Source organism: Rhodococcus sp. 105337, from assembly GCF_012844225.1.
Classification (GTDB): Bacteria; Actinomycetota; Actinomycetes; order Mycobacteriales; family Mycobacteriaceae; genus Rhodococcus.
Genome location: NZ_JABAGQ010000004.1, coordinates 170,359 through 228,029, shown reverse-complemented (window position 1 = coordinate 228,029; position 57,671 = coordinate 170,359). Strand labels below are relative to the sequence as shown.

Here is a 57,671-nt window from a genome sequence, read left to right as displayed (position 1 = left end):
GGTGCCGTCTTCGTCCTCGCCGTACATATCGGCGCCGCGCTGGTCCTGCGCGGCGGCGGCGATTCGGGCGTGCATCTGCGACTGGCGGACCAGATCGCCATTCTCACGATCGGGATCGCGTTGTCGGGCGCCCTGCTGCTGTTCACCCGGCCCCGGTTCCGTGCCGGCGCGGACGGCGTCGCGGTGCGCAACGTCGTGGCCGAGAGACACGTCCCGTGGGACGAGGTTCGCGGTCTGTCGTTCCCCGAGGGCGCGCCGTGGGCGCGTCTCGAACTGCCGTACGACGAATACGTGCCCGTGGTCGCGGTGCAGGCGAGGGACGGCGGAAGTGCCGTCGACGCCCTGGACCGGTTCCGGGAACTCGAAGCCCGGTACAGCCGGGGTGTCGTCGGCGACGACTAACCTGGACTCGTGCCCGACCCCTCCACATACCGCCCGGCTCCCGGCACCATTCCGACGGAACCGGGGGTCTACAAGTTCCGAGACCCGCACGGCCGGGTCGTCTACGTCGGTAAGGCGAAGAACCTCCGCTCGCGTCTGAACTCGTATTTCGCCGACGTCGCATCGCTGCATCCGCGTACCCGGCAGATGGTCACCACCGCCGGCAGCGTCGAGTGGACCGTGGTGCGCACCGAGGTCGAGGCGCTGCAACTCGAGTACAACTGGATCAAGGAGTTCGATCCTCGGTTCAACGTCCGCTATCGCGACGACAAGACGTACCCCATGCTGGCGGTGACCCTCAACGAGGAATACCCCCGCCTCTTCGTGTACCGGGGACCCCGCCGCAAGGGCGTCCGGTATTTCGGGCCCTATTCCCACGCGTGGGCGATCCGCGAAACCCTCGACCTGCTGCTCCGCGTCTTTCCCGCCCGCACCTGTTCCGCCGGGGTGTTCAAACGACACACCCAGATCGGCCGTCCCTGCCTGCTCGGCTACATCGACAAGTGCTCGGCCCCGTGTGTCGGCCGGGTCGACGCCGACGAACACCGCCGCATCGTCGAAGCGTTCTGCGACTTCCTCGCCGGCCGTACCGACAAGATGGTCCGCGAAGTCGAACTGAAGATGCAGGCGGCCGCCGACGAACTCGACTTCGAGACCGCAGCCAGGCTCCGCGACGATCTCGGAGCGCTTCGCAAGGCGCTCGAGAAGCAGGCGGTCGTGCTCGGTGACGGGACCGACGCCGACATCGTCGCGTTCGCCGACGACGACCTCGAGGTCTCCGTGCAGGTGTTCCATGTGCGCGGCGGACGGGTCCGAGGCCAACGTGGCTGGGTCGTCGAGAAATCCGGCGACGTGCTCGACCGCCCCGACGACAGGAACACCCCCGGCGAAGCCACCGAGCACGTCGGCGACGTGGAAGAGGTCTCCTTGCTCGTCGAACAGTTCCTCACGCAGTTCTACGGCGAGGAAGCCGCACTCGTATCCGGTGCGCCGGCCGACGAGGAGACACACGAAGGCGGTGCGGTGCCGCGGGAGGTCCTGGTGCCCGCACTGCCCCCGGAACCGGAGGAGATGACTCGCTGGCTCGGCGGTCTGCGCGGTGGCCCGGTGCGCCTGCGGGTGCCGCAGCGCGGCGACAAGAAGGCCCTTGCCGACACGGTGCAGCGCAATGCGAAGGAGGCGCTGGCGCAACACAAGCTGCGACGCGCCGGTGATTTCACCGCGCGCTCGGCGGCATTGCAGGGAATCCAGGAAGCACTCGACCTCGATTCGGCGCCGCTCCGCATCGAGTGCGTCGACATCAGCCACGTGCAGGGCACCGATGTGGTCGCGTCGCTGGTGGTGTTCGAAGACGGACTGCCCCGCAAGTCCGACTACCGGCACTACGGCATCAAGCATGCCGCCGGCGACGGGCACTCCGACGACGTCGCGTCCATCGCGGAGGTCACGCGCCGCCGGTTCCTGCGTCACCAACGCGACACGACACCGGCCGATGCCGGCAACGGCGGCGATTTCGCGCCCGAAGCCGCGCTGGATCCCGCGACCGGCCGCCCCCGCCGATTCGCCTATCCGCCGAACCTCTACGTCGTCGACGGCGGTGCCCCGCAGGTGGCGGCGGCCGCAGAGGTCCTCGACGAACTGGGGATCACCGACGTCGCCGTGATCGGCCTCGCCAAGCGACTCGAGGAGGTGTGGGTACCGGGGGAGGAAGACCCGGTGATCCTGCCGCGCACCAGCGAGTCGCTCTACCTGCTGCAGCGCATCCGCGACGAAGCGCACCGCTTCGCGATCACCTTCCACCGCAGCAAGCGTTCCCGCCGTATGACCGCCTCGGCGCTCGACGGGGTCAAAGGCCTCGGGGAGACCCGTCGCAAGGCGCTCGTCACCCACTTCGGCTCGGTCGCGCGGTTGCGCGAGGCGGACGTCGAGGAGATCACCGCTGTGCCGGGTATCGGCAAGACCACCGCACAGGCGGTTCTCGATGCGCTGCACGCCGAGCGCACCCCGCCGGGTTCCAGCAAGGACGCCGACCCGGGTGCGCCGGTCCCGTCCGTGGGCGATGATGACCCGGTCGGCGTGTCGGCGTCGCGAGCGGAGGCTGAACAGTGACGGAAGTGGATCGTAGGTCCCGGGAGCGGGACGAGCACGGGACGAGTCCGGCAGGGGAGAAGGAAGCGCGTGCAGAGGTGATCCTCGTGACCGGACTGTCCGGTGCGGGACTGAGCACCGCTGCGACCGCGCTCGAGGACCTCGGCTGGTACGTCGCCGACAATCTGCCGCCCCAGCTCGTGATCTCGATGGTCGATCTCGCGGTGCACGCCGACCCTCCCCTCGAACGGCTCGCGGTGGTCATGGACGTGCGCAGTCGCTTGTTCACGGGCGATCTCGGGCGGGTTGTGACCGATCTCGCCGCGAGGCCGGTGAGCACCCGCGTGCTGTTCCTCGACGCCACCGATGCCGTCCTGATCCGCCGGTTCGAGCAGGTCCGGCGCAGTCACCCGCTGCAGGAGGACACCGCCGACCGGACCCTCTCCGACGGCATCGCCGCCGAACGGGCTCAGCTCGCTCCGGTGAAGGGCGCCGCCGATCTCGTCATCGACACCTCCACGCTGTCCGGGCCCGAGCTGCGCCGCAAGATCGAAGCGGCATTCGGCGACGCGGCGTCCGACACGATCAGGGTCACGGTGGAGTCGTTCGGCTTCAAGTACGGACTCCCCATGGATTCGGATCTCGTGTGCGACGTGCGGTTCCTCCCGAATCCCCATTGGATCGCGGAACTCCGCCCGTATACCGGGCAGGACCCCTCGGTCCGCGATTATGTACTGTCCCGCGACGGTGCCGAAGACTACTTGCGCACCTATCACCGGCTCCTGGAATTGACCACGGCCGGTTACCGTCGGGAGGGGAAGCGCTATATGACGATCGCGGTGGGATGCACCGGCGGCAAACACCGAAGCGTGGCGATGGCAGAAGCACTCGCCGCGCGCCTCGAGCGGGAGCCCGGGCTCGCGGTGCACGTCGTGCACCGGGATCTGGGGCGCGAGTGACCGCGCACCCTCCGACTCCACCGCCCGGCGACGCTCGCTCCGGGCCCGCGATCACCGCCCTCGGCGGGGGGCACGGACTGTATGCCACGTTGAGCGCGGTCCGGCGGCTCACCGATCGCGTCACCGCCGTGGTGACGGTCGCCGACGACGGCGGATCGTCCGGCCGGCTCCGCGCCGAACTCGGTGTGATCCCGCCCGGAGACCTGCGGATGGCCCTCGCGGCGCTGGCCGCCGACACCCCGGACATTCGTGTGTGGACCGAGGTCGTGCAGCACCGCTTCGGCGGCACCGGCGCCCTCGCGGGGCACTCGGTGGGCAACATGATCCTCGCGGGGCTCACCGAGGTGGTGGGCGATCCGGTGGAGGCACTGGACATGCTCGCCAAGGTCCTCGGACTGCGGGGACGGGTGCTTCCGATGTCGCCGATCGCACTCGACATCGAAGCCGACGTCTCGGGGCTCGAAACGGACCCCCGGGTGAGCCGGTGCATCCGCGGGCAGGTCGCGGTCGCGACCACCCCCGGCAAGGTGCGGCGGGTGCGGCTGATCCCCGCCGATCCACCGGCGTGCCCGCTCGCGGTCGACGCCGTGTGCGAAGCGGACATGGTGGTGCTCGGACCGGGTTCGTGGTTTTCGAGCGTGATCCCGCACGTGCTCGTCCCGGAACTCCACGAGGCCCTGACGCACACCTCGGCGACGAAGGTCCTCGTGCTCAACCTCGCTGCCGAGCCGGGGGAGACCGCAGGTTTCTCCGCGGAACGGCACCTGCACGTCCTCGCGCAGCACGCTCCGGACTTCCGGGTCGACCACATCGTCGTCGACGCGGGCTCGGTGACCCCGGGGCGGGAACGGGACCACCTGAGTCGCGCGGCTTCGCACCTGGGCGCGGACGTCTCGTATGCCGACGTGTCCGAAGACGGAACCCAACGACACGACCCCGCCAAGCTGGCGGTCGCACTGGAAACGTATCTGTCACCGATTCGCGGCAGCGCCCGCGCCGGAATCGGCGACCGGAGGGAGATCATCTCGTGGCAATGACAGCGGAGGTCAAGGACGAGCTGAGCAGGCTGTCGGTCACCCGTACCAGCAATCGCAAGGCCGAAGTGTCCTCCCTTCTGCGCTTCGCCGGCGGGCTGCACATCGTCACCGGCCGCGTGGTCGTCGAAGCCGAGGTCGACCTCGGTTCGATCGCGCGTCGGCTGCGCCGCGAGATCTTCGAGCTCTACGGCTATGCCGCCGACGTCCACGTGCTCGGCGCGGGTGGCCTGCGCAAGAGTTCGCGGTACGTGGTGCGGGTCGGAAAGGACGGCGAGGCCCTCGCGCGCCAGACCGGACTGCTCGACGGCCGCGGACGCCCGGTGCGAGGACTGCCCGCCCAGGTGGTCGGTGGCAGCGTGTCCGACGTAGCCGCGGCATGGCGGGGAGCCTTCCTCGCACACGGCTCGCTTACCGAGCCCGGACGGTCGTCGGCGCTGGAGATCAGCTGCCCCGGACCCGAAGCCGCGCTCGCGCTCGTCGGTGCGGCTCGCCGCCTCGGCGTCACGGCCAAAGCGCGGGAGGTACGCGGCGCCGACCGCGTGGTGATCCGCGACGGTGAAGCCATCGGAGCGCTCCTCACCCAGATGGGAGCCCAGGACACCCGGTTGACCTGGGAGGAGCGCCGGATGCGCCGGGAAGTACGGGCGACCGCGAATCGGCTCGCGAATTTCGACGACGCCAACCTGCGCCGATCCGCGCGCGCGGCAGTCGCGGCTGCGGCCCGCGTCGAGCGGGCTCTCAACATTCTGGGCGACGACGTTCCCGAGCATCTGGCCGCTGCCGGCACGCTCCGGGTCGAGCATCGCCAAGCCTCCCTCGAGGAGCTCGGGCAGCTCGCGGACCCGCCGATGACCAAGGACGCGGTCGCCGGACGCATCCGGCGTCTGTTGTCGATGGCCGACCGCCGAGCGAAGGACCTCGGGATTCCCGATACCGAGTCGGCGGTGACCGCGGAGTTGCTGGACGACGCGTAGAGGCGCACGCTTGTGGGGAGTTCGTCACACAGGGCGGATCTCACACGGTGGCCCCGGCGCATTAGGGTAGGGGTCACAACGGCACAATCATCAGCACAATTATCGAGATCTGGGCAAAGGAGCTCTACTGTGACTGTCCGCGTAGGCGTGAACGGGTTCGGACGTATCGGGCGCAACTTCTTCCGCGCAGTCGAAGCGCAGAAAGCGCTCGGCACCACTGACATCGAGATCGTCGCCGTCAACGACCTGACCGACAACGACACTCTCGCAACGCTCCTGAAGTACGACTCGATCCTGGGTCGTCTCGACAAGGATGTGCGTGTCGAAGGCGACTTCATCATCGTCGGAGAGCAGAAGATCAAGGCGCTCGAAATCAAGGAAGGCCCGGCCGCGCTTCCGTGGGGCGACCTGGGTGTCGACGTCGTCGTCGAGTCCACCGGTATCTTCACCGACGCCGCCAAGGCCAAGGGGCACCTCGACGCAGGTGCCAAGAAGGTCATCATCTCCGCGCCCGCCAAGGGTGAGGACATCACCATCGTGATGGGCGTCAACGACGACAAGTACGACGGCAGCCAGAACATCATCTCCAACGCCTCGTGCACCACCAACTGCCTCGGACCGATCGCCAAGGTCCTCGATGACAGCTTCGGCATCGAGCGCGGTCTCATGACCACGATCCACGCCTACACGCAGGACCAGAACCTCCAGGACGGCCCGCACAAGGATCTGCGTCGCGCCCGCGCCGCAGCCCTGAACGTCGTTCCCACCGGCACGGGTGCCGCCAAGGCCATCGGCCTGGTTCTTCCGCAGCTGCTCGGCAAGCTCGACGGCTACGCGCTGCGCGTGCCGATCCCGACCGGCTCGGTCACCGACCTCACCGCCAACCTCCGCACCAAGGCGTCGATCGAGGAGATCAACGCCGCGATGCAGGCTGCGGCAGAGGGACCGCTCAAGGGCATCCTGAAGTACAACACCGATCCGATCGTCTCCTCGGACATCGTCACCGACCCGCACTCCTCGATCTTCGACGCGCCGCTGACCAAGGTCATCGACGATCAGGTCAAGGTTGTGGCCTGGTACGACAACGAGTGGGGCTACTCGAACCGCGTCGTCGACCTCATCGGCCTCGTCGGCAAGTCGCTCTGAGACCCCGAACCGGACAGGACACCCGAACAGTGGCAGTTCAGACCCTGAAGGATCTGCTCGACGCCGGGGTGGAGGGGCGCGGTGTGCTGGTGCGCTCCGACCTCAACGTCCCCTTGGACGGCGCGACGATCACCGATCCCGGCCGCATCATCGCGTCCGCCCCGACGATCGAAGCACTGGCGGAAGCCGGCGCCAAGGTCGTGGTCGTGGCGCACCTCGGCCGGCCCAAGGGCGAGCCGGATCCGAAGTTCTCGCTCGCGCCCGTCGCGGCGAAGCTCGGTGAGGTGCTCGGCCGCAACGTCCAGCTCGCCGGCGACGTCGTCGGGCAGGACGCTCTGGCTCGCTCCGAGGGCCTGACCGACGGCGACATCCTCCTGCTGGAGAACATCCGCTTCGATCCGCGGGAGACCAGCAAGGACGAGTCGCAGCGTCAGGCGCTCGCCCGCGATCTCGTCGAGCTCGTCGGCGACGACGGTGCTTTCGTCTCCGACGGTTTCGGTGTCGTGCACCGCAAGCAGGCGTCGGTGTACGACGTGGCGAAGCTGCTCCCGCACTACGCCGGTGGCCTCGTCGCTGCCGAGGTGGCAGTGCTCGAGAAGCTCACCACCGACACCGAGCGTCCCTACGCGGTCGTGCTCGGCGGATCGAAGGTCTCCGACAAGCTCGCAGTGATCGAGGCGCTCGCGCCGAAGGTCGACACGCTGGTCATCGGTGGCGGAATGTGCTTCACATTCCTTGCGGCACAGGGCATTTCGGTCGGCAATTCCTTGCTCGAAGAGTCGATGATCGAGACCTGCAAGGGACTGCTGGACCGCTACGCCGATGTCCTGCACATCCCGCAGGATGTCGTGATCGCCGACAGCTTCTCGGCCGACGCCGAAGCGAAGACCGTCCCGGTCACGGAGATTCCGGACGGCTGGATGGGTCTGGACATCGGACCGGAGTCGGTGCAGCGGTTCGCGTCGTTGCTCTCGGCGGCCAAGACCGTGTTCTGGAACGGCCCGATGGGCGTGTTCGAGTTCCCGAAGTTCGCGGCGGGCACCAAGGGTGTCGCCGAGGCCATCGTCGACGCCACCGGCAAGGGTGCGTTCAGCGTCGTCGGCGGTGGCGATTCCGCTGCGGCAGTGCGCCAGCTGGGCCTGCCGGACGACGGGTTCTCACACATCTCCACCGGCGGCGGTGCCTCCCTCGAATACCTCGAGGGCAAGGAACTGCCCGGCATCTCGGTTCTGGAGGCCTGAGCGCGATGGCACGCACACCGCTGATCGCGGGCAACTGGAAAATGAATCTGAACCACCTCGAGGCCATCGCGCTGGTGCAGAAGATCGCGTTCACGCTGCCCGACAAGTACCTCGAGAAGGTCGATGTCACGGTCATCCCGCCGTTCACCGACATCCGTTCGGTACAGACGCTGATCGACGGCGACAAGATCAAGCTCACCTATGGTGCGCAGGATGTCTCCGCCCACGATTCCGGCGCGTACACCGGGGAGATCTCCGGTGCGATGCTCGCCAAGCTCGGCTGCACCTACGTCGTGGTCGGGCACTCCGAGCGACGCACGATGCACGCCGAAACCGACGAGATCGTGCGCGACAAGACGAAGGCCGCGCTCAAGCACGGCCTGACTCCGATCGTGTGCATCGGCGAGGGCCTCGACATCCGTGAGGCCGGCGACCACGTCGCATACAACGTCGCCCAGCTGAAGGGCTCGCTCGCCGGGCTGTCCGCCGACGACATCGCCAAGATCGTCGTCGCGTACGAGCCGGTGTGGGCGATCGGCACGGGCAAGGTGGCCTCGGCCGCCGACGCCCAGGAAGTCTGTGCGGCGGTGCGCTCCACCCTCGCCGAACTCGCCTCGCCCGAGGTGGCATCGTCGGTCCGTGTCCTCTACGGCGGATCGGTGAACGCCAAGAACATCGGCGAGCTCATCGCGCAGACCGATGTCGACGGTGGCCTCGTCGGAGGCGCCTCGCTCAAGGCCGACGAGTTCGCTCAGCTCTCCGCAATCGCGGCGGGCGGCCCGCTCCTGTAGGCCGGCCCGAGCAGCAGTACGGCTCACTCGATCGTGGGGCGCAGGATCTTCGGATCCTGCGCCCCACGGCGTTTCCGAGTGTGCACCCGAACCGAAAGGCATCACGCGTATGACCGCCCCCGCCGACACCGGCCCGAGCACCCGCAGCGTGGTGTTCGGGTTGGCAGCGGTGCTGCTCGTCGCCGCTTGCCTGCGCCCGGCCATCACCGCGATCGGGCCGCTGCTCGAGGACATCGGCGCCGACACCGGGCTCGGCAACACGGCGCTCGGCGTGCTCGGCGCCGTGCCGCTGTTGTGCTTCGCGGCGGTCTCCCCGTGGATTCACCGCCCCGCGATCCGTTACGGGACGCAGCGCATGGTGCTCGTCGCGATGCTGGTCCTGACGGCCGGAATCCTGCTGCGGTCGATTCCCGGCGCGCTGTGGCTGTGGGGCGGCACGATCGCGATCGGTGTGGGAATCGGCATCGGCAACGTGCTGTTGCCGGCAGTCGTCAAACGCGACCATCCCACGCGCATCTCGACGGTGACCGGCGTGTACTCGTCGGTGACGACCGGCGCCGCCGGACTGGGCTCCGGTTTGGCGGTGCCCTTCGTCGCCCTGACAGGCAACTGGCGTGGCGCGCTCGCGTTGTGGGCCGTGGTGTCGCTGGTCGCGGCGGCCGTGTGGGTCGTGCGCGGACGGGTCCTGCCGACACCGCTGCCGGCCGCCCCGGACACGACACCCGGCGTGTCCATGTGGCGTTCCGCCACCGCGTGGCAGGTCACCGCGTTCATGGGTCTGCAGTCCACCACGTTCTATCTGCTGGTGACGTGGCTGCCGTCCATCGAGACCGGTCTGGGTGTCGACCGCGCGGCCGCCGGATGGCACCTGTCGGTCTATCAGGTGGTCGGCATCGTGGCGGGTCTGGGCGCCACCGCTCTGATGGGACGCCGCACCGACCAGAGTCGGCTCACCGCTGTCGCCGGTTCGGCCCTCGTCGTCGCGATGATCGGTGTGCTGTGGGCGCCGCACCTCGTCCTGTTGTGGGTCCTGGTCGCGGGGATGAGCAGTGGCGCGACGTTCATCATCGCGGTGTCGCTGTTCGGTCTCCGCACCCGCACAGTCGCCCAGACCGCGCAACTCTCGGGCATGGCGCAATGCCTCGGCTACCTGCTCGCGGCGTGCGGGCCGGTGCTCGCCGGCGCGATCTTCGACCTCACCGGCACCTGGACCACGGTCCTGCTGCTGGTCGCGGTGTGCGGGGCCGGGCAAGCTGTGGTCGGGGCGTTCGCGGGTCGCGACCGGTATACCCACGACGAGCCCTGAAGGCCCACGATCCGCGAGGACGGCGAACCGGGTGCGGCAATTCTGGGATTCGCCGGGACCGGGTAAGCTGACGGCCGACGTCACCCACCATCGAAGGACACCGAACGCCGACATGGAACTGTTCCTGGACATTCTGCTGATCGTCACGAGCCTGCTGCTCATCCTGCTGGTGCTGCTGCACCGCGGCAAGGGCGGCGGTCTGTCGAGCCTGTTCGGCGGCGGGGTCCAATCCAACCTGTCCGGTTCGTCGGTAGCCGAGAAGAACCTCGACCGGCTCACCGTGTTCACCGGCATCGTGTGGGTCATCGCCATTCTCGGTATCGGATTGCAGATCAAGTTCAGCTGATCGGCAGCGGTCGCATATCGGCCCCGGGGCGCCGATACTGGCCGAATGACGGATACCGTGCCGGTTTCGGCCACCGAACCTCTGCGTGACGACATCCGCCTGCTGGGCGGCATCCTCGGTGATGTCGTTCGCGATCAGGCGGGCGACGAGGTGTTCGAACTCGTCGAAGCAGCGAGGGTCGCGAGTTTCCGGATCCGGCGGTCCGAGATGGACCGCGCCGATCTCGCCGAGCGTTTCGCTGCCGTCGAGACCGCAGATCTGCTGCCGGTCGCCCGTGCGTTCAGTCACTTCGGGCTGCTCGCCAACCTCGCCGAGGACCTTCATCGCGAACGCCGGCGCGCTGTCCATCTCGAGGCCGGTGATCCCCCGCAGGACAGCGCTCTCGCCGCGACCTACGCCAAGCTCGATGCGGTCCCGCTCGATGCGGACGGGGTCGCCGATGCGCTCGCGGACGCACTCGTCGCACCGGTGATCACCGCGCACCCGACCGAAACCCGCCGCCGCACCGTATTCGACGTGCAAACCGCCGTCACCGACCTGATGCGGCGCCGCGACCGCACCGTCGACCCCTACGAGCGGGACAGCATCGACCGTGCCCTGTACCGGCACATCCTCACCCTCTGGCAGACCGCACTGATCCGGCTGGCGAGGCTTCGCATCAGCGACGAAATCGACAACGGCCTGCGCTACTACGATCTGGCGTTCTTCGAGGTCGTGCCCACTCTCAACGCCGAGGTACGCCGTGCGCTCCGGGAGCGGTGGCCCGATGCCGCAGTGCTCACCCGTCCGCTCGTGCGTCCCGGCACGTGGATCGGCGGCGACCGTGACGGAAACCCCAACGTCGACGCCGCGGTCGTCACCACGGCCGCCGACCGCGCGTGCGCGACCTCCCTGCGCCATCACCTGGCCGAACTCGCCGTGCTCGAACAAGAGTTGTCGATGTCGGTGCGCACCACGACCATCACCGCCCGCTTGCAGGAACTCGCCGACATCTCCGGCGACGAGAATCCCGCGCACAGCGACGAGCCGTACCGGCGGGCCGTGCGGGGAATCCGCGGACGCCTCACCGCGACCGGCGCCCGGCTGCTCCCGGACGTCGACCTCCCACACACCGTCGAGCCGTCGCGCGAGCCGTACCGCACCCCCGCGCAACTGCTCGCCGATCTGTCGGTCGTCGACGCGTCGCTGCGCGCCGGCGGGGGAGCGGTCATCGCCGACGATCGTCTCGCCCGACTGCGCGGCGCAGTCGAGGTCTTCGGGTTCCACCTCGCTCCACTGGACCTGCGGCAGAACGCCGACGTCCACGAGCGCGTGGTAGCCGAACTGCTCTCCTGGGCGGGTGTGACAGACCGCTACGCAACGCTGCCGGAGGATGACAAGGTCGCGTTGCTCACCTCCGAACTACGCATCCGGCGGCCCCTGACCACCCCCGACGCGCAGTTGTCGGACGAAACGGCCAAGGAACTCGGCATCTTGCGCGCCGCAGCGAGCGTCGTGCGCCGCATCGGGCCCGCCGCGATCGAGCACTACATCATCAGCATGTGTACCTCGGTCTCGGATCTGCTCGAGGTGGAAGTCCTCCTCAAGGAAGTCGGGTTGCTCGACCTCGACTCCGGATATCCGCGGAGCAGCGTGCAGGTGATTCCGCTGTTCGAAACCATCGAAGATCTGCGCAGCGGCGCGTCGACGCTGACAGCGGCCCTCGCCGTACCGGAATTCCGGAGCCTGGTCGATGCGCACGACGGGCTGCAAGAGGTCATGCTCGGCTACTCCGACTCCAACAAGGACGGCGGATATCTCGCCGCCAACTGGGCGTTGTACCGAGCAGAACTCGACCTCGTCGAGGCGTCCCGCGCCGCGGGTGTTCGCCTGCGTCTGTTCCACGGCCGTGGGGGAACCGTCGGCCGCGGCGGCGGTCCCAGTTACGACGCCATCCTCGCCCAGCCGCCCGGTGCGGTGCGGGGCTCGCTCCGGGTGACCGAACAGGGAGAGGTGATCGCCGCCAAGTACCGCGAACCCGTGCTCGCCCGTCGCAACCTCGAGGCGCTCGTCGCCGCGACTCTGGAATCCACACTGCTCGACGTCGAAGGGCTCGGCGCGGATGCGTCGGCTGCCTACCGGATCTTCGACGAACTCGCGGACCTGGCCCGAAACGCCTACCGGCGTCTGGTTCACGAGACGCCCGGATTCGTCGAGTACTTCACGACCTCGACGCCCGTCGCGGAGATCGGAGCGCTCAACATCGGCAGCCGGCCGGCGTCGCGCAAACCGACCGCGGCCATCGCCGACCTGCGTGCGATCCCGTGGGTGCTCGCGTGGACACAGAGCCGGGTGATGTTGCCGGGCTGGTACGGCACGGGCAGCGCGGTGGCCGAGTGGGTCGGCGACGATCCCGAGAAGCTCGAGTCCTTGCGAACCCTGTATCGGCGCTGGCCGTTCTTCCGCACGGTGCTCTCGAACATGGCGCAGGTGATGGCCAAATCCGATCTCGGAATCGCCGCACGCTACTCGGAGTTGGTCGAGGACACCGATCTGAGGGAACGGGTGTTCGGCCGGATCGTGGAGGAACACGCCCGGACCGTCGACGCCTACCAGCGGATCACGGGCTACGACTCGCTCGTCGCCGACAATCCTGCATTGGAACGGTCACTGCACAACCGATTCCCGTACCTCGAACCGCTCAACCACCTGCAAGTCGAGTTCCTGCGCAGATTCCGGGCGGGCGAGGACACCGAACAGGTTCGCCGGGGAATCCAGCTGACGATGAACGGACTCGCCACCGCGCTCCGGAACAGCGGCTGACCGGCCGCCGAAAGAAAATCTCGCGCGCGTGTCGATTTCGGTAGGGAGAGTTCGTCGTCATGGTGTACGGCGAATCGTCGTACCGAACCACGAGGAGACGATCATGAAGTACATGCTGTTGATCTACACATCGGCGGCCGACGAGAGCACCTGCACGGTCGAGGACTGGCAGGACTACGAAAAGGCGATGCGGGACGCGGGGGTGCTCGTCACCGGCCACGCACTCCAGGACCTCACCACCGCGACCGCCGTACAGGTGGCGGCGGACGGTCGTCGCACGGTCACCGACGGCCCGTATGCGGAGACCCGGGAGGTACTGGGCGGCTACGACGTCGTCGATGTACCGGACCTCGACGTCGCGATCGAGTGGGCGTCCCGGTGTCCGGGCGCCCGGGACGGCGGCACCGTGGTGGTGCGCCCGATCGCCGAGTTCGGCGACTAGCCGTGCCCGATGCGGGTGTCTCGGCCGAAGCGGTGTTCCGCGAGGAGCACGGGCGGCTTCTCGCGGCGCTGGTGCACCGTTTCGGCGATCTGGACCTGGCCGAGGAAGCCGCATCGGACGCCCTCGAGGCGGCACTCGTGCACTGGCCGGTCGGCGGGGTGCCCGATCGGCCGGGCGCGTGGCTGCTCACCACCGCCCGTCGCCGGGCACTCGACCGGGTACGCCGCGACCGCGTCTACACGCAACGTCTGGCCGAACTCGCGATCGACATCGAGCGGCGCGGCTCCTCGGATCCGCGCGGCGACGAATTGCCCGACGAACGACTCGAACTGTTCTTCACGTGTGCCCACCCGGCACTGGCTCCCGACGACCGTGTCGCGCTGATCCTTCGTTGTCTCGGAGGTCTGACCACCGGCGAGGTCGCGCGCGCGTTCCTCGTTCCGCACGCCACGATGGCGCAGCGGATCGTGCGGGCCAAGAACAAGATCCGTGGCGCGCGAATCCCGTTCCGGGTTCCTCGTCCGGACGAACTCGACGAACGGCTGCCGGTGGTTCTCGGTGCCCTGTATTCGATCTTCACCGAAGGGTATGCGGCCAGTAGTGGCACCGATCTGCAACGGCCCGATCTGGCAGACGAATCGCTTCGGCTGGTGCGGATCCTGCACGGGCTCATGCCTTCGCAACGTGAGGTGGCCGGGTTGCTCGCGCTGGAACTGCTCGTCCATGCCCGTCGCCACGCCCGCACCGATTCCGACGGTGAGATCGTGCTCCTCGACGCCCAGGACCGGACCCGGTGGGACACGGCGATGATCGACGAGGGTCGTGCGCTGGTGGTGACCGGGCTGACCGGTGGGCCCCCCGGCCCGTACGCGGTGCAGGCGGCGATCGCCGCGCTGCACGACGAGGCGCCCGACGCCGAGTCCACCGACTGGCGACAGATCGTTGCGCTGTACGGAGTGCTGCTCGCACTCATGCCGTCGCCGCTGGTTGCCGCGAACCGCGCGGTCGCCGTGGCGATGTGCGACGGCCCGGAGTCGGGCCTGGCACTGCTCGACGGCCTGGCCGGCGAACCGGTCCTGCGCGAGCATCACCCGTACCACACGGCCAGGGCCGATCTTCTCGTCCGCCTCGGCCGTGATGCCGAGGCCGAGTCCGCGTTCCGGCAGGCGCTCGACCTCGCCGGCACCGAACCGGAACGTCGCCGAGTGCGTTCCCGACTGGCTTCGCTCGGGGATCGACCGGGGTGAACGTCCCGGGCTGCGTCCGTTGCCGGAGAGTGCCGGGTGCGGCCGTATCGCGGTGGGAAGATGTGAAACAAACGGAGCGTCGCAACCAGAGAGGCCGATGTCGTGTGCGGACGATATGCAAGCACGAGTACCCGGGACGACCTGCTTGCGGCCTACGATGCCGTGACGGCGGTCGGTGAGGAGTTGCCACCGTCCTACAACGTCGCCCCCACCCAGCGGGTCAACGTGGTGCTCGAGCGCGTCCCACGCGACACGCCCGGCGGTGATCCGGTGCGCATGGTGTCGTCCCGGGTCAGTTGGGGTCTGGTGCCGTCGTGGGCGAAGGACCCGAAGATCGGCTCGCGCATGATCAACGCCCGTTCGGAGACGATCACGCAGAAACCGGCGTTCAAGGCTGCTGCGTCCCGGCGGCGATGCATCCTGCCGGCGGACGGCTACTACGAGTGGATGAAGAACGAGGAGGGCAAGAAGATTCCCTTCTTCCTGCACGCCGACGCGCCGATCTCGATGGCCGGGCTCTACGAGTTGTGGCCCGATCCGGAACGGCCCGAGGATGATCCGGATCGCTGGTTGTGGACGTGCACGGTGCTGACGCGCCCGGCCACCGATGCGGCCGGGCATATCCACGACCGCTCACCCGTGGTGCTTCCGGAGACGTTCGTCGACCCGTGGCTGGACGTGGCGCTGACCGACCGTGACGACGTGGAGGCGCTGCTCAACTCGATCCCGGAACCTCATCTCGAGCCGTACGAGGTCGGTACCGCCGTCAACTCGCCCCGGAACAACACGCCGGATCTGCTACGGCCCGTCCATCATTGACCGGCCCGGAGGAGAGGTCTCACCGATATTCGTCGACCAGCGACAAGTAGTCGCTCCACCGAGGCGGCCGGCCTCCGGTCAAGGCGGCGTCCAAGCGATCGAGGTAGTACTGCCAGACCGGACCGATCTCACCGGCTTCCGATCGTGGGACGTGTGAGTGCGTGAAGTCGAGGGTGGTGACGCGGCCTACGGTGTGCAGCGCGACGGCGAGCAACCATCCGTCGACGTCGACGGAGAAACGGGACGGGGGAGTGCATTCGACGATGCGCACGTCGGCGGTGGCCGAATCGTGCTCGTCCACCATCGTCAACCGCACCCGCCCGGTGGAGGGATCTCCGGTGTATGTGCCGTACCAGCGGGACAATTCGCGGGGTTCGGTGAGTGCTGTCCAGATCTCGCTTGCGGGCAACGCGAAACTGCGACGGTAGACCAGTCCGACCAGCGACGCGTCGTCGGGACAGTCGCTTTCCGGCCGTACTTCTCCCATCACCGTGGTCGGCGTGCCCATCGGATTCTCCCTCTCGTAGACCCTCCCAGTGTGGTCCACCGGACCGCCGACGGGTGACCGAACCGGCGCGGCCGGTAGGTCCCGGCCGGTCGCCCCATCTCCCGAATTCCGACCGGTTCGTCCGTACACTCCCATAAGTTGTCTTTGCACCGGCGGAGGGGGGCGGCGTGGCCTGCGAACACGACGGTTCATGGAACCGACGGCAGTTTCTGACCGGCTTGATCGGCGGTGGTGCCGCACTGGCCGCGCTGGGCGTGGTGGGCGCGCCCGCGGCGGGGGCTCAACCCGCGGCCCCGGCACCACCGATCCGGGACACCATCAACGGTGTGCTCTCGTTCGTGGTTCCCGGAAACGACCCCTATTCGCATCATCAGGGGGTGGCGACGGACCGGCCGGGTGGGGTGACTCCGGGCACGGCAGCGTCGCTCGAGCGCACCCTCGACCGAGCGCTCGCGATTCCGCTGTTCGGAGGAGTGGGAGTTCCCCTTCCGGGCGCAGCCGGAGTTGCGGTGCTGCTCAACATCTTTGCTGCCACCGCCGATCCGGGCGCTTCGAACGGGCCGTTCGCGGCGCCGTTCGCCAACCTGGACTTTGCGAAGAAGGCGCTGGTGTTCGAGTGGCTCGACACCGACCCACGCTTCGAGAATTTCATCATCAGGTTCGTGGTCAACGCGCTGCCCACCCTCGCCGCGTTCGCCGCGTTCTCGGAGGTGTCGGCGTTCGATCCGGTCGAACGGAAGACGACCGGCCGTCCCGTCGGCTGGGACCTCAGCAACTACGCCGGGCCGAGCGATGGGTGGGACGAAGTGATCGGGTACTACCGCGGGATCGACAAGGTGGAGGCGTAGATGACCGACGTAATCGTGATCGGGTCGGGCGGGGGCGGCCCCGTGGTCGCGAAGGAACTCGCCGCCCGCGGGCTCGATGTCCTCGTCCTCGAAGCCGGGCCACGCTTCGCCGACCCGGAGAACGAGTGGACGCATTTCGAGGACGACGCCAACAACCCGATCACAGGATTTCTGCGGCAAGGACCCGGTGATCGATCCCGGACGCCGTGGCTGCGCGACGTTCCTCAGCAATCGTATGTGTGGCAGGTCGCCGGCGTCGGGGGCACCACCCTGCACTTCTTCGGTAATTCGCCTCGGGCGGCAGCAGGTGCATTCGCCGGATACGACGGTCCCGACCGGGACATGTACGACACCGCGCATCTGTTCCCGTTCGGTTACGACGAGTTGCGGCGCTACTACGAATGGGTCGAGGCGACACTCCCGGTGCAGACGGCGCCGATGGGCGCCAAGGAGCAGGTGTTCCTCCGTGGCGCCGCCGCCCTCGGCCTGACACACCAGACCACGCTCGACACGACAGGACCGTCGTACCGTGCGCAGCAGAACGCGATCCTGCAGCCCGGCGGAACCGCCGGACGCACCCGCGACCCCGCGCTGCTGCACTACCCCGACGCACGCGGATGCACCATGTGTGGGCACTGCTATCAGGGTTGCTACCTGCCGCTCGGAGCGCCACGAAATCTGAAAGCCAAGCGCTCGACCGATAATTCGTACGTTCCGATGATGCTCACCGCCGACGCGTGGTCGCCCCACGGCCGTGCCGTCACACTCGTCTCCGACGCCGTCGTCACGAAGATCCTCTTCGAGGAGGTCCACGGGGAGACCACCGCGCGTGGGGTGCGGTTCACGACCACCGCCGACGGCGCGGAGCACGAGGCCACGGCTCCCGTCGTCGTTCTCGCCGCAGGATGTGTCGAGTCGCCGCGACTGTGGCTCGGTTCCGGTCTCCCCAACCCGAACGGATGGGTCGGCCGTGGCTTGACCGATCACCACATGGACGGCGTATTCGGGGTCTTCGACGAGTACACGGGCCAGACCAGAGGCCCCGGCTCGAATGCACGCGTCGACCTTCCCGGCTACGGCGGGGTCGAGCAACTCGGTCTGCCACCGGCGCTCATCGCGTACGCACTGAACTTCAGCGATTCCGGGATCCACGGATACGGAAGAGCGGGGGGCGTGGTCGACTCCGCGGGAGCGGACACCATGGGAAGGCTCGTGGGCCGCGATCTGCTGAATACGATGGCCGACACCGACCGGGTGCTCGCGGCACTCGTCATCACCGACGACGACGTCGAACCGGAGAACCGGGTGACGTTGTCGCCGGTGCTGCTTCCGAGCGAAGGCGGGCTCGCGCCGAAAGTGACCATGGCCCACAGAAATCGATCGGCGCGCACGAAGCGCAATCGCGAATACTCGACCCGGAAGGCTGTCGAACTGATGCGCGCGGCGGGCGCCAAGTCGGTGCACCGATGCGACTGGCCGCCGTTGATTCTGCATTCGCAGTCGAGCATGCGGATGGGCCTCGAAGAACACAACTCGGTACTCGACGCCGATGCGGAATCACGTTGGGTCAAGCGCCTGTTCATCACCGACAACTCGGCGCTCGCCAACAGCCTCGGCGGCCCCAACCCCACGCTGACCACGCAGGCTGTCGCCACCCGGACGGCGGAGAAGATCATCGAGAAGTACTTCGGCGGTGAGGTGTGGGTGGGGCGTGAGAATCCGGTCTCGTCGATCGACGACCGGGTCACCGCCGCGGTGATCGAGCGAGGGCTGTAAGGGACAGCGAGACCGAGCTAGGGGAGCGCCGGTTCTTCCTGCGGCGTGGGAACCGCAGGGTCCGGTGGTGCGTCGAACGTGACAAGGGCCGACAACGACGGCGGCCCACCACAGGAGGAGCCCACCCGCATGGATCCACGAACGACGCGATGTGTTCCCGGACGCTCTCGGCTCGCTGCCTCACGCGCGACGCGCGGACCCCGCTCGTCCATAAAGTTTCGTTGCGTCAGGGAGGGCACCGACGACACCGCACCGCAGATCCCGGCCGACGATCCGGACTGCGACAGCGACCCTCGATAACTCGGCGGCGCGGAACCGCCGCCGATCAGGACGTGGGAAGTTTCGCGGCCGCAGCCGGGTCGACGAACCACACGGTGCGCTCACGCCCGTGCGCTCCGGCGGCGGGAATGTCCTCCGGGTCCGCTCCGCCGACCGACGCGGCTACGGCGTCGGCCTTGTTCTCACCGGCGACCAGCAACCACACCTGACGGGCGCGTTGCACAGCGGGCAGCGTCAAGGTCACCCGCGCCGGCGGCGGCTTCGGTGAATCGTCCACTCCGACGACGAATCGCTCCGTTTCGCGCACCGCAGCGGTGTGCGGGAAGAGGGAGTTGATGTGCCCCTCGCCGCCCATGCCGAGCAGGTGCACGTCGAAGTCGGGCACGGACCCGTCTGCGGACTGTGCCGCGAGGAGTCGGGCATAGCGCTCGGCGGACTCCGCCGGCGTGGTGCATCCGTCCTCACCGAGAGCAGGCATGGTGTGGATGCGCGCCTCGTCGATCGGCACGTGGTCGAGCAACGCAGCCCGCGCCTGTACTTCGTTGCGCTCGGGGTCGCCCGGGGGCAGGAACCGCTCGTCGCCGAAGTACACGTTGACGGCCGACCAGTCGATCCCGCCCTGCTCACGCCCGACGTGTTCGAGCACGGCGATGCCCGTTCCGCCGCCGGTGAGCACCACGTGGGCCTGGAGCCGTTCGGTTTGTGCTGCCACCACCGCATCGACGAAAGCCTTTGCCGCGGCGCGTGCGACGGCATCGGAGTCGGCGAAGGTCAATACCTCGGTCGGGGTCTTGGCGGGATCAGACATATTCCACCTTCGGCAGGGCCGACAGCGCGGCCTCGTAGATGACATCGGGGTCGAGCCGGCGCAGTTCTTCGGCGAGGCACTCCGCGGAGTCCCGCCGTGCCAGCGTGATCAAGGACGCAGGTTTGTCGGTTCGTTCGAGCGTCGCGACACGCCCCTCCTGCGGACGGCCGAGCACGATCGTCTGCGTGGTGGTGCGCAGTTCGACGCGCAGGTCGCCGGTCGCGCGCTGCACCGGGCAGTCGATGCGGCTCGCGAGCCATCCCGCGAGAAGGTCGATGGCCGGTTCGGTCTGCAGGCCCGAGACATGGGCTGACACGACCTGCTCGTACGGCGGTTGTTCGAGCGCGGAGACCAGCAGCGCGCGCCAGTAGGTGATCCGGGCCCATGCCAGGTCGGTGTCACCCGGGGTGTATCCGGACAACCGCGAGAACAGATCGGCGCGCGGATCGAGGGCGTTCGTGGTGTCGGTGAGCCGGCGCACCGCCAACCTGCCCACGGGGTCGTGTGCGGGAACCGGCGGCGCCTGGCCGGGCCACCACGCCACGACAGGCGTGTCGGGCAGCAGGAAGGGCACCACGACCGACTCCTGGTGCTCGGCGAGTTCGCCGTGGAGCGCGAGGATCAGCACCTCGGACGCGCCGGCCTCACCACCGACGCGGATCTCCGCGTCGAGGCGCGAGGGGCCTTCGGCCCGCCCCCGCCCGACGACGATGACGCGGCAGGGATGCTCGCGGGCGGCATCGGTGGCGGCCGAAATCGCCGCCTCGATTCCCCGGGCTTCGCCGGCGCACACGACGAGTGTGAGAACCCTGCCCTGAGTGACGATTCCGCCGGTCCTGCGAAGTTCGACCAGCTTCTTGCTGACGTCCACCGCGGAGGTGTTGCGCAATTGCAGTCTCACGGCCGTCTCCATTCCCGGCCGGAGCGGCGCAGCATCTCGTCGGACGACGCCGTGCCCCAGCTTCCCGCCTCGTACGGTTCGGGCCGGCCCTTCGTGGCCCAATGGTCGAGAACCGGATCGAGGATCTTCCAGGACAACTCGACCTCTTCGTCCACGGGGAACAGGGACGGTTCTCCGAGCAGCACGTCGAGCAACAGTCGTTCGTACGCCTCCGGGGAGGACACCGTGAACGCCTGACCGTAACTGAAGTCCATGCTCACGTCGCGCACCTCCATCTCGGAGCCGGGCACCTTCGACCCGAAGCGCATCGTGACACCTTCGTCGGGCTGCACCCGGATCACGAGTGCGTTCTGGCCGAGGTCGGAGGTCATCGTCGTGTCGAACGGCAGGTGGGGCGCACGCTTGAACACGACGGCGATCTCGGTGACCCGGCGGCCCAGCCGTTTTCCGGTCCGCAGGTAGAACGGGACCCCGGCCCACCGCCGGGTGTCCACCTCGAGGGTGATCGCCGCATACGTCTCGGTCGTCGAATCCGCCGCGAAGCCCTTTTCCTCGAGCAGCCCGACGACACGTTCGCCGCCCTGCCAGCCACCGGTGTACTGACCGCGTGCGGTGGTCTCGTCGAGGGGTTCGGCAAGCCGGGTCGCGGACAGCACCTTGATCTTCTCGGCGCGCAGTTCGGACGGCGCGAAGCTGATCGGCTCTTCCATCGCCGTGAACGCCAGCAACTGCAGCAGATGGTTCTGGATGACGTCGCGCGCCGCCCCGATCCCGTCGTAATATCCCGCTCGTCCGCCGAGACCGATGTCCTCGGCCATGGTGATCTGGACATGGTCGACGTAGTGCGCGTTCCAGATCGGATCGAACAACTGGTTCGCGAACCGCAGCGCCAGGATGTTTTGAACCGTCTCCTTGCCGAGATAGTGGTCGATGCGGAACACCGAATCCTCGGAGAACACTTCGCCGACGACCGCGTTGAGTTCACGCGCACTCTCGAGGTTGTGGCCGAACGGTTTCTCGATCACCACCCGGCTCCACGAGTCGTCGTGCGCCGCCGCGAGACCCGAGCGTGCCAGTTGCCCGCACACCACCGGGAACGCGTCGGGCGGAACCGACAGGTAGAAGGCGTGATTTCCGCCGGTACCCCGCTCCTGATCGAGCTTGTGCAGGGTCTCGGCGAGCTCGGCGAACGCCGCGTCGTCGTCGAACGAGCCCTGGACGAAGCGGATGCCTTCGGCGAGCCGCTGCCAGACCTCCTCGCGGAACGGGGTGCGCGAATTGTTGCGCACCGCGTCATGCACCACTTCACCGAACTCGGCGTCGTCCCACTCCCGGCGGGCGAATCCGACAAGAGCGAATCCGGGCGGCAGGAGCCCGCGGTTGGCCAGGTCGTACACCGCCGGCATCAGCTTGCGCCGGGCGAGATCGCCCGTGACGCCGAAGATGACGAGAGCGCACGGACCCGCGATACGGGGTAGCCGGCGATCCCTGCTGTCCCGCAGCGGGTTCACCCACTCCGCCGTCCCGGATTCGCTCACGTTCAGCCCTCCGCGCCGGGTGCGTGGGCGGTGAGCTGCTCCGACGTGGCCGTCAGCAGCTCGTTCCAGGACGCTTCGAACTTCTCGAGACCTTCTTCTTCGAGCTTGCGGAACACGTCCGGAAGGTCGATCCCCGCGGAAGCGAGCGCGTCGAACACCTGCTGCGCTGCGGCGATGTTGCCGGTGACCGTGTCGCCGGTGATCTCCCCGTGGTCGGCGACCGCTTCGAGGGTCTTCTCCGGCATCGTGTTCACGGTGTTCGGAGCAACCAACTCGGTGACGTACATCGTGTCGGAGTACTCCGGGTTCTTCACCCCGGTCGACGCCCACAGGGCACGCTGCGGGAGCGCGCCCGCCTCTGCGAGCTGCTCGAAACGTGCACCGGACTCGAAGGCCTTGCGGTACGAGCCGTACGCCAGCCGGGCGTTCGCGACGCCCGCCTTGCCGCGCAGCGCCAGGGCCGCGTCGGTGCCGATCTCCTCGAGACGCGCATCGATCTCGGTGTCGACCCGGGAGACGAAGAACGATGCCACCGAATGGATCTTCGAGAGATCGTGGCCGGCGGCCTTGGCCGCGGTCAGCCCGTCCAGGTACGACTCGATGACCCGCTCGTATCGCTCGACGGAGAAGATCAGCGTGACGTTCACACTGATGCCCTCGCCGATCACGCGTGCGATCGCCGGCAGCCCGGCCATGGTCGCGGGGATCTTGATGAAGAGGTTGGGGCGATCGACGACGCGCCACAACTCCAGCGCCTGCGCGACGGTCTCGTCGGTGGCGTGAGCGAGGCGCGGATCGACCTCGATCGACACGCGGCCGTCGAGCCCGCCGGTCGCCTCGTACACGGGAGCGAGCACGTCGCACGCCGAGCGGACGTCGTCGGTGGTGACGGCGAGGATGGTTTCCTCGACGTCCGCACCGCCCGCTGCCAGCTCACGAACCTGCGCGTCGTACGCGTGTCCCTTGGACAACGCCGCCTGGAAGATCGACGGATTGGTGGTGACACCGACGACACTCCGGGTGGCGATCAGTTCGGCGAGATTGCCGGACTCGATCCGCTCACGCGACAGGTCGTCCAGCCACACCGAAACGCCCTGGGCGGAGAGGGCGGCGAGTACCTCGTTCTGCGCGGTGGTCTGCGAAGTCATCCGATCATCCCTTCACTGTGGTCAGCGAGCGGTGCGCAGCGTCGACAACGGCTTCTGCGGTGATTCCGAACTCGCGGTACAGGGTCTTGTAGTCGGCGGAAGCGCCGAAGTGCTCGAGCGACACGGCCTTGCCGGCGTCGCCGATGAGCCGGTACCACGGGAGCGCGAGGCCGGCCTCGACGGAGACACGGGCACGCACCGACGGCGGGAGCACCTCGTCGCGGTATGCCTGATCCTGCTCGAGGAACCAGTCGAGCACCGGCACCGAGACGACGCGGGTGGGCACACCCTCGGCCTCGAGGGTCTCGCGCGCGGCCACGGCCAGTTCGACCTCCGAACCGGTTGCGAGCAGCACGACCTCGGGGGTTCCGGTGGACGCTTCGACGAGCACGTATGCGCCGCGGGCGACACCCTCGGCGGCCTTCTCCCGGGTTCCTTCGAGAACCGGCACGTTCTGGCGGGTGAGTGCCAGCGCGGTCGGGCCCGTCTTGTTCTCGAGAGCCGACTTCCATGCGAAGGACGTCTCGTTGGCATCGGCCGGACGGATCACCGCGAGGTTGGGGATCGCGCGCAGCGCGGCGAGGTGCTCGATCGGCTGGTGCGTCGGGCCGTCCTCACCGAGTCCGATCGAGTCGTGGGTCCACACGTAGATCGCCGGTGTCTGCATGAGCGCGGCGAGACGGACCGCGGGCCGCATGTAATCGGAGAAGACGAGGAAGGTGCCGCCGTAGGCGCGGGTCGGGCCGTGCAGCGCGATGCCGTTGAGGATCGAACCCATCGCGTGCTCGCGGATACCGAAATGCAGGGTCCGGCCGTAGGGCTGGGCAGTCCACTCGTCGGTGGAGATCGACTCGGGACCGAACGAGTCGGAACCGGGGATCGTGGTGTTGTTGCTGCCGGCGAGGTCGGCGGAACCGCCCCACAGTTCCGGCAGGATCGGGCCGAGGGTCGCGAGCGCATTGCCCGAGGCCTTGCGGGTCGCGGGACCGCTGTCGGTCGGATCGTAGAGCGGCAGGGCGTCGACCCAGCCCTCCGGGAACTCACCCGCGAACAGACGGTCGAACAGTTCCTTGCGCTGCGGCTCCCGCCGAGCCCACGCGTCGAAGTCGGCCTGCCACGCCTCGCGCACCTTGGCGTTGCGCTCGATGACGCCGCGGGCGTGCTCGATCACAGCCGGATCGACGTCGAAGTTCTTCTCGGGATCGAAGCCGAGCACCTTCTTCACGGCGGCGACCTCGTCGGTGCCGAGCGCAGCGCCGTGCACGTCGCCGGTGTTCATCTTGGTCGGCGCCGGATAGCCGATGATCGTGCGCACGGAAATGAGCGACGGACGATCGGTGACCGCCTTGGCGGCCTCGACGGCCTCGAGGATCCCGGTGACGTTCTCGCCGCCGTCGACGGTCTGCACGTGCCAGCCGTACGCCTCGTACCGCTTCGCCACGTCCTCACCGAGCGCGATCGTGGTGTCGTGCTCGATCGAGATCTTGTTGGCGTCGTAGAAGACGATCAGATTGCCGAGTTCCTGCACGCCGGCGAGCGACGAAGCCTCGGACGTGACGCCCTCTTCGATGTCACCGTCGGACGCGATCACGTAGACGAAGTGATCGAACGGGCTCTCACCCGGAGCGGTGTCCGGATCGAACAGGCCGCGCTCGCGACGGGCGGCCATGGCCATACCGACGGCGGACGCGAGGCCCTGGCCGAGCGGTCCGGTGGTCATCTCGACGCCCGCGGTGTGCCCGTACTCGGGGTGTCCCGGGGTCAGCGAGCCCCACGTGCGCAGCGCCTCGAGGTCGGCGAGTTCGACGCCGTATCCCGACAGGTACAGCTGGATGTACAGGGTCAGGCTGGAGTGGCCGCACGACAGCACGAAACGGTCGCGACCGACCCACTTCGGATCGGTCGGGTCGTGACGCATCACGCGCTGGTAGAGGGTGTAGGCGAGCGGAGCGAGGCTCATCGCGGTGCCGGGGTGCCCGTTGCCGACCTTCTGCACCGCATCGGCGGCGAGCACGCGGGCCGTGTCGACCGCCTTGGTGTCCAGGTCGGTCCAGTCGGCCGGATGCGCCGGCTGAGTGAGGGTGCGGATCTCGTCTGTGATCGACACGAGCAGAGTTCTCCTGACATGGGGTGTACGGGGTGCCTGCGGGTAGAAGTTGGCCCGCGCGCTCCTTAAGAGTAGTGCGCGCCGCGGAGCGGGTCGATTCGGTCGGGGCGGGTCCGCCGTCTACCATCGTTTGTAGTAGAAGGAGCGTCCGGACCCGGGCGACCGTGAACGGGCGAGCGAAAGTGCGGATTCGCGTGGTGCAAGGAGACAGTGTGCGGGCAGGGCAACGGCCGAAGGGACACGGATTCGGCGCCCCCGAAGCGCCAGGCGCTCCCCGCCCCGACACCGCGTGGGGACGTCTCTCGGGCACCGTGCTCGCCTACATCGCGCTCACGAAGCCGCGTGTCATCGAGCTGCTGCTGGTCGCAACCATCCCCGCGATGCTGTTCGCCGACCGGGGCCACGTCGACATCGTCCTGATCCTGAGCACCCTGTTCGGTGGCTGGATGGGTGCGGCGAGCGCCAATTCGCTCAACTGTGTGGTCGACGCCGACATCGACAAGGTGATGAAGCGGACCGCGCTTCGTCCCCTCGCACGTCAGACCGTGCCGACCCGCAATGCGTTCGTCTTCGGCGTCCTGCTGGGTGTGGCTTCCTTCGCGTGGTTGTGGTGGCGGGCGAACCTGCTGTCGGGTCTGCTGGTCGTCGCGACCATCGCGTTCTACGTCCTCGTCTACACGATGGTGCTCAAGCGTCGTACCTGGCAGAACGTCGTCTGGGGCGGCGCGGCAGGATGCATGCCCGTGATGGTCGGCTGGGCCGCCGTCACCGGATCGCTCAGCTGGGAACCGGTCGTATTGTTCCTCGTCATCTTCTTCTGGACGCCGCCGCACACGTGGGCGCTGGCGATGCGGTACAAGGAGGACTACAAGGCGGCCGGCGTGCCGATGCTGCCCGTGATCGCGACAGAGCAGCACGTCACCAAGCAGATCCTCCTGTACACCTGGGCGACCGTGATCGCGACCCTCGTGATCGTGCCCGCCGCCGGCATCATCTACGCCGTGTTCGCCGTCCTCGCCGGAGCGTGGTTCCTGTTCGTCGCGCACCAGCTCTACAGCAGCGTGCGGGGCGGCGCGTCGGTCAAGCCGCTCAAGCTGTTCCTGCAGTCCAACAATTACCTGGCGCTGGTATGCCTCGGCCTCGCGGTCGACTCGGTGCTGGCCCTGCCGACGATCGGCTCCTACTTCTGATCCCGGATCCCCTGATCACGACGAAGCCCCCGCTCCACACCGGAGCGGGGGCTTTGCGTTGTGCGGTCGTTGCTCAGGGAATCAGGACGACGGAGCCGGTCGTCCGGCGGGCAGCGAGATCCGTGTGCGCCCGGGCGGCGTCCGCCAGCGGGTAGGTCGCACCGACACGGACGTGCAGGGATCCGTCGGCGATCGCCGCGAACACGTCCCCCGCCCGCCAGAGCAGCTCTTCGCGGGTGCGTGTGTAGTGCGCGAGGGTAGGGCGGGTGACGAACAGTGAACCCGCGGGGTTGAGGCGCTGCAGGTCGAACGGCGGAACCGGGCCGCTCGCCGCACCGAACAACGCGACCATGCCGCGGATACGGACCGAGGCGAGGGACGCCTCGAACGTTGCCGCACCGACCCCGTCGTACGCCGCGGCGACGCCCTCACCGCCGGTGAGTTCCCGGACCCGGGCTGCGATGTCGTCGTCGTAGCGCAGGACTTCGGCCGCACCGGCGTCGCGGGACAGGGCTTCCTTGGCATCGGACGAGACGGTGGTGATCACCCGTACGCCCTTCTTTGCGGCCAACTGGGTGAGCAGCAGACCCACGCCGCCGGCACCCGCGTGCACGAGCACGGTGTCGCCGGCCCGGGCGGGATACACCGACTCGATCAGGTAGTGCGCGGTCATGCCCTGCAGCAGCGCAGACGCCGCCTGCTCGGTGGGCACGCCGTCCGGGACCGGTACCGCCACGGCCTCGGGGACGCAGACGAGTTCCGCATACGAGCCGGGGGCCGCGCACCACGACACCCGCGTGCCGATCCGCCCGTCCTCGACGCCCTCGCCGACTGCGACGACCGTGCCGGTGCCCTCCGAGCCCGGAACGTACGGCAGGTCGGTGGGGTACATACCGGTGCGGAAATAGGTGTCGATGAAGTTCACGCCGATGGCGTCGGTGCGGACGAGCAGGTCGCCGGGGCCGGGCTGCGGGTCGGGACGTTCCACCGGAACGAGGACGTCGGGACCTCCGAACTGTGCCACTTCGATTGCGCGCATTCCGTCACAGTATTCTGCTTTCATGAGCGCCGAAACAGAGGTCGCGGCCGCACCGGCCGCCATCGTCTCGTCCATTCGCACCTTCGTCGCCGAGCACGGCGGCTCCGGCAAGGCCGTGCTGCAGCCGATCGGCCGGTCCGGGGTCCGGGTCACCGTCGTCGCCGCCGACGGGACGCTCGGTGATCGGGTCGCGAAGGACTTGCCGACCGCCCACGCCGTCATCGACGCGTTGCCGGACGTCACCGTCTCCGAGTGGGACCGGGAACTGACCAGCATCGTCAATCCGCAGCCCGGGCACTGGAAGAAGATGGCCGGCTGGGTCGCCCGTCAGGCGCGGTTCCCGAAGGCACGCAACGAGCACCCGATTCGCTCCTGACACCTGCCCGACACAGACCTCGGGGCCGTCCACATCGTCGATGTGGACGGCCCCGAGGTCTGTATGGGGGACGGTCTGTGAGGAGTCAGACGGTGACCGGTTCGGGCACCGGTGCGGTGGTCCGGATCCGTCCGGCGGCCCAGACGGCGGCGGTCGCGGCGGTGCACAGCCCGGCGCCGGCGACGTGCAGCACGACCAGCACGGCAGGCACGTCGGTCCAGAACTGCACGAGTCCGATACATGCCTGGGCGGCGACGAGGGCGAGGACGACCTTCAGTCGGGTCTTGACCGCTTCGGGGGCGTGGAGGGCGTACACGGCGAACGCGAGGCCGACGAGCAGTGCGAGATAGCCGACGAGTGCTTCCGCGTGCAGGTGAACCAGCATCGTGATGTCGAGGTCGAGGCGAGGCACCGGGTTGTCGATGCTCTTGTCACCGGCGTGTGGTCCCGCACCGGTCACCATGGTGCCCAGGACGAGGACGCCCGCCAGCGCGACGGCGGACAGAGCGGTGAGCCAGCGCAACGGCTGGGGCAGCACCTGCACGACGATCCCGTCGTCCGGTTCGCCGACCTTGGCGTAGAGGATCACTGCGAGCCAGACCATCAGCATGGAAGCGAGCATGTGGATCGCCACGGTCCACCACACCAGGCCCGCGAGGACGGTGATTCCGCCGAGGATCGCCTGGACGACCGTGCCGGCGGGCATCAGCCACGCCCACGCGATCACTTCCTTGCGACGGCGCGCCCGGGTCACAGCGAGGACGATCGCCGCCGCGACAGCGACGACCACGAACGTGAGCAGTCTGTTTCCGAACTCGACGACCTGGTGCAGGGTGTGGACGTTGCTCGACACCCCGACCGGGACCAGCGATCCCGGGAAGCACTGCGGCCAGGTGGGGCAGCCGAGCCCGGACGCGGTCACGCGGACCACGGAACCGGTCACTGCGATGCCGCCCTGGGTGAGGATCGTCAGGAACGCGATGATCCGCTGCGCCCGGAGAGACGGCAAGGGGAGACGGTCGACAAGGCTCAGGTAGCCGCGATACAACACGGCCCCGATGCTACGGCGTCGTCCACTACAACGTGTAGTTGGGTGCTGCGCCGATCAGGTGAACCGGAACCATCTCACAGCGGCGGTCCCGCCGATCGCCGTCCACACCACCAGAACGGCGATCGACAGCCAGTCCACGCCGCCCGCCACGGCGGTGTCGAGCGCCAGCGTCAGCGCGCCCGACGGCACGAGGCGCACGACATGCAGCAGCGCGTCAGGAACGACATCGTCGAGCAGCACGATGCTGCCGATTCCGAGGAGCACGAACCAGACGATGTTCGCCAGCGCGAGCACGATCTCGGCCCGCAACGTGCCGCCGAGCAACAGTCCGAGGGTCGCGAACATCACCGTTCCGAGTGCGATCACGACGGCGCCGACGAGCAGTCCCACCGCGGTGGGCCGCCATCCGAGCGCGACGCCGATTCCTCCGAGGAGAATTGATTGCAGCACCACTACGATCCCGACAGCACCGCTTTTACCTGCGATGATGCCCCACTTCGGGAGTGCGGTCGCACCGATTCTTTTCAATGCACCGTATCTGCGGTCGAATCCGACGGCGATCGCTTGCCCGGTGAAGGCGGTCGACATGATCGCCACCATCATCACGGCGGGAAGAACGCGGGCGGCACGGTCCTCACCGAGATCGGCGATCGGCAGCAGGGTGAGACCGATCAGCAGCGTGATGGGGATGAACATCGTCAGCAGCAACTGCTCGCCGTTGCGCAGCAGTAGTTTCAGCTCCATCCGCGTCTGCGCCGCGAGCATCCTCGCCGGCGCATTCGGAGTGGGACGGGGCGTGAAGGTCCCCTCGGCGAATCGATTGTTCGCCAGTCGGTCGTGGGTCACGCTCACCCTCTCAGCTCCCGTCCGGTCAGTTCGAGGAACACGTCCTCGAGGCTGCGCTGGTCCACCCGGATCTCGGTGGCCAGCACACCCAGCTTCTCGCACCACTGCGCTGCCGCGGCGACGACGGACGGTTCGACCGCACCTTCGATCAGGTAGCGGCCGGGGAGTGCTTCGCGGACCCGGCAGGTGCCGGTCAGCGCGGATTGCAGCGGTGCCACGTCGAGAGCGGGCGGGGCCGTCACCCACAACTGGCCCTCCGCGCCGGTGCGCATGACTTCTTCCGGGGTTCCCGCCGCCACGACGCTGCCGTGATCGATGATCACGATTTCGTCGGCGAGTTCTTCGGCTTCGTCCATCAGGTGCGTGGTCAGCAGCACGCTCACGCCGTCGCGGCGCAACGCGTCGATCAATTCCCAGACCAGCAGCCGGGCCTGTGCGTCGAGACCGGCTGTGGGCTCGTCGAGGAACACCAGTTCGGGTCGGCCGACCAGGGCGCACGCCAGCGCGAGACGCTGCTGCTGGCCTCCGGACAACCGCCGGTAGGGGGTACGCCGCGCTTCCTCCAGGCCGAGACGATGGAGCAACCAGTCCGGATCGAGGGGATCTGCCGAGTAGGCGGCCACGAGGTCGAGCATCTCGCCCGCACGGGACCCGGGGTAGGCGCCGCCGCCTTGCAGCATCACGCCGATCCGTGGTCGCAGCGCGTCGGAGTCGGCGACCGGATCGAGTCCGAGCACTCGGACGGAGCCCGCATCGGGGGTCACGAACCCCTCGCACATCTCGACGGTGGTCGTCTTCCCGGCGCCGTTCGGGCCGAGCAGGGCGAGCACCTGGGCGCGTTCGACCGTCAGGTCGAGGCGGTCCACCGCGGTGACGCCCCCATAGGTCTTCACAACGCCGTCCAGGCGCACGGCCGGCACTGCGGCGGAGGGAGAACTCGGGGTCACAGGGTTCCAGCCTAGGCGTCGGCGGTTTCCGGCGGGCGCGCCGGTGCGCGCTCCTCACCCCGCCACGGCAGGATGTTGCGCGTCGCGACGATGAGCAGACCCACCACCGCGATGGTGGCGATGGCGGCCTGCACGATGATGAACGGCTGATACTCGCCGCCGTTCGGCATCAGGATCACGCTCACCACCGACGAGAACGCGATCGTGGGAATGCGGAAGATCGGGCGGGTCGCCCACGCGGCCAGGGAAATCACCGCCCAGAGCAGGTACCAGGGCTGCACCACCGGGAACAGGAGCACGATCGCGCCGAGCGAGACGCCGAGCGCGCCGACGGGGTGGATCCGTCCCGTCAGGGTTGCCAGCAGCATCCGCACCGTGATGAACGCGGCGACCACGGCGGCGATGGGGCGCGTGATGGACAACACAGCCGTCGTGTGGTCGCCGAGACCGAGCAGGACCCCGCCGAGCCCCGTGCCCATCCCGAGCAGTGTCGGAATCGACATCCAGCTGCGGACCTCGGTGGCGGTCCCGAGAGTCTGCGTCCATCCCAGGCCCAGGCCGCTGCCCCAGCTGACGACGCCGATCACCAGTACGGCGCCGATCCCGAGCATCACCGCCGTGGTCACAACTGCGCGGACGCCGCCGCCTCGCCTCCGCGCGAGGGCCATGCCCACGAAACCGAGTGCGAGTAGTGAAGGCAACTTGATCATGGCGGAGAGCGCGATGAGCGCGGTACCCGCGGCGATCCAGGCCGTCGCGCGGTTGCGGTACGCGCGGCCGTCCGGGGTGTCGCCGTAGACGCCGCGCAGCGCCAGTTCCACGCCGGTGAGCATGAGGCCGAGCATCAGTGCCTCGTTGTGGACGCCGGCAACCAGGTGGAAGAGCAGCAGCGGGTTCGCGGCGCCGAGCCACAGTGCGCTCACGGACGCGACCCCGCAGCGTCGCGCCAGCCGAGGCAGCGCCCACACGATCAATGCGACCCCGACCAGCGCGAAGAGCCGGTGTACGAAGATTCCGGCGACGATGTTCTCGCCGGTGAGTGCCGCGATCTTCTCGCCGAGCCACAGGAATGCCGGGCCGTAGGGCGCCGAGGTGTCGCGCCAGATGTTGGGCACCGTCCGCGTCAGCACATGGTCGACTCCGAGCGCACCGGCGGGACCGATGGCATACGGATCCAGTCCGCGCGCGGCGATCTCGCTCTGCGCGAGATAGGAATACACGTCCTTGCTGAACATCGGCGGTGCGACGACGAGCGGCACGATCCACAGCAACAGCGTCCGGTCGAGCTGGGAGCGCGTCAGCCTGCGGGGTTGTCCGTCCGGGTCGCGGCGGCCGATGGCGAATCGGCCCAGCAGAAGCCAGGCGAGCACCACAAGCACGATGCCCGTCATCGTCACCGTCAGTGCCGCACTGGGCATCCGTGCGGCCAGGCCGAGTCCGCGGACTCCCTGCACCGGATTCTGCAGGACGGGTTGCGCCCCGGCGCCGAGCGCACCGATCGCCATCAGTACGGCGCCGGTCGCACCGAACAGCCTGATCCGGTGCAGCTGCGTGGTCTCGACCGGATCGAGCCCACGACCCTCGGTCTCGTCGCCGTGCAGCACGACGGAGACGTCGGCCCGGGGACTCGGACGGTCGAGTCCGAGTGCGCGTCGCGTCAGGTCGAGGATGCGCGGCCCGATGCCGGGTCGCCCCGCCGCGACCGGGTTCTCGCTCGGACTGAGGGGTGGGTTCGACGGCACCCGAGCAGCGTAACGGGCGGCGTCCGCGGCACCGGACGGCTCCGGGATCGAAGGGTGAGGAAGGGCACCCTTGGTGGAACAGTTTCCTGAATTCCGTCACACTGGTGTTGTGAAATCATCGACCGCACTCGACGTGCAAGCAGAACGCACAGGTCACGCGCCTGTCGCGCGCGCTGCTGCGACCGGTCGCGATGCACACGAAGGTCAGACCCGCGCCGCGGTGGTGAAGCTTCTCGTCGAACACGGACCCATCACCGCACCCGAAATCGGGGAGCGACTCGGACTCAGCGCGGCAGGCGTGCGTCGCCACCTCGACGCCCTGATCGAATCGGGTGAAGCCGAGGCCGCCGCACCGTCACGCCGGCAGGGCCGCGGCAGGGGCAGACCCGCGCGACGCTTCCAGCTCACGGCCGTCGGCCGTGCGCGGCTCGGCCACTCCTACGACGATCTTGCCACTGCCGCCATGCGCCATCTGCGTGAGATCGGCGGCGAAGCCGCAATCGAGGACTTCGCGCGCCGGCGCGTCCAGTCGATCCTCAGCGGGATCGACCCCGCCGGTCAGGACGTGGAAGAAACCGCCGAAGAGATCGCCGGAGCCTTCTCCGCATCGGGATTCGCGGCGTCCACCCGCCGGGTCGGCCCGGGCGTACAGATCTGCCAGCACCATTGCCCCGTGTCCCACGTGGCCGAGCAGTTCCCGGAACTGTGCGAAGCGGAAGAGGAGGCGTTCGTGGAGATCCTCGGAACCCACGTGCAGCGGCTCGCGACCATCGCCAACGGCGACGCGTTCTGCACCACCCACGTGCCGGTCCTCCCGGCCAAGGAGCCGCCGAGCTCTTGACGCCTGCAGGAACCACCCCCGACTTCGTGAACTACCCGATGACAGTCGGCGCGCAGCCCACGCCGACCACACCACAGACTCCGGAAGGAGCTCGCATGACCGTCACCTCGGACCAGACGTCCACCGGCGCACCGCTGACGCAAGAAGAGACGATCGATTCTCTCGGTCACTACCAGTTCGGCTGGTCGGACCCCGACGCCGCAGGCGCTGCAGCGCAACGAGGCCTGTCCGAGCACGTCGTGCGGGACATCTCGGCCAAGAAGAGCGAGCCCGAGTGGATGCTCGACATTCGCCTCAAGGCACTGCGCACCTTCGACAAGAAGCCGATGCCGGGCTGGGGGTCGGATCTCGACGGGATCGACTTCGACAACATCAAGTACTTCGTGCGCTCGACCGAGAAGCAGGCCGCGAGCTGGGACGAGTTGCCCGCGGACATCAAGAACACCTACGACAAGCTGGGCATCCCCGAGGCCGAGAAGCAGCGGCTGATCTCCGGTGTCGCAGCCCAGTACGAGTCCGAGGTCGTCTATCACCAGATCCGTGAGGACCTCGAACAGCAGGGCGTCATCTTCCTCGACACCGACTCCGGTCTGCGCGAGCACCCCGAGCTGTTCCGCGAGTACTTCGGCACGGTGATCCCGGCCGGTGACAACAAGTTCTCGGCGCTCAACACCGCGGTGTGGTCGGGCGGCTCGTTCATCTACGTTCCGCCGGGTGTGCACGTCGACATCCCGCTCCAGGCGTACTTCCGGATCAACACCGAGAACATGGGTCAGTTCGAGCGGACCCTGATCATCGTCGACGAGGGTGCCTCCGTGCACTACGTCGAGGGCTGCACCGCGCCGATCTACAAGTCCGACTCGCTGCACTCCGCCGTGGTCGAGATCATCGTCAAGAAGGGCGGCCACTGCCGCTACACGACGATCCAGAACTGGTCGAACAACGTCTACAACCTGGTGACCAAGCGCACCAAGGTCGAGGCCGGCGGCTCGATGGAATGGATCGACGGCAACATCGGTTCCAAGGTGACGATGAAGTACCCGGCAGTGTGGATGATGGGCGAGCACGCCCGCGGGGAGGTGCTCTCCGTGGCGTTCGCCGGTGAGGGCCAGCACCAGGACACGGGCGCGAAGATGCTGCACCTGGCGCCGCACACGTCGTCGACCATCGTGTCGAAGTCGGTGGCCCGCGGTGGCGGACGCGCGTCGTACCGCGGTCTCGTGCAGGTCAACAAGGGCGCCTACGGGTCCAAGTCGACCGTCAAGTGCGACGCACTGCTCGTCGACCAGATCAGCCGCTCGGACACCTACCCGTACGTGGACATCCGCGAGGACGACGTGACCATGGGTCACGAGGCCACCGTGTCCAAGGTGAGCGACGACCAGCTGTTCTACCTCATGAGCCGCGGCCTCAACGAGGACGAGGCGATGGCGATGGTGGTTCGCGGATTCGTCGAGCCCATCGCGAAGGAGCTGCCGATGGAGTACGCCCTCGAGCTCAACCGACTGATCGAACTGCAGATGGAAGGGGCAGTCGGCTAAATGACTGCGGAAGCGAAGAACATTCCCACCACCGGTGCGCCGACAGGCGCCACCGGTGTCCAGGACGCGGTGCGCGGCGAGAACCGCGCCCCGTCCGGCAAGCCGGCAACCAACAAGGGTGAGGTGTTCACGTCGTTCGACGTGAACGCTTTCGAAGTTCCCTCCGGACGCGACGAGATCTGGCGCTTCACGCCGCTGCGCCGCCTGCGCGGACTGCACGACGGCAGTGCCGTCGCCGACGGCACCGCCACCGTCGAGGTCGCTCCCGTCGACGGCGTCCGGATCGAGACCGTGGGCCGCGACGACGCACGACTCGGCCAGGGCGGTGTCCCGTTCGACCGCGTCGCCGCACAGGCGTACTCATCGTTCGAGTCCGCGACCGTCGTCACCGTCGGCCGCGAAACCGAGATCGCCGATCCCGTCGTCGTCACGGTCACCGGGCCGGGCGAGGGCAAGGTCGCCTACGGGCACCTGCAGGTCCGCCTCGAGGCGTTCGCCCGGGCCACCGTGGTCGTGGACCAGCGGGGGAGCGGCACGTACGCCGAGAACGTCGAGTTCATCGTCGGCGACAGCGCGCAGCTCAAGGTCGTCGCGGTGCAGGACTGGGCCGACGACGCCGTCCATGTCGCCGCGCATCACGCACGGCTGGGCCGCGACGCCGTGCTGCGTCACTTCACCGTCGCGCTCGGCGGTGATCTGGTCCGCGTCTCCGCGACCACCAAGTACGACGGGCCCGGCGGCGACGCCGAGTTGCTCGGACTCTACTTCGCGGATGCCGGACAGCACCTCGAACAGCGTCTGCTCGTCGACCACTCGCAGCCCAACTGCAAGTCGAACGTGGTCTACAAGGGCGCTCTGCAGGGCGATCCCGGTTCGGGAAAGCCGGACGCGCACACCGTGTGGATCGGCGACGTGCTCATCCGTGCCGCGGCCGAAGGCACCGACACGTTCGAGCTCAACCGCAATCTCGTGCTCACCGACGGTGCCCGCGCAGATTCGGTGCCCAACCTCGAGATCGAGACAGGCGAGATCGTCGGTGCCGGCCACGCCTCCGCGACCGGCCGTTTCGACGACGAGCAGCTGTTTTACCTGCGGTCGCGCGGTATCCCGGAAGATCAGGCGCGCCGCCTCGTCGTGCGCGGCTTCTTCCACGAGCTGCTCGAGCGGATCACGGTGCCCGAGATTCGCGAGCGTCTCGAGGCCGCCATCGAAGCAGAGCTCGAGGCAGTCGGCGTCTGACCGGCTCCGCACGACCCGTAACCCCGATACTTCTTCTTTAAGGAACCACTGATCGATGTCCACACCTGAGAACGTCCTCGAGATCAAGGACCTGCACGTTCGCGTCGCCCAGACCGATGCGAACGCCGAGCCCATCGACATCCTCAAGGGCGTCGACCTCACCGTCCGCTCCGGCGAGACGCACGCCATCATGGGGCCCAACGGCTCCGGCAAGTCCACCCTGTCGTACGCGATCGCCGGGCACCCCAAGTACGAGGTGACCTCCGGCAGCATCACCCTCAACGGTGAAGACGTGCTGGCGATGACCGTCGACGAGCGTGCCCGCGCCGGACTGTTCCTCGCGATGCAGTACCCCGTCGAGGTCCCCGGCGTCTCGATGTCGAACTTCCTGCGCACCGCCGTGACGGCGGCCCGGGGCGAGGCTCCCAAGCTCCGTCACTGGATCAAGGAAGTGAAGGGAGCGATGACCGAACTCGACATCGACCCCGCTTTCGGTGAGCGCAGCGTCAACGAAGGTTTCTCCGGCGGCGAAAAGAAGCGCCACGAGATTCTCCAGCTCGGACTCATCAAGCCGCGCATCGCGATCCTCGACGAGACCGACTCCGGCCTCGACGTGGACGCCCTGCGTGTGGTGTCCGAAGGCGTGAACCGCTACCAGGAACGTGAGCACGGCGGCGTTCTGCTGATCACCCACTACACCCGGATCCTGCGGTACATCAAGCCGCAGTTCGTCCATGTGTTCGTCGGTGGCCGCATCGTCCAGTCCGGTGGCCCCGAACTCGCCGACGAACTCGAGACCAACGGCTACGAGCGCTTCACCCACGCTGCAGCCGCAGACACACAGGGAGCGTGATCGGATGACGGTGCCGGTGCGGACGCTCGACGTCGCCCGGATCAGGGCCGACTTCCCGATCCTCGGGCGGACGGTGCGCGACGACAAGCCACTGGTCTACCTCGACTCGGGTGCGACTTCGCAGCGGCCCGTCCAGGTCCTCGACGCCGAACGTGAGTTCCTCACGACCTGCAACGCCGCGGTCCACCGAGGCGCGCACGCGTTGTCGGAGGAAGCGACGGACGCCTACGAAGGTGCCCGCGCCGTCATCGCCGGCTTCGTCGGTGTCGACGCCGACGAGGTGGTGTTCACCAAGAACGCCACCGAGGCGCTCAACCTGGTGGCGTACGCCTTCGCCGACGATCGTTTCCCGCATGCGCTCGGCCCCGGTGACGAGATCGTGGTCACCGAGCTCGAGCATCATGCGAACCTCGTGCCCTGGCAGGAACTCGCGCGGCGTACCGGCGCGACGTTGCGCTGGTACGGCGTCACGGACGAGGGCCGGATCGACCTCGACTCGCTCGAGCTCACCGACGCCGTCAAGGTGGTGGCGTTCTCGCATCAGTCCAACGTCACCGGCGCCGTCGCACCCGTCGAGGAGATCGTCCGGCGGGCACGGACGGTCGGAGCGCTCGTCGTGCTCGACGCCTGCCAGTCGGTGCCGCACGCGGCGGTGGACTTCCGGGAACTCGGCGTCGACTTCGCCGCGTTCTCCGGGCACAAGATGCTCGGCCCGTCCGGGATCGGCGTGCTGTACGGCCGCCGCGACCTGCTCGCCGACGTTCCGCCGTTCATCACCGGTGGCTCGATGATCGAGACGGTCACCATGGACGCCACCACGTTCGCGGCACCCCCGCAGCGATTCGAGGCCGGCTCGCCCATGTCGTCGCAGGCCGTCGGGCTCGGTGCCGCAGTGCGGTACCTGCAGGACATCGGCATGGACGCGGTGGCAGCCCACGAGCACGAGTTGACCGCCGCGGCGCTCACCGAACTCGGTGACATCGCCGGCGTGCGCATCATCGGGCCCACCACCGCCGAGCAGCGTGGCGGCGCAGTGTCGTTCGTCGTCGACGGCATCCACGCCCACGATCTCGGGCAGATCCTCGACGACGAGGGCGTGGAGATCCGGGTGGGTCACCACTGCGCGTGGCCGTTGCACCGCCGCTTCGGGGTCGCGGCGACCGCTCGCGCGTCGTTCGCGGTGTACAACACGCTCGACGAGGTTCGGGCGCTCGGCGCAGCCGTGCGGCGCGCCCAGGAATTCTTCGGGGAGCGTGGCTGATGCGGATGGAGCAGATGTACCAGGAGGTCATCCTGGACCATTACAAGCGCCCGCACCACCGCGGGTTGCGAGAGCCGTACGGCGCAGAGGTGCACCACGTCAATCCGACGTGCGGCGACGAGGTGACACTGCGCGTGCATCTCGACGGCGGTGCTGTGGCCGACGTGTCGTACGACGGTCAGGGCTGTTCCATCAGCCAGGCCGCCACCTCGGTTCTCACCGATCAGGTGATCGGGATGCCCGTCGCCGACGCACTCGCGACGGTCGACAGCTTCGTCGAGATGGTGGGTAGCCGAGGCACCGTCGAAGGTGACGAGGACGTGCTCGGTGACGGCATAGCCTTCGCCGGTGTGTCGAAGTACCCGGCACGCGTCAAGTGCGCACTGCTGGGCTGGATGGCTTTCAAGGACGCCGTCGCGCAGATCGTGGACCGGAGCAGCGACGCTGCCGGCCTCGGGACCGGCGACGCCGACACCGTTTCGAGCGGAGGACAGAACCGATGACAGAACCCGCCCCCGGCACCTCGAACCCCGAGAGCGCCACAACACCCGCATCCGACGACACCAGCGGAGACACCACGACGCTGGTCGCCGACACGGTGCCACCGCTGGATCCGGTCCGGCTCGACGAGCTCGAAGAGGCGATGCGCGATGTCGTCGACCCGGAACTCGGCATCAACGTGGTCGACCTCGGGCTGGTGTACGGCATCTCCGAGTCCGAAGACGCCGTCACGGTCGACATGACTCTCACCTCGGCCGCGTGCCCGCTCACCGATGTGATCGAGGACCAGGCACGCAATGCGCTCGTGCGCAGCGGCCTGTGCCCCGACCTCCGCATCAACTGGGTGTGGATGCCGCCGTGGGGCCCCGACAAGATCACCGATGACGGTCGCGAGCAGCTGCGCGCGCTCGGCTTCACCGTGTGACAGTTGCGGATCTTCGTGACCGACACGGATATCCGAGCAGACGAGGACGGCGGTAGCGTCCCGCCCGGACCGGGCGGGGCCGTCGAGCCCGGACCGGGCGCCGAGGTAGCCGCCGATCCCGTCGTCGCGCTCGAGCACGAGATGATCGCGGTGGTACGGCGTTTCCGAAGGCTGATCGCCGAGCGGGCCCGCGCGGTGCACCCGAAGCTGGACCCGGTCTGCTACCCGATGTTGCTGATGCTGCGCCGTGCCGACGCGGTCGCGATGTCGGATCTGCTCGCAGAGTTGGCGATCGAGAAATCGACGCTCACCCGCCGCATCGACAGCGCTGCACGCCTCGGGCTGGTCGAACGCATCCCCGACCCGGACGACGCGCGTGCCCGCCTGGTGGCACTCGACCCGGACTGCCGACGCAAACTCGACGAGATCCTGGGCGACGAGACCGAACTGTGGCGTCAGCGGCTGTCGGGGTGGGAGACCGCGGACATTCGCGAACTCACCGTCCTGCTGCACCGCCTCGGGGAGTCCATGGACTGAACCGACGAGGGCGGCCGTCGCAGGACCCGCGGCGTCACGCGCCTTTGCGTTCGCTGCTCTTCTTCGCCGGGGACTTCTTGGCGGCAGTCTTCTTCGCCGGTGTTTTCTTTGCGGTCGTCTTCTTCGCCGCAGACCCGTCGCTCGACGAGTCCTTGCCGCCGGCGTTCTTGGCCGGTGTTTTCTTGGCTGCTGTCTTCTTCGCGGTGGTCTTCTTCGCAGAGGACGACCCGGACGACTTTTCCTCCGACGCCCTACCGGACGTGCGACCGGACCCCGTGCCCGCGGCCTCGACGCTGCGCTGGAGCGCGGCAACAAGATCGAGCACTTCGGCGTCCTCACCGCCGGAGTCCGGCTCGGCGACCTGGAACACTTTCTCGCCGCCACGCGCGAGGGCGTCGTCGATCAGGGCCCGCAGTTCGACCTGGTATTCGTCGGTGAACTCGGTGGGATCGAAATCGCCCGACATCGACTCGACGAGTGTCTCCGCCATCGCCAGTTCTCGCGGCTTCGGTTTCTCGACCCCGTCGAGCGACGGGAACTCGGCGGCGCGGACCTCGTCCGGCCACAGGAGCGTCTGCAACACCAGCAGTCCGTCCCGGTTGCGCAGCGCGGCGAGTCGGGTGCGCTGCCGCAGGGTGAAATGCACCAGCGCGATCCGGTCGCTCTGGTCGAGGGTCGCGGCCAGCAGGGCATACGCCTTCGGCGACGTGGAATCCGGTTCGAGATAGTACGACTTCTCGAAGAGCATCGGGTCGATCTGCTCGGACGGCACGAATTCCAGCACCGGGATCTCGTGTTTCTCCGCTGCGGGCAGCTTCTCGAAGTCCTCGTCGGTCAGGACGACCCGCTCACCGTTGTCGGAGTCGTACGCCTTGTCGATCTCCTGGAACGGGACTACTTCCCCGCATTCGGAACACACACGCTGGTACTTGATGCGTCCGCCGTCCTTGGCGTGCACCTGGTGGAACTTGATGTCGTGGGACTCGGTTGCCGAATACACTTTGACCGGCACGTTGACGAGGCCGAACGCGATGGCACCTTTCCAAATCGACCGCATCTCTCCATCATGATCGACGATCCGGACATGCGCTGAAAAGAAGCCGAAATCGGTCCGGGTGTCGCAGAGACGTGCGTCACCACGCCGAGCGCAGAACAGCGCCGCGCAGGGGTCCCGGCAGACGTCGGAAGAGCGTCCACATCGTGCCGGCGACGGCCGTGAGATCGGTGCGGCCGGAGAGGTAGGCCCGCTGTTGCTCGGTGGGCAGACCGAAGAACTCGTCGAAGAAGGCTGCGGCGGACTGCGCGTCGAGCCGGAGCAGCACACGAAGCCCCAGGCCACGCAGCGCGGCGACACCACGGGCGGACGCCGGCCACAGCACCTGCCGCGGATCGGACCCGGCGAGCACGGAGGCGACGAGGGCGTCCGCCGTGGAGAGGGCCGTCGCGACGGCATAGCCGGTCGCGGGGTGCATGAGTCCGCCCCGCGCGCCGAATCCGACCACCCCGCGCTCGCTACGGATGCCTTCCACAGCGAACCGCACCTTCTCGGTCCGTTCCGGGTCCCCGGTCGCGATGCCCCGCGCCGCCAGCCGGACGTCGAGTCGTCGCTGCAACTCCGGGAGCGTCAGAGGCGGCCGCCCCACCAGGCAGGTTTCCTCGAGGAGGGCGAGCCCGCCGCCCAGCGGCATCGCGTACAGGAACGACGGGACATCGGAGGAGTCGGTGCCGTTGTCGCGCCGCCAATCCATGAACCAGGCCTGCTGCCCTTCCAGGGCGGATGCGGCGGTGGCGTCGTCGAGCACCCGCCCGAAGGCGGTTTGCGCGGCGCGATCCGGGCCTGCGGGCACCCCCCGCGCGTCGATCACGTACCGGGCGCGAATCCGGTCGCCGGTGCTCAGGACCGCGCTGTGCGCGTCGATCGTGTCCACCCGCCCGCGCACCACGGACACCTCCTCGAGATCGAGGCAGTCCTGGAGCCGGGCTGTGTCGAGGATCCGGTACGGCCGGGTCAACTCGTGGAGCGTCGAGGCCCATACCGCAGGGGTGGCGACCTCCGCCGCGGTGACGCGCTCCGGCAGCCACGACGGGAGTTCGTCCCGCCACGCCCCGTATGTCGCCGTCCACCGCCGCGACGGTTGGGGATCCACGGCGATCACGTCGAGACCGGCGCGGGCGGCGCGGGCGGCGACTGCCCGCCCCGCGGGACCGAGTCCGGCGACCAGCACGTCGGTGGGGGAGGAGACAGGCACGACCACAGAGTAGGCGGGCGCCGGCGCAGTCTGCCGAAGCGCGCCCGGACGCGGCATCCGCAGCGGCGTTCGCGCGTGCGTAGTAGTGCATCTCACGGCTGGGAACGCGGACGAACAGGGTAAACTGGGTAGTTCGTGTGCCCCGCCTCGCGGTTCATGGCACCCACCCCGTCGTCGTCTAGGAGTTCTTGCCTGTGATCACCGCTACCGATCTCGAAGTCCGCGCAGGTGTGCGGACCCTGCTCTCCGCGCCCGGGTCGGCGCTGCGGGTGCAGGCCGGCGATCGGATCGGTCTGGTGGGGCGCAACGGCGCGGGCAAGACCACCACGCTGCGGATCCTCGCGGGCGAAGGCGAGCCGTATGCCGGCACCGTGATCCGATCCGGGGAAGTGGGTTACCTCCCGCAGGACCCCAAGGAGGGCAACCTCGACGTCCTCGCGAAGGACCGGGTGCTGTCCGCTCGAGGACTCGACGAACTGTTGCGGGGCATGGAGAAGCAACAGGCACTGATGGCGGAATCGGTCGACGAGAAGATCCGCGACCGTGCCGTCCGGAAGTACGGATCTCTCGAGGAACGCTTCTCGACGCTCGGCGGATACGTGGCCGAGTCGGAGGCGGCCCGCATCTGCAACAGCCTCGGATTGCCCGACCGCGTCCTCGGCCAGGCCCTGCACACGCTCTCCGGTGGCCAGCGCCGCCGCGTGGAACTCGCGCGCATCCTGTTCGCGGCGTCCGACGGCTCGGGCGGCAAGTCGAACACGACCCTGCTGCTGGACGAGCCGACGAACCACCTCGACGCCGACTCCATCACCTGGTTGCGAGGCTTCCTGCAGAGCCACGACGGCGGCCTGATCGTGATCAGCCACGACGTGGATCTGCTCGCCGATGTCGTCAACAAAGTCTGGTTCCTCGACGCGGTGCGCGGCGAAGCCGACATCTACAACATGGATTGGAAGAAGTACCTCGACGCCCGCGCTACCGATGAACAGCGTCGGCGCCGGGAGCGCGCCAACGCGGAGAAGAAGGCGTCGGCCCTGCACAAGCAGGCTGCCAAGCTCGGAGCGAAGGCCACCAAGGCCACCGCCGCGCAGAACATGGCCAAGCGCGCCGACAAGCTTCTCAACGATCTCGACGACGTGCGGGTCGCGGACAAGGTCGCGAAGATCCGGTTCCCCACGCCTGCCGCGTGCGGCAAGACCCCGCTCATGGCGAAGAACCTGACCAAGGTCTATGGGTCGCTCGAGATCTTCACGGGTGTCGACCTCGCCATCGACCGGGGCACCCGCGTGGTGATCCTCGGTCTCAACGGCGCCGGTAAGACCACGCTTCTGCGTCTGCTCGCCGGGACGGAGAAGCCCGATCTCGGCGAACTCGTGCCGGGTCACGGGCTCAAGGTGGGTTACTTCGCTCAGGAGCACGACACGATCGACGACTCGGCGTCGGTGTGGGAGAACATCCGCCACGCCGCGCCCGACGCGGGTGAACAGGATCTGCGCGGTCTGCTCGGTGCGTTCATGTTCACCGGGCCGCAACTCGATCAGCCGGCCGGCACGCTGTCCGGCGGCGAGAAGACCCGGCTTGCGCTTGCGGGTCTGGTGTCGTCGGCAGCGAACGTGCTGCTCCTCGACGAGCCGACCAACAACCTCGACCCCGTCTCCCGTGAGCAGGTGCTCGACGCGCTCCGCAGCTACGAGGGGGCGGTCGTGCTCGTGACACACGATCCCGGCGCGGCCGAGGCTCTCAACCCGGAACGGGTCATCATGCTGCCGGACGGCACCGAGGATCACTGGTCCCAGGACTACCTGGAGCTCATCCAGCTCGCATGATCCGATCCGATCCGCTTCGGTGATCGTTTCGGTCCTTTAGCCTTGAACCAGGACCTTTGTCGAGGTGCCGGGAGGAACCGATGGTGCGAAATCCCGATCGTGGCCAGACGACGTTCGCGAAGGGAACCCGGATCACCGGGGATTCGCGGGACCGATTGCAAGCGGAACTCAAACGCCGCTACGAGGCAGGTGCAAGCATTCGCACCCTCGCCCACGAAACCGGACGTTCCTACGGTTTCGTCCACAACGTGCTGGTGGAGTCGGATGTCCAGCTTCGCGGGCGAGGTGGGCCGAATCGCCGCAGGGCAACAGCCGACAAGAGCGCGTGACGGACGTCGCCGGGATCAGTCCCGGCGACGCACCGATTCTTCGACGAGGTCGAGGACCGCGCACAGTTCCTTTTCGGCATGCCCGGAGGCGAGGCGGGCGATGAGCCCGTCGAGCACCAGGTCCAGGTAGCCCACCAGAACCTCGGTGGGCACGTCGTCGCGCAGGCGACCGGCTTCGCGCTGCCGTTCCAGACGCCCGACGGTCGCAGCGGTCAGTTCCGCGGAGTGCTGGGTCCACTCCTTGGCGAACTCCGGATCGGTCCGCAGGCGCCGCGTGATCTCGAGCCGGGTACCGAGCCAGTCGAACTGGTCGGGCGAGGACAGCATGTCGCGCATGACCTGCACCAGGCCTTCGTTGGCGGCCACGTCGGCCATCCGCTTGGCGTCCTCCTGCGCAAGCGCGAGGAACAACCCGTCCTTGTCTTTGAAATGGTGGAAGATTGCGCCGCGGGAGAGACCCGTGGCCTCCTCGAGGCGGCGCACGGTGGCGCCGTCGTAGCCGTATTCGGCGAAGCAACGCCGGGCGCCGTCGAGGATCTGACTTCGGCGCGCGGCGAGGTGGTGCTCACTGACCTTGGGCACCGCGACCGTCCTTTCCCGATGTGGACGGCGGGCCCGAGACGAGACGTCCCGGGCCCGCCGTCACTTCACAGCGTGGGCCACCCGCGGATGTGGGCGGCCGATCGGGATGTCAGCCCCGGATCATGTTGCGCAGCACGTACTGCAGGATGCCGCCGTTGCGGTAGTAGTCCGCTTCACCCGGCGTATCGATGCGCACGACCGCGTCGAACTCGACCTTGCTGCCGTCGTCCTTCGTTGCGGTGACGTGCACGGTGCTCGGCGTGGTGCCCTCGTTGAGCGCCTCGATACCGGTGATATCGAAGACCTCGGTGCCGTCCAGTCCGAGACTTGCCGCAGACTCCCCGGCGGGGAACTGCAGCGGGACGACGCCCATACCGATGAGGTTCGAGCGGTGGATGCGCTCGAAGGACTCGGTGATGACGGCCTTGACGCCGAGGAGGCTGGTGCCCTTGGCCGCCCAGTCGCGCGACGACCCGGAGCCGTACTCCTTGCCGCCCAGGACGACCAGCGGGATGCCGGCCTTCTGGTAGTTCTGCGACGCGTCGTAGATGAACGCCTGCGGTGCACCGTCCTGGGTGAAGTCGCGGGTGTAGCCACCGGACACACCGTCGAGCAGCTGGTTCTTCAGGCGGATGTTCGCGAACGTGCCGCGGATCATCACCTCGTGGTTACCGCGACGCGAACCGAGCGAGTTGTAGTCCTTGCGCTCGACGCCGTGCTCGTCCAGGTACTGAGCGGCCGGGGTGCCCGGCTTGATCGGACCCGCGGGGCTGATGTGGTCCGTCGTGACCGAGTCGCCGAGCAGCGCGAGCACACGAGCGCCCTTGATGTCGGTGACCGGAGCCGGATCCATCGTCATGCCGTCGAAGTACGGAGGCTTCCGCACGTAGGTCGAGTTCTCGTCCCACGCGAAGGTGTCACCCGCCGGGGTCTCCAGGTTCTGCCAGCGCTCGTCGCCCTTGAAGATGTCGGCGTAGGAGTTGCGGAACATGTCCTGGCTGATCGCCGACTTGATGGTGTCGTCGATCTCCTGCGCGGACGGCCAGATGTCCTTGAGGAAGACGTCGTTGCCGTCCTTGTCCTTGCCCAGGGCGTCGGCCTCGAAGTCGAAGTCCATGGTGCCGGCGAGCGCGTACGCGATGACGAGCGGCGGCGACGCGAGGTAGTTCATCTTCACGTCGGGCGAGATGCGACCCTCGAAGTTGCGGTTACCCGAGAGCACCGCGGTGACCGAGAGGTCGTTGTCGTTGATCGCCTTGGAGATCTCCTCCGGCAGCGGACCGGTGTTGCCGATGCACGTGGTGCAGCCGTAGCCACCGAGGTAGAAACCGAGCTTCTCGAGGTAGGGCCACAGGCCCGCCTTCTCGTAGTAGTCGGAGACGACCTGCGAACCCGGCGCCATGTTGGTCTTGACCCACGGCTTCGTGGCCAGGCCCTTTTCGACCGCGTTGCGGGCGAGCAGCGCTGCACCCAGCATCACGGACGGGTTCGAGGTGTTGGTGCAGGAGGTGATGCCCGCAACGACCACGGCACCGTGATCGAGGACGAACTCGCCCTGCTCCGTCTTGACGGTGACCGGCTTGGACGGCCGGCCGGTGGCACCGTTGGCGGCGGACTGCACGCGGTCCGCGGTGTCGTCACCGTCGTCGGCGAACGAGAGAGCGGCCGGGTCCGACGCGGGGAAGGACTCCTCGACGGCCTCGTCGAGCTGGCTGTGCTCGGTCGGCTGGTCGTCGCCCACGTAGGTGCGGATGTCGCGGCGGAAGGCGAGCTTCGAGTCGCTGAGCAGGATGCGGTCCTGCGGGCGCTTCGGGCCGGCGATCGACGGAACGACGGTGCTCAGGTCCAGCTCGATGTACTCCGAGTAGACCGGCTCCTTGTCGGCGTCGTGCCACATGCCCTGTTCCTTGGCGTACGCCTCGACGAGCGCGAGCTGCTCGTCGCTGCGGCCCGTCAGGCGCAGGTAGTTGATGGTTTCGCCGTCGATCGGGAAAATCGCTGCGGTGGAACCGAACTCGGGGCTCATGTTGCCGAGGGTGGCGCGGTTCGCGAGGGGGACCTCGGCGACGCCGGCACCGTAGAACTCGACGAACTTGCCGACCACACCGTGCTTACGCAGCATCTCGGTGACGGTGAGCACGACGTCCGTCGCGGTCACGCCCGGCTGGATCTCGCCCGAGAGCTTGAAGCCGACGACGCGCGGGATGAGCATGGAGACCGGCTGGCCGAGCATTGCGGCCTCGGCTTCGATGCCGCCGACGCCCCAGCCGAGGACGCCGAGTCCGTTGACCATCGTGGTGTGCGAGTCGGTGCCGACACAGGTGTCGGGGTAGGCCTGGCCGTTGCGGGTCATGACCGTCGGAGCCAGGTACTCGATGTTGACCTGGTGGACGATGCCCATGCCGGGCGGGACGACCTTGAAGTCGTCGAACGCGCCCTGGCCCCAGCGCAGGAACTGGTAACGCTCACCGTTGCGCTGGTACTCGAGGTCGACGTTGCGCTCGAGCGCGTCGGCGCGGCCGAAGACGTCGAGGATGACCGAGTGGTCGATGACCATGTCGGCGGGGGAGAGCGGGTTGACCTTGTTCGGGTCGCCGCCGAGGGTGGTGACGGCCTCGCGCATGGTGGCCAGGTCGACCACGCACGGCACGCCGGTGAAGTCCTGCATGATCACGCGGGCAGGCGTGAACTGGATCTCGATGCTGGGATCGGCTGCGGGATCCCAGTTGGCGATGGCGCGGATGTGATCGGCGGTGATGTTGGCACCGTCTTCGGTGCGCAGCAGGTTCTCGGCGAGAACCTTCAAGGAGTAAGGGAGTTTCTCGGTGCCGGGGACGGCCGACAGGCGGAAGATCTCGTACGAGTTATCTCCGACCTGCAGGGTCCCCTTGGCGCCGAACGAATCAGTATTGGTGCTCACGTCAGCTCCACTCGTCGTTTCGGCTCGCCGCCGACGGGGCTGTGTCGACGGCTGAAGCGAGGCACACAGCGTCCACAGAGGAGGAATTTCCTGTGCGGTGCCGCCGTGGCGTCTCACCGTAGAGTCTAACAGTACGCTTGTCCTGTAATAAAGCCGGGAGTGTACAGAGAATACGGCGCTCTCAGGGGTGCGCGACGCCACATCGGACGCGCCCGCCGACCTCGGCGCGGCTGCGCCACCCGCGCGCGATCGCGTACTGTTCGGTGTTGCCCTGCGAGCGTGTGCTCCCTGTGCCGACTGCTCGACGCGGCGAAGCCGGGCTCGCACACGCTCCCGACCAGCACTACCGGAGAGAAATGTCTGCGCCACTGCTACGAATTCCCGGGCCGTCGGCCACAGATCTCCCTCCGGGTGTCACGGTCGAGGCGATCCTCGCCGACCTGAGCGACGACCAGGTCTCCGCGCCTCCCGAACAGGTCGACGATCTGGTCGCGGAGGTGGCGCGGGCGCAGGAACACGGGATCGACCTGAGTGTCGTGGTGATCGATCGAGATCCGCGCATGGACTCCCAGCTCCGTGACCTCGCCACCGAGGTCGGAGCCGAAGACGGGGGCACCGTGCTCGTCCTCAGCCCCGGGTGGGTCGGCACGTTCAGCGACAGCCTGGACCGGGTCACCCTCGAAGCCGCCGAGGACCGCACCTATACCGGCAACCCGGTGGTCTCGACGAAGAACTTCGTCGATTCCGTGATCGAGCCCTCGCCACCGTGGACGATGCTGACGATCCTGCTCGTGCTCGTCGTCGCTGCGGCATCGGGCGCGACGTACTGGGCGAAGATCCGGCGTGCCGCCCGATCCGATGCGGCCGAACACGAGCAGGTCCCCGCCGAGGACACGACACCCACGACCTCCTGACGGCGCCGCCGCCTGTCTTCTCGCCGGCTCCGGTGTCGATGTCCGGCGCCGGAGTGCGCCCCGAAGGTCGCTTTCCGTAATCGAAATCCGTAACTGTCGCGCGAGACGCGCCTGGTGTGTCGTACGGTTCAGATGACGCTCTTGGGGAAGGTGTGTCACAAGCCCAGTCGTGGGGCGCTGCCCGCGACCGGAGACCGGTACAGCGACCGATCGCGGGTACCCCGCGAGCGGTGTTTGCTGTGCGCTCCCCGAGGCGTCGGGCCCGACTGTTTCTCAGGTCGGCACGACCGAGGGAGAGCGCAAGTGAGACGATTCGGTTTCCACGGGGGGATTCCGCGACGGTCGTCGCCTACCGGCGCACCGGCATCGCCTACCACTGCCGGACGTCGGCGGTCTTCTCTTCGCAGCACCCGTTCGGGCCACGTCGTCCGCGCCTCCCGGTTGCTCGCGGGAATCGGCCTCTTGACGACGGTGCTCGTCGCAGTGGGGTCGACTGCGGCCGCGGTGCCACCACCACCGCCCAATCCGTCGGACACGGAACTGGACGCGGCCGGGGCGGCCGTGAACTCCGGGATCCACCGCATCGGTGAACTGATCGTGCGCATCTCCCACGCAGATCAGCAGCTCGCCGAACTCGACGCCCAGGTCGCGATCAAACGCGAGGACGTCAACCGCGCCCTCGTCGACTTGCATTCCGCCCAGGACGCCGTGGCAGCAGCCGCGCAGGCCGTGGCGTCCTCCCAGCTCGCCCTCCAGGACGCGGGCGCCCAGATCTCACACGCGCAAGCGGACTTCGACTCGTTCGCGCGGGAGAGCTACACCCGCGGATCGAACGCGACATCACTCGCCGCGTTCCTGTCCACCGACGGCCCCGAGGACCTGCTCGACCGCGCGCAGGTGATGCGCATGCTTTCGACCGGACGCGACGCGGTGCTCGACGCACTCGAACGCGCGCGCACCGAACAGGCGAACTCCCATTCCCGTGCGCGCGCCGCGAAACAGGAGGCCGACGCCGCAGCGGCGGCCGCCGAGCAGCGCAAGGTGGACGCGGAAGCTGCGATCGCCGTCGCCCGCGATGCCCTCGACCGGGAAGCCGCAGAAAAGAGCCGCATCGAGCAGGCACGAGCGGGAGCCCAGGCCGAACTGGATTTCGCGCGCACCAATGCCGCCGGTCTCGAGGGTCAGCGCGCGGAGTACGTGGCATGGGATCGCCGCCGCGTGGCGGAGGAGGCGGCCCGTGCCGCTGCCGCCGAGGTGGCGCGTGAGGAAGCGGCAGCGGCGGCCCAGCGGGTCGCAGCCGACGACGCCGCACTCGCGCGGGCAGCCGAACTCGCCAACGGACGACGTCCCCACACCGACTTGGGAGAGAGCGCACCTACCCTCGACACGCCGGCCGTGAGCGCCGCCGTACCGGACGAGGACCTCGATCCCGACGTGACACCGAGCCCGGGTAGCGAGGTGAACCCGGCAGACGAAGTCACCGAGACACCTCGCACGCCCACACCGCAGACTCCGCGGTCGTCGCCGCGCACCCGGTCGACGCCGTCGCTCACCGGCGCCGCGGCGGTCGAGACCGTGATCGACCGTGGGCTGTCCCAGATCGGCGTGCCGTATGCGTGGGGTGGGGGAGACGAGAACGGACCGACCCGCGGAATACGGGACGGCGGTGTCGCCGACAGTTACGGAGATTTCGGCAAGGTGGGCTTCGACTGCTCCGGGCTGATGATCTATGCGTTCGCCGGTATCGGCATCTCCCTGCCGCACTACACCGGATATCAGTACACAGCGGGCACCCAGATCTCGTCGTCGGAGATGAGACGCGGCGACATGATCTTCTACGGCCCCAATGCGAGCCAGCACGTGGGCCTGTACCTCGGCGACGGCACGATGCTCGAGGCGCCGCAGTCGGGTTCGCACGTCATGATCTCGCCGGTACGCTGGGACGGCATGACACCGTATGTGGTGCGCATGGTGTCCTGACGGTGAAGTGATCGTGATCGCACTGTCCGGGCGTGGGACTCGCCCACGCCGCGGGCCTGGCGTTACGGCACACTGAATCGACACCTGCCATAGTGGTGCAGCAGGCGATTTCCAGTGGATCAACGTAGGCGAAAGCGGTGGATTCTTGGTGACCTCACGCGAGGGCGGGACGTCGGGTACGGCAGCGGGCGCACAGAAGGGCGGGGCCGGCTCGAACAACGCCGCCGGTCAGGGCCACGACGTGGAGCCGCAGGGCACGGCCGGACCGGGCAGCGGCAGGGCGGACGCCGGCGCTCCCACACGGGGCAGTGTCGCGGCGAACCCTCCCGTTGCCGGAAACGGCCCGTCCGCCGGTGCGACGAGTGCGTCCGCTCCCGCCGTGTCCACGTCGAAGGAGCCTGTGGCCGCACCGGAGAAGGCGTACGACCCGGCAGACGACGTCCGCCTTCTCGAGCGCGCCATCTACGAGGTCAAGCGAGTGATCGTCGGCCAGGACCTCCTCGTCGAACGCATGCTCGTCGGAGTGCTCGCCCGCGGGCACGTCCTGCTCGAAGGCGTGCCGGGTGTCGCGAAGACCCTCGCGGTCGAGACGTTCGCCAAAGTTGTCGGTGGATCCTTCTCCCGCGTCCAGTTCACTCCCGACCTGGTACCCACCGACCTCGTCGGAACCCGGATCTACCGGCAGGGCCGCGAAGAGTTCGACACCGAACTCGGCCCGGTGGTGGCGAACTTCGTGCTCGCCGACGAGATCAACCGCGCCCCGGCGAAGGTGCAGTCGGCGCTGCTCGAAGTGATGGCGGAACGGCACGTCACCATCGGTGGCAAGACGTTCCCGATGCCCGACCCGTTCCTGGTCATGGCGACGCAGAACCCCATCGAGAACGAAGGCGTCTACCCGCTGCCCGAGGCGCAGCGAGACCGGTTCCTGTTCAAGGTCCTCGTCGACTACCCCTCGGTCGAGGAAGAACGCGAGATCGTCTACCGGATGGGAGTCGCGGCTCCGGAACCGAAGCAGGTGCTCTCCCGGGAGGAACTGCTGCGACTGCAGAAGATCGCCAGTCGCGTGTTCGTGCACCATGCGCTCGTCGACTACGTGGTGCGGGTCATCTTCGCGACGCGCTCGCCGGCCGAACTGGGTCTGCACGACGTGCAGGGATGGATCGCCTACGGCGCCTCTCCGCGTGCCACCCTCGGCATCATCTCCGCAGCCCGCGCGCTCGCTCTCGTCCGCGGGCGCGACTACGTGATCCCGCAGGACATCATCGACGTGATCCCCGACGTGCTGCGTCACCGCTTGGTGTTGTCGTACGACGCGCTGGCCGACGACGTCTCACCGGACCGGATCATCGCCGAGATCCTCCAGACGGTCGGTCTGCCGCAGGTCGCGCCCCAGGCCACGGCACCCGTGCCGGCGGGTCCCCCCGCGGCGGTGCGTCCCGGTGCTCCTGTGGTGCCCGCGCCCGGACCGCACGGAGGTGCAGGGCAACGGTGAGCGAACCCGCCCGCGACGGGTCGCCACCCACGTTCCGTTCCGGCGAGCTGCGCGACCCCGCATTGACTGCTGCGCTGCGCACCCTGGAACTGACCGTCCGGCGCCGGCTCGACGGTGTCCTGCACGGTGATCACCTGGGCCTGATTCCCGGACCCGGGTCCGAACCGGGCGATGCCCGGGAGTACCAGCCGGGCGACGACGTACGCCAGATGGATTGGTCGGTCACCGCCCGCACCACCCATCCGCACGTGCGGCAGACCGTCGCGGATCGCGAACTCGAGACCTGGCTCGCGGTCGATCTGTCCGCGAGCCTCGATTTCGGCACGGCCGCGTGCGAGAAGCGCGATCTGGTCGTCGCAGCGGTCGCGGCGATCGCGCATCTGACGATCGGCGGCGGCAACCGGATCGGCGCCGTGGTGTCCACCGGCCGCGACACGGTGCGGATTCCCGCGCGCGGGGGACGGGCCCACGCCCAATCCATGCTGCGCACCATCGCGACCATCCCGCACCCACCGGACGGGACCCGCGGTGATCTGCGCGGTGTCGTCGAGGCGCTGCGGCGGCCCCAGCGCCGGCGCGGTCTTGCCGTCGTGATCAGCGACTTCCTGGGACCGCTCGACTGGCAGCGGTCGTTGCGTGCCCTCTCCGGCCGGCACGACCTGCTGGCAGTCGAGGTGCTGGACCGCCGCGACCTGGAACTGCCCGACCTGGGAGACGTCGTCCTGCACGATCCCGAAACCGGACGCACCCGTGAGTTCACGACGACACCGCAGCTTCGCGCCGACTACGCCCAGGCTGCCGCGGAGCATCGCGCTGCCGTGCAGCAGGCGATGCGCAGTTGCGGGGCCCCGATGCTGAGTTTGCGGACCGACCGGGACTGGATCAGCGACGTGGTTCGTTTCGTCGCGGCTCGCCGGCACAGTTACGCAGCCGGCGGCGTGGGGAGGGTGGGCCGGTGAGCATTTCCGGTTTCACCTCACCGTGGTGGTTGCTGTTCCTGGTCGTGGTTGCCGCCCTCGGCGTCGGCTACGTGCTGGTGCAGCGCCGCAGGCTCTCTCACACGCTGCGGTTCACCAACTTCGAACTTCTCGAGAAGGTCGCTCCCGACCGGCCCGGACGTGCCCGCCACATCCCGGTTGCGCTGCTGCTGGCCGGCCTGGTCTTCCTCACCGTCGCCCTCGCCGGACCTACGGCCGAGCAACGGGTGCCGCGTAATCGCGCGACGGTGGTCGCGGTGATCGACGTGTCGCTGTCGATGGAGGCGACCGATGTCGCACCGTCCCGGCTCGCCGCCGCGCAGGAAGCGGCGAAGCAGTTCGCGGACGATCTGACTCCCGGGATCAACCTCGGTCTCGTCGCGTTCTCCGGTACCGCGTCGGTGCTGGTGTCACCGACCACCAACCGGGAAGCGACGAAGACGGCAATCGATCACCTGCAACTGAGTGAGCGCACCGCCACCGGCGAAGCGATATTCACTGCGATGCAGTCCATCGACACCCTGGCCGCTGTGCTCGGCGGCAGCGATCAGGCGCCGCCCGCCAGGATCGTGCTGCTCTCGGACGGAAAGCAGACCGTGCCGGAGAGCCCCGACGACCCGCGGGGAGGTTTCACCGCGGCGAGGCAGGCAGCCGAGAAGGGAATCCCGGTCTCGACGATCTCGTTCGGCACCGCGACCGGAACGGTCACGATCGAGGACGAGCGCATCCCGGTCCCTGTCGACGATCCGTCTCTCAAGGAGATCGCGAATTTGTCCGGGGGTAGCTTCTTCACCGCGTCGAGTCTCGAGGAACTCGAGGACGCCTACAACACTCTCGAGGAGCAGATCGGCTTCGAAACGACGCGCGGCGATGCCAGCCGGCCGTGGCTGATGCTCGGTGCTCTCTGCGTCGCCGCAGGCCTCCTCTCCGCCATGGTGCTTCGCCAGCGCCTGCCCTGACCCTTCTTGTCGCCGCTCACGGAGCCCTGTCCGTGTGCGATCCACCACCAGATAGGTTTGTCGCCATGACTGACGCAAGTAGCCCCGCCGCGTCCACGCGCCCCGCGGGCACGCCCCGGTCCGTTCTCGTCACCGGAGGAAACCGCGGTATCGGCCTCGCGGTGGCTCGCCGCCTGCAGGCCGACGGACACAAGGTTGCCGTCACCCACCGCGGTTCCGGTGTCCCCGACGACCTGTTCGGTGTCGTGTGCGACGTCACCGACGCCGAGTCGGTCGACCGCGCATTCACCGAGGTCGAAGAGCATCAGGGCCCTGTCGAGGTGCTGGTCGCCAACGCCGGCGTCACCGACGACACCCTGCTGATGCGCATGACCGAGGACCAGTTCACCAGCGTCCTCGACGCAAACCTCACCGGGTCCTTCCGGTGCGCGAAGCGTGCCAACCGGGCGATGCTGCGCGCACGGTGGGGACGGATGATCTTCCTCGGTTCGGTCGTCGGTATGGCAGGCCAGGCCGGGCAGATCAACTACGCGGCCTCGAAGGCCGGCGTGATCGGACTCGCCCGGTCGGTGACCCGCGAACTCGGCTCACGCTCGATCACCGCCAACGTCGTCGCACCCGGGTTCATCGAGACGGACATGACCGCGGAACTGTCCGACGATCTGCGCGACATGGCAAAGAAATTCATCCCGATGCAGCGTCTCGGCAAGCCCGACGATGTCGCGGGCGTGGTGAGCTTCCTCGCCTCAGACGACTCCGCCTACGTCTCGGGCGCTGTCATCCCCGTCGACGGAGGCATGGGCATGGGTCACTGACCCGCCGCCACACCCGGACCACATCCGAATCTCACTGGAGGATCGACACACTCATGGGCGGACTGCTCGAGGGCAAGACCATTCTCGTCACCGGCATCATCACCGATGCCTCCATCGCGTTCCACACCGCCAAAGCGGCACAGGAACAGGGCGCGAAGATCATCATCACCGGCTTCGACCGGTTGCGGCTGATCGACCGCATCGCGCAGCGTCTGCCGCAGCCGGTGCCGCCGGCGATCGAACTCGACGTGCAGAACACCGAGCACCTCGCCGGGCTCGCCGACAAACTGCGTGAACTCGCGCCCGAAGGGATCGACGGCGTCGTGCATTCGATCGGTTTCGCGCCGCGTTCGTGCCTGGGCAGCCCGTTCCTCGATGCCCCGTGGAGCGACGTCGCCGTCGCCCTGGAGGTCTCCGCGTATTCGTACGGTGCACTTGCCAAGGCGGTGCTGCCGGTCATGAACGAGGGCGGTTCTCTCGTCGGCATGGACTTCGATCCGTCACGCGCGGTGCCGTTCTACAACTGGATGGGCGTCTCCAAGGCGACCCTCGAATCGGTCAACCGGTATGTCGCCAAGGAGGTCGGCCCGCGCGGAATCCGCTCGAATCTCGTCGCCGCCGGCCCGATCAAGACCCTTGCGGCGAAGGCGATCGCCGGGGATGCCACCGGACCGGGAGCCGAGATGAACCGGCTCAACGAAGGCTGGTCCGCCGCGTCCCCGATCGGATGGGACGTCGAAGACCCGACTCCGGTCGCGAAGACCGTGTGCGCGGTACTGTCCGATTGGTTGCCCGGTACCACCGGGTCGATCGTGTACGTCGACGGTGGTTTCCACTCACAGGTCGGCCTCGGCGCCTGACAGGTCAGGAGAGCACTCCCATGGTGAGCACCCCCGAATCGTTCGACGCGCTGCTGGTGCTGTCGTTCGGCGGCCCCGAAGGCCCGGACGATGTCCGGCCGTTCCTCGAGAACGTCACCCGGGGCCGGGGTATCCCGCCGGAACGTCTCGACGACGTTGCGCAGCACTACCTGCACTTCGGGGGTGTCTCACCGATCAACGCGCTCAACCGGGCCCTCATCGATGCCGTGCGCGGCGAGTTCGAGGCGCACAGCATCGACCTGCCGGTGTACTTTGGAAACCGTAACTGGCATCCGATGGTCGAGGACACCGTCGCGGCCATGCGTGACGACGGAATTCGCAACGCGCTGGTCTTCGCGACCTCGGCGTGGGGCGGTTACTCGGGATGCCGGCAGTATCACGAGGACATCCGCCGGGCGCGGAGCGCGGTCGACGACGCCCCCGACCTGACGAAGATCCGGCAGTTCTACGATCACCCGCTGTTCCTCGACGCGGTCGCCGATGCCGTGCGCGCATCCCGCGCCGAACTATCCGACGAGGCAGCGGACGCGCGCCTCGTTTTCACCGCTCACTCGATCCCGACGTCCGCCGATGCGACCGGTGGACCGCCGGACGCCGGCGGGCGTCTCTACAGCCGCCAGGTGGCCGAGGCCGCGCGCCTGGTCGCGGATTCGCTCGGTGTCGACGACTACGACCTGGTCTGGCAGTCGCGTTCGGGCCCGCCCCGGGTGCCGTGGCTCGAACCCGACATCGTCGACCATCTCGATGCTCTCCACGAGCGGGGAGTGACCTCGGTGATCGTGGTTCCGGTCGGATTCATCTCCGACCACCTCGAGGTGGTCTGGGATCTCGACACCGAAGCCCGGGACCGTGCGGCCGAACTCGGCATGGAGTTCGTGCGCGCGGCGACGGCCGGGACCGATCCCCGTTTCGCGCAGATGGTCCGTGAGCTCGTGCAGGAACGCCTCGGTACGGCATCGCCGCGCCGGCGCGGAACGGAACCGGAGTTCGGAGTGGGGTGCAACGGCACGCTCTGCGCGGTCCGGTGCTGCGAACCCCCGGCGCGGCCCTCTCGGCCGGCGCCCACAGCGGAGGACTGAGCACTCACGGCTCAGAGCGCCGGCTCACCACTGCGATTCGCCCCGGCCAGGGGAGAGACGAACCAGCTCGGGAGGGACCGCAGCAGCCCCACCGGGCCCTCCACCACCACGGCTCCGGTCCGCAGCGCCTCGGGCCAGTCGTTTTCTCCGCGCCAGATTTCGGTCAGATCCCGCAGCCCAGCCGTGACCGTGACGGAGACCTCGAAGCCCGGATCGGTGTCGCAGACGTCGACCTCTCCGGGAACGATGACCAGCCACCACCGCCGCGACCCGCGTGGGGCGCCGGTGAAGACGAACTCCACGACCACCCGAGTCTCCTCGATCGCGGAGTGGTCGACGTTGCGGTGCATATCCCACATCAGCAGCTTGGGGTCGAGGTCTTCGTCGCCGAGCCGGCCCGTCCACCGCGATCCCCACGTGCCGAGCGCGGACACCACCGGTTCCAGATCACGTCCGGCGGGTGTGAGCACGTAACGGACCTCCGAACCGTCGACGGTTCGTTGCACGATGCCCGCGACCGTCAACTGGTGCAGGCGGGTGGACAGCAACGACGGCGACATCCGGGGGAGTCCGCGGCGGAGGTCGTTGAATCGCTCGCTACCGAGCACCAATTCGCGCACCAGCAGAAGTGTCCACCGCTCGTCGAAGAGTTCCATCGCTTTCGCGACGGGACAGAATTGGTGGTAGGGCGAGCCCATGCTTCGAATGGTAGGCCTGCCGAGCGGTAC

52 protein-coding genes (1 of these 52 running past the window's edge) are annotated in these 57,671 nt (G+C 68.2%); 36 read left to right on the top strand and 16 right to left on the bottom strand.

What is annotated here, in order from left to right; genetic code table 11:
* The 14 genes from HF886_RS09375 to HF886_RS09310 all read left to right on the top strand — a co-directional run.
* Window positions 1-402 carry the 3' portion of a PH domain-containing protein gene (locus HF886_RS09375; protein WP_169652143.1) on the top strand. It extends 69 nt beyond the left edge of the window, so only the last 402 of its 471 coding nucleotides appear in the window; the start codon falls outside the window, past its left edge; it ends in the stop codon at window positions 400-402.
* A 9-nt stretch (window positions 403-411) separates the two neighbouring features.
* A complete protein-coding gene (gene uvrC, locus HF886_RS09370) occupies window positions 412-2,550 on the top strand; it encodes an excinuclease ABC subunit UvrC (RefSeq protein WP_169652142.1) in 2,139 nt (712 codons plus the stop codon).
* A 77-nt stretch (window positions 2,551-2,627) separates the two neighbouring features.
* Window positions 2,628-3,488 carry an RNase adapter RapZ gene (gene rapZ / locus HF886_RS09365; protein ID WP_346765178.1) on the top strand — a complete coding sequence of 287 codons (861 nt, stop codon included), beginning with the start codon at window positions 2,628-2,630 and terminating at the stop codon, window positions 3,486-3,488.
* On the top strand, window positions 3,485-4,525 hold the full coding sequence (gene yvcK, locus HF886_RS09360) for a uridine diphosphate-N-acetylglucosamine-binding protein YvcK (protein WP_346765166.1): 1,041 nt from the start codon (window positions 3,485-3,487) through the stop codon (window positions 4,523-4,525). Before rapZ ends, yvcK begins: the two co-directional genes overlap by 4 nt.
* Window positions 4,516-5,499 (top strand): DNA-binding protein WhiA, encoded by a 984-nt coding sequence (whiA, locus tag HF886_RS09355; protein ID WP_169621859.1) that lies wholly within the window; start codon window positions 4,516-4,518, stop codon window positions 5,497-5,499. Before yvcK ends, whiA begins: the two co-directional genes overlap by 10 nt.
* Window positions 5,500-5,628: 129 nt before the next feature.
* Entirely contained in the window at window positions 5,629-6,645 is a 1,017-nt protein-coding gene (gap, locus tag HF886_RS09350) for a type I glyceraldehyde-3-phosphate dehydrogenase (protein ID WP_169621860.1), read from the top strand.
* Window positions 6,646-6,674: 29 nt separating this feature from the next.
* A complete protein-coding gene (locus HF886_RS09345; RefSeq protein ID WP_169621861.1) occupies window positions 6,675-7,886 on the top strand; it encodes a phosphoglycerate kinase in 1,212 nt (403 codons plus the stop codon).
* 5 nt (window positions 7,887-7,891) lie between these two features.
* Entirely contained in the window at window positions 7,892-8,677 is a 786-nt protein-coding gene (gene tpiA, locus HF886_RS09340; protein WP_169621862.1) for a triose-phosphate isomerase, read from the top strand.
* A gap of 109 nt (window positions 8,678-8,786) precedes the next feature.
* Window positions 8,787-9,983, top strand: coding sequence for an MFS transporter (locus tag HF886_RS09335; RefSeq protein ID WP_169621863.1), 1,197 nt, complete (start codon window positions 8,787-8,789; stop codon window positions 9,981-9,983).
* Window positions 9,984-10,095: 112 nt separating this feature from the next.
* Window positions 10,096-10,329 carry a preprotein translocase subunit SecG gene (secG, locus tag HF886_RS09330; protein ID WP_072698320.1) on the top strand — a complete coding sequence of 78 codons (234 nt, stop codon included), beginning with the start codon at window positions 10,096-10,098 and terminating at the stop codon, window positions 10,327-10,329.
* Window positions 10,330-10,374: 45 nt separating this feature from the next.
* Window positions 10,375-13,131, top strand: coding sequence for a phosphoenolpyruvate carboxylase (gene ppc, locus HF886_RS09325; protein ID WP_169652141.1), 2,757 nt, complete (start codon window positions 10,375-10,377; stop codon window positions 13,129-13,131).
* A gap of 103 nt (window positions 13,132-13,234) precedes the next feature.
* Window positions 13,235-13,573 carry a YciI family protein gene (locus HF886_RS09320; RefSeq protein WP_169621866.1) on the top strand — a complete coding sequence of 113 codons (339 nt, stop codon included), beginning with the start codon at window positions 13,235-13,237 and terminating at the stop codon, window positions 13,571-13,573.
* 2 nt (window positions 13,574-13,575) lie between these two features.
* Window positions 13,576-14,820 (top strand): DUF6596 domain-containing protein, encoded by a 1,245-nt coding sequence (locus HF886_RS09315; protein ID WP_169621868.1) that lies wholly within the window; start codon window positions 13,576-13,578, stop codon window positions 14,818-14,820.
* A gap of 102 nt (window positions 14,821-14,922) precedes the next feature.
* Window positions 14,923-15,639: an SOS response-associated peptidase gene (locus HF886_RS09310; RefSeq protein ID WP_169621870.1), complete on the top strand. Its 717-nt coding sequence runs from the start codon at window positions 14,923-14,925 to the stop codon at window positions 15,637-15,639.
* 19 nt (window positions 15,640-15,658) lie between these two features.
* On the opposite strand, the gene HF886_RS09305 is transcribed toward HF886_RS09310, so the two are convergent.
* Entirely contained in the window at window positions 15,659-16,147 is a 489-nt protein-coding gene (locus HF886_RS09305; protein WP_169621871.1) for an SRPBCC domain-containing protein, read from the bottom strand.
* Between the two features lie 167 nt (window positions 16,148-16,314).
* Here HF886_RS09305 and HF886_RS09300 point away from each other — a divergent pair, with 167 nt between their 5' ends.
* A complete protein-coding gene (locus HF886_RS09300) occupies window positions 16,315-16,995 on the top strand; it encodes a hypothetical protein (RefSeq protein ID WP_169621873.1) in 681 nt (226 codons plus the stop codon).
* Window positions 16,996-18,771: a GMC family oxidoreductase N-terminal domain-containing protein gene (locus tag HF886_RS09295; protein ID WP_169621874.1), complete on the top strand. Its 1,776-nt coding sequence runs from the start codon at window positions 16,996-16,998 to the stop codon at window positions 18,769-18,771.
* A 325-nt stretch (window positions 18,772-19,096) separates the two neighbouring features.
* Here the strand turns inward: HF886_RS09295 and pgl are convergent, their stop codons facing one another.
* The 5 genes from pgl to tkt are packed head-to-tail and all read right to left on the bottom strand — an operon-like array spanning window position 19,097 to window position 25,552.
* Window positions 19,097-19,858 carry a 6-phosphogluconolactonase gene (gene pgl / locus HF886_RS09290; RefSeq protein WP_169652140.1) on the bottom strand — a complete coding sequence of 254 codons (762 nt, stop codon included), beginning with the start codon at window positions 19,856-19,858 and terminating at the stop codon, window positions 19,097-19,099.
* On the bottom strand, window positions 19,851-20,759 hold the full coding sequence (gene opcA / locus HF886_RS09285; RefSeq protein ID WP_346765167.1) for a glucose-6-phosphate dehydrogenase assembly protein OpcA: 909 nt from the start codon (window positions 20,757-20,759) through the stop codon (window positions 19,851-19,853). The genes pgl and opcA overlap by 8 nt, the downstream gene beginning before the upstream one ends.
* Window positions 20,756-22,297 (bottom strand): glucose-6-phosphate dehydrogenase, encoded by a 1,542-nt coding sequence (gene zwf / locus HF886_RS09280; RefSeq protein ID WP_169621877.1) that lies wholly within the window; start codon window positions 22,295-22,297, stop codon window positions 20,756-20,758. Before zwf ends, opcA begins: the two co-directional genes overlap by 4 nt.
* Before the next feature lie 2 nt (window positions 22,298-22,299).
* A complete protein-coding gene (gene tal / locus HF886_RS09275) occupies window positions 22,300-23,445 on the bottom strand; it encodes a transaldolase (protein ID WP_169621878.1) in 1,146 nt (381 codons plus the stop codon).
* Window positions 23,446-23,449: 4 nt separating this feature from the next.
* Window positions 23,450-25,552 (bottom strand): transketolase, encoded by a 2,103-nt coding sequence (gene tkt, locus HF886_RS09270; protein WP_169652139.1) that lies wholly within the window; start codon window positions 25,550-25,552, stop codon window positions 23,450-23,452.
* Window positions 25,553-25,764: 212 nt separating this feature from the next.
* Between tkt and HF886_RS09265 the strand changes: the two genes are divergently transcribed.
* Window positions 25,765-26,742: a heme o synthase gene (locus HF886_RS09265; RefSeq protein WP_169621880.1), complete on the top strand. Its 978-nt coding sequence runs from the start codon at window positions 25,765-25,767 to the stop codon at window positions 26,740-26,742.
* 73 nt (window positions 26,743-26,815) lie between these two features.
* On the opposite strand, the gene HF886_RS09260 is transcribed toward HF886_RS09265, so the two are convergent.
* The gene (locus HF886_RS09260) at window positions 26,816-27,781 is read right to left on the bottom strand and encodes a quinone oxidoreductase (RefSeq protein WP_169621881.1); all 966 of its coding nucleotides are present in this window, start codon (window positions 27,779-27,781) and stop codon (window positions 26,816-26,818) included.
* 22 nt (window positions 27,782-27,803) lie between these two features.
* On the opposite strand from HF886_RS09260, the gene HF886_RS09255 reads away from it, so the two are divergent.
* Window positions 27,804-28,157 (top strand): hypothetical protein, encoded by a 354-nt coding sequence (locus HF886_RS09255; RefSeq protein ID WP_169621882.1) that lies wholly within the window; start codon window positions 27,804-27,806, stop codon window positions 28,155-28,157.
* 85 nt (window positions 28,158-28,242) lie between these two features.
* On the opposite strand, the gene HF886_RS09250 is transcribed toward HF886_RS09255, so the two are convergent.
* From HF886_RS09250 to mptB, 4 genes are read right to left on the bottom strand one after another with little or no spacing between them, the layout of a single operon-like run.
* Window positions 28,243-29,208 carry a heme A synthase gene (locus HF886_RS09250; RefSeq protein ID WP_169621883.1) on the bottom strand — a complete coding sequence of 322 codons (966 nt, stop codon included), beginning with the start codon at window positions 29,206-29,208 and terminating at the stop codon, window positions 28,243-28,245.
* Window positions 29,209-29,262: 54 nt separating this feature from the next.
* Window positions 29,263-30,060, bottom strand: a complete 798-nt coding sequence (locus HF886_RS09245; protein ID WP_169621884.1) for an ABC transporter permease — start codon at window positions 30,058-30,060, stop codon at window positions 29,263-29,265.
* Entirely contained in the window at window positions 30,057-31,001 is a 945-nt protein-coding gene (locus HF886_RS09240) for an ABC transporter ATP-binding protein (protein ID WP_169621885.1), read from the bottom strand. Before HF886_RS09240 ends, HF886_RS09245 begins: the two co-directional genes overlap by 4 nt.
* Window positions 31,002-31,012: 11 nt before the next feature.
* Window positions 31,013-32,743, bottom strand: coding sequence for a polyprenol phosphomannose-dependent alpha 1,6 mannosyltransferase MptB (mptB, locus tag HF886_RS09235; RefSeq protein WP_169652138.1), 1,731 nt, complete (start codon window positions 32,741-32,743; stop codon window positions 31,013-31,015).
* A 220-nt stretch (window positions 32,744-32,963) separates the two neighbouring features.
* Between mptB and HF886_RS09230 the strand changes: the two genes are divergently transcribed.
* The 8 genes from HF886_RS09230 (at window position 32,964) to HF886_RS09195 (ending at window position 39,940) form a co-directional block, all read left to right on the top strand.
* Window positions 32,964-33,584 (top strand): metalloregulator ArsR/SmtB family transcription factor, encoded by a 621-nt coding sequence (locus tag HF886_RS09230; protein ID WP_296550806.1) that lies wholly within the window; start codon window positions 32,964-32,966, stop codon window positions 33,582-33,584.
* Window positions 33,585-33,679: 95 nt separating this feature from the next.
* Window positions 33,680-35,125 (top strand): Fe-S cluster assembly protein SufB, encoded by a 1,446-nt coding sequence (sufB, locus tag HF886_RS09225; RefSeq protein WP_169621888.1) that lies wholly within the window; start codon window positions 33,680-33,682, stop codon window positions 35,123-35,125.
* The gene (gene sufD, locus HF886_RS09220) at window positions 35,126-36,364 is read left to right on the top strand and encodes a Fe-S cluster assembly protein SufD (RefSeq protein WP_169621889.1); all 1,239 of its coding nucleotides are present in this window, start codon (window positions 35,126-35,128) and stop codon (window positions 36,362-36,364) included.
* Between the two features lie 55 nt (window positions 36,365-36,419).
* Window positions 36,420-37,217, top strand: coding sequence for a Fe-S cluster assembly ATPase SufC (gene sufC, locus HF886_RS09215; protein WP_169621890.1), 798 nt, complete (start codon window positions 36,420-36,422; stop codon window positions 37,215-37,217).
* A 4-nt stretch (window positions 37,218-37,221) separates the two neighbouring features.
* The gene (locus tag HF886_RS09210; protein WP_169621891.1) at window positions 37,222-38,478 is read left to right on the top strand and encodes a cysteine desulfurase; all 1,257 of its coding nucleotides are present in this window, start codon (window positions 37,222-37,224) and stop codon (window positions 38,476-38,478) included.
* A complete protein-coding gene (gene sufU, locus HF886_RS09205) occupies window positions 38,478-38,981 on the top strand; it encodes a Fe-S cluster assembly sulfur transfer protein SufU (RefSeq protein WP_169621892.1) in 504 nt (167 codons plus the stop codon). Before HF886_RS09210 ends, sufU begins: the two co-directional genes overlap by 1 nt.
* A complete protein-coding gene (locus tag HF886_RS09200) occupies window positions 38,978-39,403 on the top strand; it encodes a metal-sulfur cluster assembly factor (RefSeq protein WP_169621893.1) in 426 nt (141 codons plus the stop codon). The genes sufU and HF886_RS09200 overlap by 4 nt, the downstream gene beginning before the upstream one ends.
* Before the next feature lie 15 nt (window positions 39,404-39,418).
* Window positions 39,419-39,940, top strand: a complete 522-nt coding sequence (locus tag HF886_RS09195; RefSeq protein WP_346765335.1) for a helix-turn-helix domain-containing protein — start codon at window positions 39,419-39,421, stop codon at window positions 39,938-39,940.
* A 34-nt stretch (window positions 39,941-39,974) separates the two neighbouring features.
* Here HF886_RS09195 and HF886_RS09190 read toward each other — a convergent pair whose 3' ends face one another.
* Together HF886_RS09190 and HF886_RS09185 are read right to left on the bottom strand one after the other, a co-directional pair.
* The gene (locus tag HF886_RS09190; protein WP_169621894.1) at window positions 39,975-40,997 is read right to left on the bottom strand and encodes a Ku protein; all 1,023 of its coding nucleotides are present in this window, start codon (window positions 40,995-40,997) and stop codon (window positions 39,975-39,977) included.
* Window positions 40,998-41,073: 76 nt separating this feature from the next.
* Entirely contained in the window at window positions 41,074-42,189 is a 1,116-nt protein-coding gene (locus HF886_RS09185) for a lycopene cyclase family protein (protein ID WP_346765334.1), read from the bottom strand.
* Window positions 42,190-42,383: 194 nt separating this feature from the next.
* Between HF886_RS09185 and HF886_RS09180 the strand changes: the two genes are divergently transcribed.
* Entirely contained in the window at window positions 42,384-44,015 is a 1,632-nt protein-coding gene (locus tag HF886_RS09180; RefSeq protein ID WP_169621896.1) for an ABC-F family ATP-binding cassette domain-containing protein, read from the top strand.
* Window positions 44,016-44,095: 80 nt separating this feature from the next.
* Window positions 44,096-44,344 (top strand): helix-turn-helix domain-containing protein, encoded by a 249-nt coding sequence (locus tag HF886_RS09175; RefSeq protein ID WP_169621897.1) that lies wholly within the window; start codon window positions 44,096-44,098, stop codon window positions 44,342-44,344.
* 15 nt (window positions 44,345-44,359) lie between these two features.
* On the opposite strand, the gene HF886_RS09170 is transcribed toward HF886_RS09175, so the two are convergent.
* Together HF886_RS09170 and HF886_RS09165 are read right to left on the bottom strand one after the other, a co-directional pair.
* Window positions 44,360-44,926, bottom strand: coding sequence for a TetR/AcrR family transcriptional regulator (locus HF886_RS09170; RefSeq protein WP_169621898.1), 567 nt, complete (start codon window positions 44,924-44,926; stop codon window positions 44,360-44,362).
* Window positions 44,927-45,035: 109 nt separating this feature from the next.
* Window positions 45,036-47,846: an aconitate hydratase gene (locus HF886_RS09165; RefSeq protein WP_169621899.1), complete on the bottom strand. Its 2,811-nt coding sequence runs from the start codon at window positions 47,844-47,846 to the stop codon at window positions 45,036-45,038.
* A 356-nt stretch (window positions 47,847-48,202) separates the two neighbouring features.
* On the opposite strand from HF886_RS09165, the gene HF886_RS09160 reads away from it, so the two are divergent.
* From HF886_RS09160 to HF886_RS09125, 8 genes are all read left to right on the top strand, one after another.
* Window positions 48,203-48,760: a DUF6676 family protein gene (locus tag HF886_RS09160; RefSeq protein WP_169621900.1), complete on the top strand. Its 558-nt coding sequence runs from the start codon at window positions 48,203-48,205 to the stop codon at window positions 48,758-48,760.
* 462 nt (window positions 48,761-49,222) lie between these two features.
* Window positions 49,223-50,740 (top strand): NlpC/P60 family protein, encoded by a 1,518-nt coding sequence (locus tag HF886_RS09155; RefSeq protein ID WP_240952441.1) that lies wholly within the window; start codon window positions 49,223-49,225, stop codon window positions 50,738-50,740.
* Window positions 50,741-51,119: 379 nt separating this feature from the next.
* Entirely contained in the window at window positions 51,120-52,232 is a 1,113-nt protein-coding gene (locus HF886_RS09150; RefSeq protein ID WP_346765179.1) for a MoxR family ATPase, read from the top strand.
* Window positions 52,229-53,191, top strand: coding sequence for a DUF58 domain-containing protein (locus tag HF886_RS09145; protein WP_169621902.1), 963 nt, complete (start codon window positions 52,229-52,231; stop codon window positions 53,189-53,191). The genes HF886_RS09150 and HF886_RS09145 overlap by 4 nt, the downstream gene beginning before the upstream one ends.
* On the top strand, window positions 53,188-54,168 hold the full coding sequence (locus HF886_RS09140; RefSeq protein WP_169652135.1) for a VWA domain-containing protein: 981 nt from the start codon (window positions 53,188-53,190) through the stop codon (window positions 54,166-54,168). The genes HF886_RS09145 and HF886_RS09140 overlap by 4 nt, the downstream gene beginning before the upstream one ends.
* Window positions 54,169-54,233: 65 nt before the next feature.
* Window positions 54,234-54,983 (top strand): 3-oxoacyl-ACP reductase FabG1, encoded by a 750-nt coding sequence (gene fabG1 / locus HF886_RS09135; RefSeq protein WP_169621904.1) that lies wholly within the window; start codon window positions 54,234-54,236, stop codon window positions 54,981-54,983.
* A 53-nt stretch (window positions 54,984-55,036) separates the two neighbouring features.
* On the top strand, window positions 55,037-55,843 hold the full coding sequence (gene inhA / locus HF886_RS09130) for an NADH-dependent enoyl-ACP reductase InhA (RefSeq protein WP_169621905.1): 807 nt from the start codon (window positions 55,037-55,039) through the stop codon (window positions 55,841-55,843).
* A gap of 20 nt (window positions 55,844-55,863) precedes the next feature.
* The gene (locus tag HF886_RS09125) at window positions 55,864-56,943 is read left to right on the top strand and encodes a ferrochelatase (RefSeq protein ID WP_169652134.1); all 1,080 of its coding nucleotides are present in this window, start codon (window positions 55,864-55,866) and stop codon (window positions 56,941-56,943) included.
* Between the two features lie 11 nt (window positions 56,944-56,954).
* Here HF886_RS09125 and HF886_RS09120 read toward each other — a convergent pair whose 3' ends face one another.
* Entirely contained in the window at window positions 56,955-57,641 is a 687-nt protein-coding gene (locus tag HF886_RS09120) for a helix-turn-helix domain-containing protein (RefSeq protein WP_169652133.1), read from the bottom strand.
* Window positions 57,642-57,671 lie beyond the last annotated feature (30 nt).

Coding starts and splice junctions, on each gene's coding strand:
- tal (WP_169621878.1), bottom strand. CDS start 23,445: ATGACTTCGCAGACCACCGCGCAGAACGAGGTACTCGCCGCCCTCTCC.
- HF886_RS09175 (WP_169621897.1), top strand. CDS start 44,096: ATGGTGCGAAATCCCGATCGTGGCCAGACGACGTTCGCGAAGGGAACC.
- HF886_RS09210 (WP_169621891.1), top strand. CDS start 37,222: ATGACGGTGCCGGTGCGGACGCTCGACGTCGCCCGGATCAGGGCCGAC.
- HF886_RS09320 (WP_169621866.1), top strand. CDS start 13,235: ATGAAGTACATGCTGTTGATCTACACATCGGCGGCCGACGAGAGCACC.
- HF886_RS09120 (WP_169652133.1), bottom strand. CDS start 57,641: ATGGGCTCGCCCTACCACCAATTCTGTCCCGTCGCGAAAGCGATGGAA.
- HF886_RS09295 (WP_169621874.1), top strand. CDS start 16,996: ATGACCGACGTAATCGTGATCGGGTCGGGCGGGGGCGGCCCCGTGGTC.
- HF886_RS09125 (WP_169652134.1), top strand. CDS start 55,864: ATGGTGAGCACCCCCGAATCGTTCGACGCGCTGCTGGTGCTGTCGTTC.
- sufB (WP_169621888.1), top strand. CDS start 33,680: ATGACCGTCACCTCGGACCAGACGTCCACCGGCGCACCGCTGACGCAA.
- ppc (WP_169652141.1), top strand. CDS start 10,375: ATGACGGATACCGTGCCGGTTTCGGCCACCGAACCTCTGCGTGACGAC.
- HF886_RS09255 (WP_169621882.1), top strand. CDS start 27,804: ATGAGCGCCGAAACAGAGGTCGCGGCCGCACCGGCCGCCATCGTCTCG.
- sufU (WP_169621892.1), top strand. CDS start 38,478: ATGCGGATGGAGCAGATGTACCAGGAGGTCATCCTGGACCATTACAAG.
- inhA (WP_169621905.1), top strand. CDS start 55,037: ATGGGCGGACTGCTCGAGGGCAAGACCATTCTCGTCACCGGCATCATC.
- HF886_RS09305 (WP_169621871.1), bottom strand. CDS start 16,147: ATGGGCACGCCGACCACGGTGATGGGAGAAGTACGGCCGGAAAGCGAC.
- HF886_RS09260 (WP_169621881.1), bottom strand. CDS start 27,781: ATGCGCGCAATCGAAGTGGCACAGTTCGGAGGTCCCGACGTCCTCGTT.
- pgl (WP_169652140.1), bottom strand. CDS start 19,858: ATGTCTGATCCCGCCAAGACCCCGACCGAGGTATTGACCTTCGCCGAC.
- sufD (WP_169621889.1), top strand. CDS start 35,126: ATGACTGCGGAAGCGAAGAACATTCCCACCACCGGTGCGCCGACAGGC.
- HF886_RS09335 (WP_169621863.1), top strand. CDS start 8,787: ATGACCGCCCCCGCCGACACCGGCCCGAGCACCCGCAGCGTGGTGTTC.
- secG (WP_072698320.1), top strand. CDS start 10,096: ATGGAACTGTTCCTGGACATTCTGCTGATCGTCACGAGCCTGCTGCTC.
- HF886_RS09190 (WP_169621894.1), bottom strand. CDS start 40,997: ATGCGGTCGATTTGGAAAGGTGCCATCGCGTTCGGCCTCGTCAACGTG.
- sufC (WP_169621890.1), top strand. CDS start 36,420: ATGTCCACACCTGAGAACGTCCTCGAGATCAAGGACCTGCACGTTCGC.
- HF886_RS09200 (WP_169621893.1), top strand. CDS start 38,978: ATGACAGAACCCGCCCCCGGCACCTCGAACCCCGAGAGCGCCACAACA.
- HF886_RS09160 (WP_169621900.1), top strand. CDS start 48,203: ATGTCTGCGCCACTGCTACGAATTCCCGGGCCGTCGGCCACAGATCTC.
- tpiA (WP_169621862.1), top strand. CDS start 7,892: ATGGCACGCACACCGCTGATCGCGGGCAACTGGAAAATGAATCTGAAC.
- fabG1 (WP_169621904.1), top strand. CDS start 54,234: ATGACTGACGCAAGTAGCCCCGCCGCGTCCACGCGCCCCGCGGGCACG.